This is a genomic window from Streptomyces sp. GESEQ-35 (assembly GCF_017948485.1).
Taxonomy (GTDB): Bacteria; Actinomycetota; Actinomycetes; order Streptomycetales; family Streptomycetaceae; genus Streptomyces.
Genome location: NZ_JAFFSX010000011.1, coordinates 173,015 through 230,685 on the forward strand (window position 1 = coordinate 173,015; position 57,671 = coordinate 230,685).

Genomic DNA, 57,671 nt, shown 5'->3' on the forward strand with positions numbered 1-57,671 from the left:
TCGTCGCCGCGTTCGCCCGCCCGGGCGTTGTGGTCGCCCACTCCCAGCCGGACCCGGCGCACCCCGACCACGAGGTGACGAATGAGGTCATCGGCCTCCTGAAGGCGCAGACGGACGCGCGCGGCCGGCGCCTGGAGGTCGTCGAGATCCCCGCGCCGACCGTCCTGGAGGCCGACGGCCACTGGGCCGACTACTCCTACCTCAACCACTACCTCTGCAACGGCGGCGTCGTCCTGTGCTCCTTCGACGACCCGCGCGACGAGATCGCGGCCGGGATCTTCCGCCGGTTGTTCCCGGAGCGGACGGTGACGCTCGTGGACGCCCGTACGATCTTTGCCGGTGGCGGTGGCATCCACTGCATCACCCAGCAGCAGCCCAGAATCTAGGAGTCGTGGATGGCCGGCGTCCGGAAGAACGCGCCCCCGCGCGAAGACGTCCTGGTCGCCGCCATGCAGATGATCGCCGAGCGCGGTCTGGAGAAGCTCACCATGGCGGCGCTCGGCCGCGAGGTCGGTATGAGCAGCGGCCATCTCCTCTACTACTTCCACTCCAAGGACGAGCTGCTGCTGCGGACCCTGGAGTGGAGCGAGGGCAGGCTGGGCGCCGAACGCGGCCGGCTGCTGACCCGATCCGCGCCGGCCCGTGAACGCCTCGACGCATACGTCGACCTGTATGTCCCCGACGGTCACCGCGACCCGCACTGGACACTCTGGCTTGAGGTCTGGAACCGCTCGCAGAACGCCGATGACGACGCCAGGGAACGCCAGGCCGCGATCGAGGGCGCCTGGCACCGCGACCTGGTGGCACTGCTGGCGGAGGGGGTGTCGAGGGGAGAGTTCCGCCGGGTCGACCCGGACCGTTTCGCGGCCCGACTGCGCGCCCTGCTCGACGGCTTCTCCATCCATGTGGCGATCGGGCTGCGCGGCACGGACCGAGCGCAGATTCTCGGCCACGTACGGGAGTTCCTCGACGAGAGCCTCCTCGCGGACGTCTGAGCGGACGCCCTGGTTGTACGTATTACGACCGATTGACCCTGTAGCGCGTGGTGCGTTTGCCTCGAAGGGAGCCCTAGGCCCTGCCGTCAAGGCTCCCGCCTGCCTCGCGGTGCCGGGCACGCACGCTCGCCGCGTTGCCGAACCGCCCACGTGGCTCCGCCACGAGGGCGCTCCGGCGCCTTGCGATCGCACGCACCCGGCACCGCGAGGCCCGCCCTTCGGGCGGACGACGGGAGCCTTGACGGCAGGGCCTGCGCGGGGCCGGGGGAGATGCGTCCACGGGGATCTCAGGGGGGAACATGTTCAGAGCCGCAGGTGTGTCGTGCGTCTGCTTAGGGGCGACGCTGTTACTGGCGCTCACCACGACGACCACGTCCGCCGCACCGCACGCACCCGGGGTGGAGAGGGTGAGCACAGCCGCCGACGGCACCCAGGCCGACGGCGCCTCCACCGCCGCCGCGATCACCGCCGACGGCCGCCAGGTCGCGTTCACGTCCTACGCGTCGAGCTTCGGCTGCGCGCATTCCAACATGTGCCTGCTCGTGAAGGACCTGGCTGACGGCGGGGTCACCAAGATCGACCTCGGTAGCGGCTACATCTACGGTTCGCCCAGGCCGAGCGCCGACGGAAGCCGTATCGGCTACTCCGCGGGCACCCGGTTCCTGGCCCCGTACCTGTACGACCGCGCCACCGGCAACTCGGAGCGTGTGTGGCCCGAGAACCCGCCCGGCTTCAACGAGCTGGGGCACATGCAGTCGATCAGCCCGGACGGCACCCACGCCGCGTACACCATCGGCAATCGCAACGGCAACGCGAACTTCCGGCTGTTGTACGTCCGCTCCACGGCCACCGGCACCGATGAGCTGATCTCACCGGCCGAGGAGGGCGACAAGGCCGGGGCCTCGGTGAGCGGCGACGGCGAGCGGGTCGCGTACGGCGTCCGCGTCGACTCCGAGACGGACCCGGTCGACGTCTTCGTCAAGGACCGGGCCACGGGCGAGCGGACCCAGGTCGACAAGGGCCTCGGCGTCGCCTACCTGGTCCGCATCACCGCGGACGGCCGCCGCGTCCTCCTCGACACACAGGGCGGTCTGTACGTCCACGACCTCCGCACGGGCCAGTCACGGCGCGTGGCCGAGGGGAATCCCGGCTCGGCCACGGCGGACGGCCGGTACGCCGTCGTCTCGGGTGAGGACGGCATGCGGGTGCGCGACCTGCGGACGGGGCTGCGCGGGGCCGCCCTCCCGCCGAGCGCCTCGCGGGGCGATGACATGCTGACCGCCGACGGGCGTGCGGTGGCGTTCAGTTCGACGGCGTCCCACCTGGTGCCCGGCGACACCAACCGGGAGTCGGACGTGTTCGTCTTCTCGGGCGCGCTCGGGACGAACCCGGCCCCGGTGCCGTCCGTCACCGAACGGATCAGCATGACGTGGGACGGGCAGCAGATGCCCGGGGCGTCCTACGACCCGGTGATGGGGGAGGGCAAGGTCGTCTCCTTCACCTCGCAGGGGATCGTCGACCCGAAGGACACGAACGTGTTCGTCAACGCGGCCGGCGGCGTCTCCCCGGTGAACTCCAGCGCCCAGGGCCCCTCGAACGAGGGGACGCCCTGCTACAGCGGACGCATGGTCGGCTATGTGGCCCCGCTCGAATCCGACGGCGGTCCGGGCGTCCACATCCGCAACCGCGCGGTCGGCAAGCTGACCAGCCTGGGTTCCTACCAGGGTGTCCGCTTCACCTGGATGGGACAGCCCGGCGTGGACCCCACCTGCCAGTGGATCACCTACGCCGCCACGTTGCCCGCCACCGACGCCGACCCGCACCCGCAGCCCCGCGTCTACCGGCACCGGCTCCTCAACGGCGCCGTCGACGTGGTCAGCGCGCCCACGGACGAGGCGGCGGGCAACCCGTCGATCAGCTACGACGGCCGGTACATCGCCTTCGAACAGGGCGGAGACATCCACGTCCGCGACCTGGACACCGGTGCTCTGGAGAAGATCAGGGAGGACGCCTCGGCGCCTTCCCTCAGCGCGGACGGCCGCAAGGTCGCCTTCCAGCAGGGCCGGAACATCCACGTCCGTGACCTCGACACCGGGACCACGACCCGGGCCAAGGGCACGGAGCCCTCGCTGGCCGGGGCCGGCACGCATGTCGCGTACACCTCGGGCCGTTCCGTGTACCTGCTCGAACTCGCCACCGGAAAGCGGCAGTTGGTCAGCGTCGACCGCTGGGGCGGCCGCAACGACCTCCCGGCCCGGCACCCCTCCGTCAACGACGACGGCACCGTTGTCGCGTTCGAATCGGCCTCACCCGATCTGGTGGAGGGGGACACCAACGCGGTCTCGGACGTCTTCCTGCGGACAGTGCAATGACAACGACGAACCACGGGGGAACAACAACGATGCACAGGAACAATCGGCTTGCCGCACTGACTGCCGTCGCCGTCGTCGCCACGGTGGCACTGACCGGCACGTCGGCGGGCGCCGTGCCCGGCGTCCCGTCGATCGAGCGGGTCACCCTGTCGGCGACGGGAGAGCAGGGCAACGGCGACTCGTACGGGCCGCAGTTCAGCGCCGACGGCCGCTTCGCGGCGTTCTCGGCGGACGCGTCCAACCTGGTGACCGGCGACACCAACGGGGTGACGGACGTCTTCGTGCGTGACCTGCGCAAGGGGACCGTCGAGCGGGTGAGCGTCAGCTCGGGCGGCGCGCAGGGCGACCAGCAGTCGTCCGTGCAGGCCATCAGCGCCGACGGGCGGTACGTACTGTTCCGCTCCAACGCCAGAAACCTGGTCCACTGGGACACCCCGCCCGCGGACGCGGGAGCCGACGACACCTACCTGCACGACCGGCGCACCGGCACCACGCAGCGGATCAGCGCCGGCTTCGACGGGGGATCCGCCTACGCGGCCGGCGCCCACATGTCGGCGAACGCCCGCTACATCGCCTTCAACGCCAAGGCCGACCGGATGGAGGAGGGGGCCCGCGACCTCTTCGGTGCCGTGTACGTCTTCGACCGCCGCACCGGCAGTACGGAGCGGGTCAGCAACCCGAACCGCCCGGACAACCCGGCGCTCTTCCAGGACATGAGCGCCGACGGCCGCTATGTGCTGTACACGCAGCTGGTGCCGCGCAGCTCGTACGGGGTCACCTGGGTGCACGACCGCCGCACCGGCACCGAGGAACGGGTCAACGTCAAGTCGGACGGCTCCCCGGCCCAGCGGTACGCGCTGCCCGCCACGCTGTCCGCGGACGGCCGCACCGTCGCCTTCGAGAACCGGGACGAGGACCTGGTCCCCGGCGGCACCCCCGAGGGCGCGTCCGACGTCTATGTCCGCGACCTGCGCACGGACGTCACCCGGCGGGTCGACGCCGGCCCCGACGGCGAGACACTGCCCGGCCGGCCCGTACTCAGCGCGGACGGCCGGTACCTGGGCTACGAGGCCACCCCGCAACTGCCCGACGGCACGCGCGGCCCGACCAACATCTACCTCCGCGACCTGCGCGCCGGCACCACCCGCCTGGTCAGCACGTCGGCCACCGGCGGGCCCGTGACCGACGCCTCCCTCTGGCTGACCTCGGTGAGCGAGGGGGCGAAGCGCATCGGTTTCAGCGGCAGGTCGTCCCAGCTCGTCCCCGGCGACACCAACGGCACCGGTGACGGCTTCCTGTACCACCTGCGGTGATCAGCACAGTGCTCGCATCCTGAGACGGACGGTGAGCACGGGGGCAAGCTGTGCCAGACTGCCCTCGTGCTCTCGTTCGCCATGATTATTGGCAGCAGGCGCGCCGGTCCGCAGTGACCGCCACGTACGACCAGGTACGGGCGGACACCGTCGTCCTCGACCCGCGCGCAGACCTCTCGCACCCGCGAGAGGTTTTTCGCATTTCTGGCCCACCTCTAGCCGGGAGCGCAGCGCGAGGGATCATTGGGGGACGGTGGAGCCGGTCATTCCGGTACAGACCGAGATCCATTTCATCAGGAGCCTTCACACCATGACGGAAACCAGCGAGCTCGACGACTCGTTCCACGTCTTCGACACCACCCTGCGCGACGGCGCGCAGCGGGAGGGCATCAACCTCACCGTCGCGGACAAGCTGGCCATCGCACGGCACCTGGACGACTTCGGCGTGGGCTTCATCGAGGGCGGCTGGCCCGGCGCCAACCCGCGGGACACGGAGTTCTTCGCGCGGGCGCAGGCGGAGATCGCCTTCCGGCACGCCCAGTTGGTCGCCTTCGGCGCCACCCGCCGCGCCGGTGCCAAGGCGAGCGAGGACCCCCAGGTCAGGGCGCTGCTGGAGTCCGGCGCCCCGGTGATCACCCTGGTCGCCAAGTCCCACGACCGGCATGTCGAGCTCGCGCTGCGCACCACGCTCGACGAGAACCTCGAGATGGTCCGCGACACGGTGTCCTTCCTCAAGGGCGAGGGCCGCCGTGTCTTCGTCGACTGCGAGCACTTCTTCGACGGCTACCGCGCCAACCCGGAGTACGCCAAGGCCGTCGTCCGTACGGCGTCGGAGGCCGGCGCGGACGTTGTGATCCTCTGCGACACCAACGGCGGCATGCTCCCGGCGCAGGTCCAGGCGGTCGTGCACACCGTCCTCGACGACACCGGCGCCCGGCTCGGCATCCACACCCAGGACGACACCGGCTGCGCGGTCGCCAACACCCTCGCCGCCGTGGACGCGGGCGCGACCCACGTCCAGTGCACGGCGAACGGCTACGGCGAGCGCGTCGGCAACGCCAACCTCTTCCCGGTCGTCGCGGCCCTGGAGCTCAAGTACGGCAAGAAGGTCCTCCCCGACGGGCACCTGCGCGAGATGACCCGTATCTCGCACGCCATCGCCGAGGTCGTGAACCTGACGCCGTCCACGCACCAGCCGTACGTCGGTGTCTCCGCCTTCGCGCACAAGGCCGGACTGCACGCCTCCGCGATCAAGGTCGACCCCGACCTGTACCAGCACATCGACCCCGAGCAGGTCGGCAACACCATGCGCATGCTGGTCTCCGACATGGCCGGCCGCGCCTCCATCGAGCTCAAGGGCAAGGAGCTCGGCGTCGACCTCGGCGACGACCGTGAGCTGGTCGGCCGGGTCGTCGAGCGGGTGAAGGAACGCGAGCTCAAGGGCTACACGTACGAGGCGGCCGACGCGTCCTTCGAGCTGCTGCTGCGCGCCGAGGTCGAGGGCAGGCCGCTGAAGTACTTCGAGGTCGAGTCCTGGCGGGCCATCGTCGAGGACCGCCCCGACGGCACCCACGCCAACGAGGCCACGGTCAAGCTCTTCGCGAAGGGCGAGCGCATCGTCGCCACGGCGGAGGGCAATGGCCCGGTCAACGCCCTGGACCGCGCGCTCCGGGTCGCGCTGGAGAAGATCTACCCGCAGCTCGCCAAGCTCGACCTCGTCGACTACAAGGTCCGCATCCTCGAGGGCAAGCACGGCACCCAGTCCACGACCCGCGTCCTCATCTCGACCTCCGACGGCGAGGGCGAGTGGTCGACGGTGGGTGTCGCCGAGAACGTCATCGCCGCGTCCTGGCAGGCGCTGGAGGACGCGTGCACGTACGGACTGCTGCGGGCGGGCGTGGAGCCCGCGGAGTAGGCCCGCCCGCTACAGGGCCGTGTCGCGCTGCCTCGGCATCTGGTCGGCGCCCCGGTCGCGGCCGTGCTGCCGGTCGAGGCGGAAGAGTCCGGCGCCGCCCGGCCGCTGACCGGGGGAGTGCGTCGTGGAGCGGGTCAGCTCCTCGACGCCGTCCGCCAGGTAGCCGATCCAGGCCGTGCTCTCCTCCTCCATGATCCGCTGGGTGTCCATCCGCAGCCGCTCGATGATCCCCAGCAGCGCGGCCTGGTCCTTGTCGCTGGGGGCGTCGGTGGTCCTCAAGTAGGCCTGCGCCCAGTCGGACTGGGCCTTCTTGAGGACCTGCTGCAACGCGACCTCGGTGCGGATGTAGCGGGTCCAGGACGCCGAGAAGCCGAAGATCCGGTCGAACAGGACACAGCCCGCCCCGCCGGCCAGGAACACGAAGCCCCATTCGGGCTGGATGCTCTGCGGGGCCGCCGCGTGCACCAGCGGAGTGAGGGTGCCGACGATGCCGAGCAGCGCGGCCAGCGCACGCAGCGCCCGCGACCAGAGGGACGGACCCCGGCGCTTGGCCAGATACCAGCCGATGGCGTCCGTCACCTCACGCTCGGCGTGCCGGTACAGCTCCCACAGCAACTCGGCCCGGGTACGCGACCGGTCCAGCTCGCTCAGTTCGGACACCGTCATGTCGGCGGCCCTGCGTCTGCGGAGCATCCCCCTGCCCTTCTGCTGCGACTGGTGCGCCGTCCACGGCGGCCAGGGCATCGTAACGGCCCTACGTCAGCCTCCACTTCTGATTGCCGGCTCCGGTGCACGACCAGATCTGTGCCCGCGCCCCGTTCGCCGACGAATTGCCCGTGACGTCCAGGCACTTGTTCGCGGCCAGGTTGACCACGTCACCGGTCGAGGCGTTGTACGACCACTGTTGTGCACCGGAGCCGTTGCAGTCGTAGAGCTGCACCTGAGCCCCGTCCGCGGTCGCCGCGCCCGTCACGTCCAGGCACTTGCCCAGCGCCCGGACCGAGCCGTCGGAGCCGACGGTCCACTGCTGTGCCGTCGACCCGTTGCAGTCGTACAGCTGCACGGCCGTGCCGTTGGCAGTCGAACCCCCGGCCACGTCGAGGCACTTGCCCCCGAGGCCCACGAGCGTCCCCGACTGCGAAGGTCCCTCGGTCTGCGCGCCCGCCCAGGTGAAGGTCGCCGACGTCTTGCCCGGCAGGGAGTAAGTGGCGTGCTGCGAACCCCAGTTGATGGTCACCGTCCGCGCCGACGACGAGTCGTTGTAGGCGATCAGTGCCTTCGAGCCGTCCGGGTTCCGCCACGCCACGTTCGGTACGGCGGACGACGCCGTGGACGCGATCCGCTGCGCGCCCGGCCGTACGAACTTCGTCAGGTGGCCCATCATGTAGTACTCGACGGTGTAGTCGACCTGACCGTGCCGGGAGTCGCCGTTGTGCACGGTGATCAGTCCGTCGCAGGTGCCGCAGCCGCCGTTGTGCGGGCCGCGGTTCTGGTCCAGGGCCAGCGACCACTTCGTCACCGACTTCGCCCAGTTACGGGTGTAGTCGATGATGTTCATCATGTCCTCGCGCTGCTGGTTGGCGATCCACGTGCCGCCGGAGTGCTCGGTGCCGAAGGCGTCCAGCTGCGGGTACTGGTTGTGCACGGTCGTCTGCTTCGCGACGTCACCGCCGTAGCCGTGCCAGGCGATCCCGCCGAAGTTGGGGTGTGAGCGGACCGCCGCGTCGTCCACCGTCTGGGCGGCGTACGCGTCGTAGGTGTCCCAGTTCCAGTCGTGCGCCAGCACCTTCGTCGACAGGCCCGCCGCCTGGAGCTTGGGCAGCAGCTCGCTCTTGGTGAAGTAGGCGAGCCCGGAGGCGTTCCAGCTCATGGAGGGATAGCCCGCGCAGCACGTCGGCTCGTTCTGCGCCGTGACGTACGAGATCGGGATGCCCTGCGCCTGGTAGGCCTGGATGTACTTCACGAAGTACGAGGCGTACGCCCCGTAGTTCTCCGCCTTCAGCCAGCCGCCGTTGAGCCGCCCGTTGTCCTTCATCCAGGCCGGGGCGGTCCACGGCGAGGCCATCACGGTGAGCCCCGGGTTGAGCTGCTTGGCCTGTTTCGTCAGCGGCAGGACGTCCTGGAGATCATGGGCGATGGAGAACTCGGACAGGTCCGGGTCGGTCTGCCCGGCCGGCATGTCGTCGTACGTGTAGCCGAACCGCGCCAGGTCCGAGCCGCCCATCGGATTGCGCAGGAAGGACAGCCCGATGCCGTCCGTCGGCGAGAACAGCTTGCGCATGGTGTCGTCCCGCGTGGCCTGGGACAGGGCGCCGCTGCCGTCCATCACCCAGGCCGCGGTGTCCGTGAAGGACGCGCCGCCGCCGGTGAAGGTCTGGTAGCGGGTGTTCTCGTCGATGGTGATGTTGTCGCCGGAACCGCCGCTGCCGGCCTGGAAGTTGAAGGGCGCCTGCGCCTGGAGCCCGCGGACGACATGGCGTCCGCCGCTGTCGTCGGTCGTGGTCAGGTAGGCCGTGATCTGCTCGCCGGCCGCGTGGGCGGACGAGGTGGCCAGGCCGGTGAGCCCGGCGGTGGTGAGCAGTCCGGCGAGAAGCAGCCGGACCCCGCGTTGAGGTCTTCTCATGGTGCGCCGCCCTCCTGAGGGGGGTGTGGTGGGGGAAGCGGGGCGTGCAAGGCGTGAGTTAATGACGGCTTCGTGCGGCCGTCAAGGACTCTCACATTCATTGGTCGAACGGACAACGTCCCAGTTCCGGCCGTCTGTTGCCTCTGTACCGGTTCTGACGTGAAGTCTTGACGGCAGTGAGGGGCGCTTGTTAACTCACGCCGTGATCTAAGTCTTAAGAGCACGCTGAGAGTCAAGGGGGAAGGTCCATGCGAAGAACCGCCCTGCTCGTCTCCACCGCCCTGCTGACCGGATTGCTGCCGCTGGCCGCCGCGGGGGCCGCCACCGGAGCCGATGACCCCGCCCCGGTCCCCGTCGACCGCTTCGAGGGTGAGGTGCCCTTCGCGAGCCAGCCCGCGGAGGGCATCTTCACCTGGGGCAGTGACAACGACGATCCGCCCCAACTCGCCCTGACCGCACGGACGGACGCCCCCGAGGGCGAGAAGGTGCTCTCCGGGACGTACGACATCAGCGGCTACGGCGGCTTCACACACGACTTCGCCGCGACCGAACCCGCCCACGACTGGTCCGCCCACCAGGGCATCCGCTTGTGGTGGGAGGGGCAGGACAACGGCAAGAAGATCACCTTCGAGCTCAAGGACGGCGGCGCCCACGGCGAGGCCTCCGAGCTGTGGACGACCTCCTTCACCGACGACTTCGGTGGCTGGAAGCAGATCGAGATCCCCTTCACCGACTTCACCTATCGCACGGACTACCAGCCCGTCGGCGGTATCGACCAGGTCCTCGGACTGACCGAGATGTGGGGGTACTCCGTCACGCTCCCGGCCGGCGCGCCCGGCCGATTCGCCATGGACGACGTCGAGTTGTACGGCAAGGCCGACCAGTCGCTGCGGGCGAGCGTCACGACCGACGCCGCCGTGTACCCGGTCAAGGAGGGCCGCACGGCCACCGTCGAGGTCACCGTGGCCACCACCGGCTCCGCCCCGATCGACGAGCCCGTGACCGTGGCCTACGAGACCGCCACGACCGGCACCGCCTCGGACCGCGACTACACCCCCGTCAAGGGCGAGCTCACCTTCCCCGCGGGCACCGCCTCCGGCACCACCCGCACCCTCAAGGTGCCCACCCTCAAGGACAAGGCCGCCGAGAACGCCGAGACGATCCCGCTCAAGCTGACCGTCACCGGCGTCAAGGCCCCCGCAGAGATCCCGCAGATCGTCATCGACGCGCACGGACTGCCGTATCTGGACAGCAGGTTGCCGGTGAAGAAGCGCGTCGCCGATCTCCTGTCCCGTATGTCCCTCGCGGAGAAGGCCGGCCAGATGACCCAGGCCGAGCGCGGTGCCGTGGGGACCGGGGGCGACGTCGCCGCCTACGACCTCGGCTCGCTTCTCTCCGGCGGCGGCTCCACCCCGACGCCCAACACCCCCGAGGCCTGGGCGAAGATGATCGACGGGTTCCAACTCCGGGCGCAGGCAACCCGGTTCCAGATACCGCTGATCTACGGCGTCGACGCGGTACACGGCCACAACAACCTGGTCGGCGCCACCGTCATGCCGCACAACATCGGCATCGGGGCGACGCGGGATCCCCGACTCGCCCAGCGCACCGGGTCCGTGACCGCCGCCGAGGTGCGCGCCACCGGCATCCCCTGGGACTTCGCCCCCTGCCTCTGCGTCACCCGCGACGAGCGCTGGGGCCGCTCCTACGAGTCGTTCGGCGAGGACCCGGCCCTCGTGGAGTCCATGGAGACGGTCATCCAGGGCCTCCAAGGAGCCCGTGACGGAAGGGACTTGAAGGACGACGACAAGGTTCTCGCCACGGCCAAGCACTTCGTCGGCGACGGCGGCACCGCGTACGGCTCCTCCACCAACGGCACCTACACCATCGACCAGGGCGTCACCACGGTCACCCGGCAGCAGCTGGAGGCCGTCCATCTCGCGCCCTACCAGGACGCCGTGGACCGGGGCGTCGGCACGTTCATGCCGTCGTACTCCTCGCTCGACATCGTCGGCGACGGCCAGGGCCCGGTGAAGATGCATGCCCGCGCCGACATGATCAACGGTGTGCTGAAGGGCCGTATGGACTTCGACGGCTTCGTCATCAGCGACTGGAACGGCATCGACCAGATCCCCGGCGACTACGCCTCCGACGTCCGTACATCGGTCAACGCCGGCGTCGACATGATCATGGCCCCCTACGCCTACAAGGACTTCCACTCCGCCCTCGTCGCCGAGGTCGGGGCAGGGCGCGTCACTGAGCAGCGCGTGGACGACGCCGTATCGCGCATCCTCACCCAGAAGTTCAAGCTGGGGCTCTTCGAGAAGCCGTACGCCGACACGAGCGGCGCCTCGGAGATCGGTTCCGCCGAGCACCGGGCCGTGGCGCGGGAGGCGGCGGCCGAGTCGCAGGTGCTGCTGAAGAACGCGGACGCGGCCCTGCCGCTGAAGAAGTCGCAGAAGGTGTACGTCGCCGGGTCCAATGCCGATGACATCGGCAACCAGACCGGCGGCTGGACGATCACCTGGCAGGGGTCCTCCGGCGACATCACCGAGGGCACGACCGTCCTGGAGGGCATGCGGAAGGCGGGCGGCGACGTCACGTACTCGAAGGATGCCTCGGCGCCGACGACCGGCTACGACGTGGGTGTCGTGGTGGTCGGCGAGACCCCGTACGCCGAGGGCGTCGGCGACGTCGGCAACGGCAACGACCTGGAGCTGACCGACGCCGACAAGGCAGCCGTGGACAAGGTGTGCGCGGCGATGAAGTGCGCGGTGCTCATGGTCTCCGGGCGCCCCCAGCTGATCGGCGACCGGCTCGGCGACATCGACGCCCTGGTGGCGTCCTGGCTGCCGGGCACGGAGGGCGACGGTGTGGCGGACGTGCTGTACGGCAGGCGGCCCTTCACCGGGCAGCTGCCCGTGACCTGGCCGAAGTCCCAGGCGCAGCTGCCGATCAACGTCGGCGACCCGGCGTACGACCCGCAGTTCCCGTACGGCTGGGGCCTGACCACGCTGACCAAGGTCCCGCCGGGCGGGGCGACCACGCTGAAGGCGCTCGGGCTCGCGGCCGCGGTGGCGGAGAAGGCCGGGTCGGCCGAAGCCGGCCGCGCGATCGTCGGCAAGGCGCGGCTGATCGTCCAGCAGAAGATCGGTTACGACATCAACGCGGGGGTTGCCAAGCCCTTCGCCGACGCGGACCATCTCCTGGTTACCGGGCGGTACGCTGCGGCCGTGCAGAAACTGACGGCGGCCTACCGGGCCGCCTGAGTACCGGTCGGCTGGGAGATGCGGTGCGCGGCCCGCATCTCCCACCGGCAGGAACGCCCGATCCACGGTCCTTTCAGGTACTTTCGACATATGAAGGTCGCGATTCTGGGCCGAGGCCTGATCGGACTGCTGATCGCCCTGGCGTTCGCCGTACTGACCGTCGTGTCGGTGAACGCCCCGCGCGCCTCCGCGGCCACAAGCGTCTCGGCCGTAGCCGAAGCACTCAAGGACAGCCCCGTCTACGTCGACCCGGCCGCCTCCGCGCAGCTGTCGACGTCGGACGCGGACGCGCTCGCCGAGCAGATCAAGGACGCGGACAAGCCGCTCTTTGTGGCCGTTCTGCCTGCGGACTACCCGACCGACAACCTCTTCGAGAACCTGCGCACCGCGACGGGCATCACGGGCGCCTACGCGATCCAGCTGGGCGACCAGTTCAACGCGCGCGCCGACTCGTCCGTCCTGTCGAACGACGCCGTGGAGAACCTCGTCACCAGCGTGCAGGACGAGCCGAACACCGACAGCCGGCTCACCGCCTTCACCGACCGGGCGCTGGCCAACATGGGCGGCTCCGCACCGTCCTCCTGGGGCTCCACCGGCACCGACGACGGCGTGCCGGTCGCCGGGCTGATCACGGTCGGCGCGGTGCTGGCGGCCGGCGGCGCGGGCGCGTACACGCTGGTCCGCCGCAACCGGCGCCGGCACGAGGAGGAGCAGCGGGCCGCGCTGGAGAAGCTGCGGGTCGTGGTCGACGAGGACATCACCGCCTTCGGCGAGGAACTGGACCGTCTCGACTTCCATCCGGGGGAGCCGGGCGCGGACGACGCCATGCGGGAGGACTACGAGCACGCGCTCGACGCCTACGACAAGGCGAAGACGCACATGGCGGAGGCGGAGAAACCCGAGGACGTCCGGGTCGTCACCCAGTCCCTGGAGGACGGCCGCTTCTCACTCGCCCGGCTGGCGGCGAGGCGGGAGAAAGTGCCTCTGCCCGAACGCCGCTCGCCCTGCTTCTTCGACCCGCGGCACGGTCCGTCGGTCGCCGACGAGACCTGGACGCCCCAGGGCGGCGCACCCCGCGAGGTGCCCGTCTGCGCGGCCGACCGGTCCCGGCTGGCCGACGGCCGCGATCCCCTGGTCCGCGAGGTGGACACCGACTCCGGCCGCCGCCCGTACTGGGACGCCGGCCCGGCGTACGGCCCCTGGGCGGGCGGCTACTTCGGCGGCGGCATCCTGCCCGGCCTGCTGATCGGCACGATGCTCGGCAGCATGATGGCCGGCCCCGCCTACGCGGCCGACTACGGCTCCGGCTACGGCGACTTCGGCGCCGCCGGCTACGAGGGCGGTGATGTCTCGGGCGCCGACTTCAGCACGGACGACTTCTCGGGCGGCTTCGGCGGCGGGGACTTCGGAGGCGGCGGGGACTTCGGCGGAGGGTTCTGAGGTCTGCGTACGACAACGGGAACGGGCCCGGCGCTTTGTGAAGCGCCGGGCCCGCATCATGCTTGCGGAAGATCAGAGGAGGATCGGCGGGAGATCAGAGGGAGGACGCTGCCGAGGCGATCGCGGAGGCGAAGGTCGAGACCTCGCTGTAGACGCCGGGGGCGTTGGGGCGGGCGCAGCCGATGCCCCAGCTGACTATGCCGACCTGGATCCAGGCGTTGGCCGCGTCACGGCGGAACATGGGGCCGCCGGAGTCGCCCTGGCAGGTGTCGACGCCGCCCGCGGCGTAGCCGGCGCAGATCTCGTCGCTCGCGACGAGGCCGCTGTAGCCGCTGTAGCCACGGCAGGTGGCGTCGCTGATGAACGGCACGTTCGCCTTGAGCATGTACCGCTGCTGGGCGCCGCCCTCGGTGGCCGAGCCCCAGCCGGCGACGGTGAAGGTGCCGGTGTTGTACTGCGTGGTCGTGGCGATCTTCAGGGTCGGCAGGTTGATCGGCTGGGCGAGCTTGATGAGGGCCCAGTCCTTGCCGTTGCCGTTGTAGCCGGGCGCCCGGTAGACGTAGGTGGAGCGGACCTGGACGCGGCCGGTGGTGGACTGGAGGTCCACGACGCCGGCGGTGGCGGTGATGCTGGTGTTGGCGCCGGTGCCACTCACACAGTGCGCGGCGGTGAGCACGATCTGCTGGGTGTAGAGCGCGCCGCCGCAGCCCATGGAGAGCCGGACCATGAACGGGAACTCGCCCTGCGCGGCGCGGGTGCCGCCGACGACGGGCGCGGGAGCGGCCTGCGCCGCGGACACGGGCTGAAGGCTGACGACCGCGAGCACGGCCGCACCGGCGACCGCGCATCTCTTGAGGGTTTTGAGGAGAGTCTTCAACGTGAGGCCTTCCGTGGGGGGTTGGCAATCGACCGGCCCCCACCTGGGTGTGGCATGGACCGGTCAATTTCGGTTGCTGGATTATGAGAACGCTGTGACCCCTCACACAAGGACCGAAAATCGGCCAACCGCCTAGGACTTTCGAGCCGCGGCCATGGCTGCCACCACCAGCGCGACCGCCACCAGGCCCGCGCTGACCCACAGGGGCGACCGGTAGCCGAGCCCGGCACCGATCGCCGTACCACCGAGCCAAGGGCCCAGCGCGACGCCCGGTTCCGGGCCCTGCGCGCCAAGCGGTCTCGGTGAAGTCGGGTGCGGAACCGCGCCCCGCAAGGGGCGCGGGGAACTGCGCGACCAGCCCCCACCGGCCCGCGGCGAACGAACTGCATATCCAGCGGAGCGCTTGGCGCATCCCACCCGACGGTCAGGGCGACACCGCCCGCCCCCAGCAGCAGCGCGGGCCGCCGGTCGGCGATCCGCCCGCCGAGGCTCACCCCGACGAACGAGCCCAGGCCGAACAGCGCGAGCACGACGGGCACCCAGCCGTCCGGCAGCCCGGTGACGTGGGTGGTGACCAGGGGCGCGAGATAAGTGAACGTACAGAAGGTCGCCCCGTTCACCAGGGCGCCCAGCAGCAGCGTGAGCTGGAGCCGCCGGTTGCGCAGCGGGCGCAGTTCGACCCGCAGCGTGGGATGCGCACCGTCGGCGGCGCCGGCCGGCACCGACCTCGCGACCGCCGCCAGAGCGGGCAGCGACAGCAGGGCCACTGCCCAGAACGCCGAACGCCAGCCCCACAGTTGACCGAGCAGCGCCCCCGCGGGCACGCCGATCACACAGGCGAGGGTGACCCCGCCCAGCAGCCTGGACGTGGCCCGCCCCTTGGCACCGGGCTCGACCATGTCCGCGGCGGCCACCAGGGCCACGGCCAGGACCCCGGCGTTCGCGAGCGCCCCCACGACCCGCGTGGCGAGGAGCACGCCGAAGCTGTCGGTGACGGCACCGACGACATGGACGACGAGGAACGCGCCGAGGAATCCCAGCAGCGCACCCCGTCGCGACCACCGCCGGCCGAGCCCGGCCATCAGCGGCGCGCGCCGATGACCGTCCCCACGGCGAAGGCCGAGGTCAGTGTCCCCGCGGTGGGGACGGAGACGTGCATATCCCGGGCGATGTCCGGCACCAGACCGGACAGCATGAACTCGGAAGTCCCCTGGGCGAAGACGGCAACGCCCAGCAGAAGAAGAGCGAACGGCATGAAGAAACTCCGCAACCCGAAGTCGAAGTCGAACACGACACGTCGGACGGCAGTCCGGCAGCGTGACGTGTCGACATGGCGACTCGACGGATTACGGCAGACGCAGAGCGCGTCCCGTCAGCCCGACATCACAGACAGCCACCGGAGAGCCGGTGGCCGGAGTCTGGGCGCTTCGGGGCTGGACACAGGGGCAGCCTACTCGCCGCGCCCTGAAAGGCGTACGCCGGTGAGCCGAGGGCTCACCGGCGCCGTTGCAGCAGGCTCAGGCGTTCTTGATCGCCGAGATGTCGAAGTTCAGCTTGATCTTGTCGGAGACCAGAACGCCGCCCGTCTCGAGCGCCGCGTTCCAGGTCAGGCCCCACTCGGAGCGGATGATCTCCGACTTGCCCTCGAAGCCGACGCGCTCGTTGCCGAACGGGTCCTTCGCGGCGCCGTTGAACTCCAGGTCGATCGTGAGCTCCTTGGTGACGCCGAGGATGCTCAGGTCGCCGGTGATGCGGTAGTCGTCGCCACCGAGGGCCTCCGCCTTGGTGGCACGGAAGGTCATCGTCGGGAACTCGTCGATCTTGAAGAAGTCCGCGCTCTTCAGGTGACCGTCACGGTCCGCGGAGCCCGTCTCGACGCTCTCCATCTTGACGTCGATGGAGGCCGTGGACTTGGCCGGGTCGCTGCCGTCCAGGTGCAGCGAGCCACTGACGTCGAGGAATTTGCCCTTGACGTTCGTGACCATGGCGTGCCGGGCGACGAAACCGATCGTGGTGTGCGCCGGGTCGATGGTGTAGTCGCCGGTCAGGGCGGCCAGGTCGGGGCTCACCGCGGTGGGCGCGGCAGCGGTCTCGGTGGTGTCGTCCTTGCGGCCGAAAATGCCCATGATCTGCTCCTTGGGGGACGGGTCGCGGCTCCGGGCGGAGACCACGGCCGAGTATGTTGAATCTTCAACGAGGTGAACACGACCGACCGTAGACCTATTCCGGGCAGGCTTCAACGTCATCCGCACGTGTCCGCGGTTCCGCGTCACATCGGAGGTCCAGGGCGTGATCAGGAAGCGCCGGAACGCAAAGAAGCCTCCCCGAGCCGGTCGGGGAGGCTTGGCGGCTACTGCTCGACGGTCGCTACTCGGCGGCGGCCTGCGCCGCGACGGGAACGTCCATCAGGACCGTGCGCCGGGGGTTGGCGGTCTGTTCCGGGAGCTCGGCGGTGCGTTCCGGGGTGTCCGGCAGCTGCATCTCGTCGGCGTCCTCGAGGTGGGCCAACGTCGTGCGCTGCGGGTTGGCTATCGTGCGGAACATCATCGTCGTCTTCACGGGTGTCAGAGGCCTTCACAGTTGGGCTGCTGTTGTAAAGCGCCAGGCTAAACATGCAGTTCCCCTCCGAAGGTCGGCGGACCCCATGAAGTGCGTGTGAGTTTGCTCACGAATCCATGGGCAAACCGGTCAATTCAGGCTCACAACTGATCGCAATGAAACGGACATTGTCGGCCTGAAGCCACCATTCCGCTCCTGATCATGGCGACTGGGACACCCCTCCCTGACCGGTGACTCGTAGCGGAAAGTCTGTTTTGTGCGGGATCACTTTCTACGTCTCGTGACGCAGTACTCACGTGGTGTCACGGAGGTCACAGCCTGGCCCATGGGCCTTGTTGGAGATCCTGCACTGTGCTGGAATTCCACGGACCGCCGCAGGATCGAGCCGGCGCACAGGGGGCGCAACGAGCGCCAGTGGCGGCGAGACAGGGGGAGCCAGCGCCGGTTACTCACGACCATCGGGGGGCGCAAATTCAGGGCGCCCCCTACGACGCCGACACCGTCCTTCCGTTCGCGCGGAGGGGCGCCTGGTCCAGAGGTTGCGACGCTAGTGCAGGGACGTTTCAAGAGGGATGGCAGTGCTCCGGCAGAGCCGGAGCCGCACGGTGGGGCTGGCCCCATAAAAGGCAGCTCCTCGCCCCAGCACGCCCAGAACCCGGGCCCGGCGTCCGGCGACGGCGGGCGCGCAGGTGCGTCCGCAACTTCGGGGGCCACGGCGTCCACCGGAGCCGCGGGCGCCCCGGGATCTCCCGGCTCCGCGGCACCGACCGTGAAGCCGCCGAAGGGCGCCTCCGGCCCCGGATCGCGAATAGCCCTGCGCAACTGGCGCATCTCCACGCGCCTGGTGTCGCTGCTCGCGCTGCCCGTGGTCGCGGCCACTTCCCTGGGCGCGCTGCGCATCAGCGACAACATGAGCGACATCCAGCAGCTCGACAACATGAAGCTGCTGACCGACATGACCAAGCAGGCCACCGAGCTGGCCGCCGCGCTCCAGGAGGAGCGCGACCAGTCCGCCGGCCCGCTGGCGCACGGCGCCACCGCGAGCGCCGACCTCACGGTCAAGGGCTACCGGGACAAGACCGACCGCTCCCTGGAGAACTTCCTCGACGCCTCGGAGGAGATCGACACCTCCAGCAAGGACGGCGACCTCCAGGGCGTCCGGGACAGCCTGGTCGGCCTGGTCAGCGACCTGAGCAACCTGGCGAAGATCCGCGACCAGGCCTATGAGGCCGAGCGCAACTCCACCCAGACGGTCGAGGCCTACCACCGTCTGATCACCCACCTGCTCGACCTCTCGCAGGACATGGCCGAGGCGACCAGCAACCCCGAGATGATCCAGCGCACCCGTGCGCTGGCCTCGTTCTCCTCCGCCAAGGAGTACGCCTCCATCCAGCGCGCGGTCATCGCGGCAGCGCTGCCCGCCACCAACAACTCAACGGGCAACGTCTCCGAGAACGACCGGCTGTACGCCGAGTCGGGGCTGGAGAGCGAGAAGTCGGAGCTGCTGAGCTTCAGGAGCATCTACGGCGCGGACAGCGCCGCCGCGCTCCTCCAGCCCATCGAAGAGGGCAACCCGACCATCGAGGCCACGGACAAGTACGCCGACCGTGCGCTGAGCCGGCAGGGCGGCATCACCGACCTGGAGAAGCGGTCGTACAAGGACTGGGTCGACGACAGCTCGGTCAAGATCGACCAGATGGGGCTGATCGAGACCACGCTGCTCGGGGACATGGAGCAGAAGGCACGCCAGCTGCGCAGCGAGTCCGAGCGCGAGGCGATCATCTCCGGTGCGCTGATCCTGCTCGTGCTCGGCGTCTCCCTGGTCGGCGCGTTCGTCGTGGCCCGGTCCATGATCCGCTCGCTGCGCCGGCTCCAGGAGACCGCGACCAAGGTCGCCCAGGACCGCCTGCCCGAGCTGGTCAAGCAGCTCTCCGAGTCCGACCCGCAGGACGTCGACACCTCCGTGGAGTCGGTCGGTGTGCACTCCCGGGACGAGATCGGCAAGGTGGCCGCGGCCTTCGACGACGTGCACCGCGAGGCGGTCCGTCTCGCCGCCGAGCAGGCCCTCCTCCGGGGCAACGTCAACGCGATGTTCACCAACCTCTCGCGCCGCTCCCAGGGTCTGATCCAGCGCCAGCTGTCGCTGATCTCCGAGCTGGAGTCCCGCGAGGCCGACCCCGACCAGCTGTCCTCGCTGTTCAAGCTCGACCACCTCGCGACCCGCATGCGCCGTAACGGTGAGAACCTCCTCGTTCTCGCCGGTGAAGAGCCCGGCCGCCGCTGGACCCGCCCGGTCCCGCTGGTCGACGTGCTCCGCGCCGCCGCCTCCGAGGTGGAGCAGTACGAGCGCATCGAGCTGGCCTCGGTCCCCTCGACCGAGGTCGCCGGACGCGTCGTCAACGACCTCGTGCACCTGCTCGCCGAGCTGCTCGAGAACGCGACCTCGTTCTCCTCGCCGCAGACCAAGGTCAAGGTCACCGGTCACGCCCTGCCCGACGGCCGGGTGCTGATCGAGATCCACGACACCGGTATCGGTCTGTCGCCGGAGGACCTCGCCGCGATCAACGAGCGGCTCGCCTCGCCGCCCACCGTGGACGTGTCGGTCTCCCGCCGCATGGGTCTGTTCGTGGTCGGCCGGCTGTCGCAGCGCCACGGCATCCGTATTCAGCTGCGTCCGTCCGACTCCGGTGGTACGACCGCGCTGGTCATGCTTCCCGTCGATGTCGCCCAGGGCGGCAAGAAGCCGCAGGGCAAGCCCGGCCAGAGTGGCTCCGGCGGTGCCGGCGGTCCGGCCGCCGCGCAGGCAGCCGCCGGTGTCGCGGCCGCTCGTCGGGGCGGCCAGGGCGGCGCTCTCGGGGGCGGTGCGGGTGCGGGTGCTCTCGGCGCCGGTGCCGGTGCTCCCGGTGGGCGGCTCGGTGCCGCTCAGGGACCGCGGGCCGCGCTGCCGGGCAGTGGCGGTGGTGCGGGTGGCCGTCCGGGTCCGGGTGCGCCGGGTGGCGCGCGTGGGCCGCAGGGTCCGGCTGCTCCGCAGCAGGGCGGCCGACCGGCTCCGGCCGGTGCGGGTGCCGGCTTCGGTGGTCAGGCGCCGGGTGCCCCGCAGGGCCTCCAGGCCGCGGGCACGGGCGTGCCGCCGCAGCAACAGGACGTGCGGGACGCCGTATCGAACAAGGAGTCCGGGCGTGGCCGTCGTGGCCGCCGGCCGCAGCTGCCGCCGCGCGGCGGGGCACGGGCCGAGCTGCCGGGCGGCAACTCGCAGCAGCCGCGCACGCCGAGCTGGAGCGACGAGAACGCGCAGCCGTCGGTGGGGCGCGCCTCGCTCGACACCCCGCGCGGGCACGACGAGCAGCGCGACCCGTCACAGACCGCCCCGATGCCGCGGATCGACGAGCGGCAGGGTCCGGGCTCGCCCGCCGGGATCCCGCCGCTTCCGCGGGTCGACGGCCATCAGGGTCCCGGCCGCCAGGACTTCCGCGCACCGCAGCAGCCGGGCGCGAACGGGCCGCAGAACACGGGCCAGTTCGCCCGCCCGGGCGCGGGCGCCCAGCACAACAGCGGCGAGTTCGCCCGTCCGGACCAGAACTCCGGCGAGTTCCCCCGCCCCGGCGCGGGCGCTCCGCCGAACCCCAACACCGGCCAGGACACGGGCCAGTTCGTCCGCTCGGACGTCTTCGGTCCGGCCGCCACGCCGTCCCAGCAGCACAACACGGGCCAGTTCCCGGCCCCGCAGGGTTACGACAACGGCTCCACGGGCGGGCACACGCCGCCGCCCGGCCGGCCGAACCCGGCGAACGGCAACGGCACCAACGGCTCCGGATACGGCGCCGGGCGTCCGCCCGTACCGCCGCGTCCGCAGCGGCCGGTCCGCCAGGAGCCCGAGGCGCTGCCGCCGGCGACCGGCCCGGGTGACGGACGTACGCCGCTGTACGACACTCTTGAGACCAACTGGTTCCACGGTCAGGGCAGCCAGGGCGGCGCGCAGCAGGAGAACGGCTCGGCCCCCGCGCCGGCCGCCCCGCCGCAGCCGCAGCACGCTCCCGCCCCCCAACGTCCCGCAGCCGGGGCCTGGCGCAGCTCGCCGAATGACGAACTCATTCGGCAGGCAGAGCGCGTACGGCAGCCGGCCGCGGGCGGAGTCACCACCTCCGGCCTGCCGCGCCGGGTACCCAGGGCGAACCTCGTCCCGGGTACGGCTCAGCAGCAACAGCACCAAAGCGGTCCGGCGGTCTCGCGTGCGCCTGATGACGTACGTGGCCGGCTGACCAACCTCCGTCGGGGTATCTCACAGGGTCGTCAAGCCGGTAGCGGCCAGACCGGCAGCTTCCCGAACCCCACTCACCAGCAGGAGCGTTAGTTGAGGCAGATGAGCCAGGCGGCACAGAACCTGAACTGGTTGATCACCAACTTCGTGGACAACACCCCTGGGGTGTCCCACACCGTCGTCGTGTCCGCCGACGGTCTCCTTCTGGCGATGTCCGAAGGCTTCCCTCGCGACCGCGCCGACCAGCTCGCGGCCGTCGCGTCGGGGCTCACCTCGCTGACCGCCGGGGCCTCCCGGATCTTCGAGGGGGGCGACGTGGCACAGACGGTCGTCGAGATGGAACGTGGCTTCTTGTTCCTGATGTCCGTCTCGGACGGCTCGTCCCTGGCCGTCCTCGCCCACCCCGACTGCGACATCGGTCTGGTCGGCTACGAGATGGCGCTGCTGGTCGACCGCGCGGGCGCTGTGCTCACGCCCGACCTGCGCGCCGAACTCCAAGGAAGTCTGCTCCACTGACTCGCCCAGATCCACCCGTCTCACCAAATCACCGTCCGGCCGACACAATCCCCCCACCGGCCACCGTCAGACGGCACGACTGACCAACTTGCTGTCCCGCCCGGAGGATCCATGACCCCGCCCACCGCCTCTCATGATCCGTACGCGGAGCCGTACGGCGATGAAGGCGACGAGCCGCTGGTACGTCCTTACGCGATGACCGGCGGCCGTACCCGGCCGCGCTACCAGCTCGCCATCGAGGCCCTGATCAGCACCACGGCCGACCCGGCGGCACTCATGGGACTCCTCCCGGAGCACCAGCGCATCTGCCATCTGTGCCGTGAAGTGAAGTCGGTGGCCGAGGTATCGGCTCTCCTCGCCATGCCCCTCGGCGTGGCGAGGATCCTCGTCGCCGACCTCGCCGAGGCCGGCCTCGTCGCCATCCACCAGCCTGGTGGCGACGAGACCACCGGCGCGCCCGACGTGACACTGCTCGAAAGGGTGCTCAGTGGACTTCGCAAGCTCTGAAGGAGGCCGCGCCACCACCTCCGCGAAGATCGTGGTGGCCGGCGGCTTCGGCGTGGGCAAGACGACCTTCGTCGGCGCCGTCTCCGAGATCAACCCGCTGCGCACCGAGGCCGTGATGACGTCCGCGAGCGCGGGCATCGACGACCTGACCCACACCGGGGACAAGACCACCACCACGGTGGCCATGGACTTCGGCCGTATCACGCTGGACCGGGACCTGATCCTGTACCTGTTCGGTACGCCGGGTCAGGACCGTTTCTGGTTCATGTGGGACGACCTGGTGCGCGGTGCCATCGGGGCCGTGGTCCTGGTGGACACCCGGCGCCTGGCCGACTGCTTCCCGGCGGTCGACTACTTCGAGAACAGCGGTCTGCCGTTCGTCGTCGCGCTCAACGGCTTCGACGGACACCAGCCGTACGCTCCCGAGGAAGTGCGCGAGGCGCTTCAGATCGGTCCGGACGCTCCGATCATCACGACGGATGCCCGACACCGGTCGGATGCGAAGAGTGCCCTGATCACACTGGTCGAGCACGCTCTCATGGCTCGTCTGAGGTAGTGCTCCAGCCACACTCAAGTCGGAAGTGCCATACGGCAGTTGTCGTAGATGTCCCGGAGCCGGCTGTGTCCTTTGACACGGTCGGCGTCGGTGTTCATAACGTTTCGGCAGAGGAATCGGGTGGTACCGCCACGCGTCGCGGTCAACTCGTGTCGCTGCGCACACAAAGGCCCCGTCATTTGACGGGGCTCGCTCTTTATGACCGTTTTATCTGGGGCATACGGCGCTGGGAATGATCGGTTTCCACTGTTTGGAAGAGCGCAGGTCGTCGTGCTGGAATGCCTGAACTGCCCAATAGTCAATGACGTACTCACTAGTCGATGGCGTACTGGGCTCTGAGAGACTGCGGCACAACGATAGGTGCCGACCCCGCCGGAAGGTTGTTGGTCGAGTGAGGCGAAGCAAGAACGGTCCCGAGCCGTCGTCGGCGCGGGGCAACTTCACCCCGCCGCCGCGCGGAGCGGCGCCCGCCCCTGTGCCCGGATCGGAACCAACGGCCGCCCCGGCTCCAAGCGGCGGCCGTTTCTCCCCGCGCAACTGGCGCGTGCCGACCCGGCTGAACGCGATTCTGCTCATACCCGTGGTGGTCGGCCTGGTCATGGGCGGCTTCCAGGTGAAGAGCTCGATCGATACCTGGCAGGAGGCCGAGGACGCGGAGAACACCGCGCGCCTGGTCCGTGCCTCCCTGAACTATGCCGCCGCGCTCTACAACGAGCGGGACATCTCGGCCGCGCCCCTGCTGAAGGGCAGCGCACAGACCACCAAGGACAAGGCCACCGTCACCGCGGCCCGCAGCGCCACCGACAAGGCCGCGGACACCTTCGACGAAGCGGCCCAGAACATGCCGCAGAAGGCCGGCCTGGAGCGCCGCCTGAGGCTGTTCCGCGACGAGGAGCCCAAGCTCGCCACGCTGCGTGCGGCCGCGTACACGAGCAAGCTCACCGGCGTGCAGACCGAAGAGGGCTACGTCGGGGTGGCGCACCCCCTCACCGAGTTCGCCAACGAGCTCGGTCTGGGCACCGGAAACATCACCAGCTACGGCCGGACCGTCTACGCCATCGAGCTCACCAAGGGAGCTCTGTCGCTTCAGCGTGCCATCGGCATGCACATGCTGATCAAGCCCGACACGGACGCCACGGGCTTCGGCAAGCAGCGCGTCGCCCTCTCCTCGTACGCCTATCTCGAAGGCATCGCCGTCGAGGAGTACATCGGCGGTGGTACCGCGGCGGACGAGCAGAAGCTCAAGGACGCCGAGACGCAGATCAAGGCCGACGGCGCGGCGATGGCCAAGCAGGCCGCCGCGGCCGCTGCCGCGAACGGCGGGGAGTACGTGCCTCCGCCGTCCAACCCGACCGACATGATCTCGGCGATCGCGACGATGGAGAGCCCGGACCCCAGCGTCCGTGAGGGCCTCGCCGAGAAGGGCATCACCGCGACCAACTTCTGGGCGGTGAACACCCTCAAGTACAACGCGTACCAGCAGATCGAGACGGACCTGGCCGACACCGCGGTGAACGAGGCCGCGACGATCGCCGACAACGCCAAGCGGGACGCCTTCATCGTGGGTGCCGCCGTCGTGGTCGCCCTGCTCGCCGCGTTCATCCTGGCCGGCATGGTGGCCCGCCAGATGAGCCGCTCGATGCGCCAGCTGCGCAACGCCGCCTTCGGCATCGCCGAGCAGCGGCTGCCGATGCTGGTCGACCAGCTCTCGCGCACCGACCCCGGCCGCGTCGACACCCGGGTCGCGCCCATCCCGATCACCTCCACGGACGAGATCGGCGAGGTCGCCCGCGCCTTCGACCAGGTCCACCGCGAGGCGGTCCGACTGGCCGCCGAGCAGGCCCTGCTGCGGGGCAACATCAACGCGATCTTCACCAACCTGTCGCGCCGCAACCAGTCGCTGATCGAGGGCCAGCTGACCCTGATCACCGAGCTGGAGAACAACGAGGCCGACCCGGACCAGCTGGAGAACCTCTTCAGGCTGGACCACCTCGCGACCCGTATGCGCCGCAACGGCGAGAACCTCCTGGTCCTCGCCGGCGAGGAGCCGGGCCGCCGCTGGGACCAGCCGGTCCCGATGGTCGACGTGCTGCGCGCCGCCTCCTCCGAGGTGGAGCAGTACGAGCGCATCGAGCTCTCCGGCGTCCCGGAGGCCGAGATCCACGGCCGCGCCGTCACCGACCTCGTGCACCTGCTCGCCGAGCTGCTGGAGAACGCGACCACGTTCTCCTCCCCGCAGACCAAGGTCCGCGTCACCGCGACCCGTCTCCCCGACGGCCGCGTGATGATCGAGATCCACGACAAGGGCATCGGCCTCACCGCCGAGGACTTCGCGGACATCAACCACAAGCTGGCCAACCCGCCGACCGTGGACGCCGCGATCTCCCAGCGCATGGGCCTGTTCGTGGTCGGCCGGCTGTCCGACCGGCACGGCATCCGCGTCCAGCTGCGCCCCTCCGGTGAGCAGGCCGGTACGACGTCCCTGGTCATGCTGCCCGACGCGATCACCCACGGTGGTGGTGGCGAACAGCAGCCGCTCCAGGACGAGTTCACGGTCTCGCAGATCATCCCGGAGCGGGGCTTCCAGGGTGAGGACTTCAACCGTCAGCCGCTGCGCACCGCCGCCGAGCTCGGCTTCGACGACAGCCGCTACTCCGAGGTCCCGGACGACATACGTGAGCTGGACCCCGTAGGCCGCTCCCTGATGCGCGAGGAGCGCAGGGCGGCCCTGGAGTCCCACAGCCCCCAGAACCCGGGCCAGCAGCCCGGCCAGGAGGCCCAGTACGCCGACGCGTTCGACGACGGGCAGCAGGGCTACGACAACAACCAGGCCGGCTACCCGGAGCAGTCCGGAGCGTACGACCAGCAGACGGCGTACGACGAGCGGCAGCAGACGGCCTACGGCGAGCCGCAGCGGTCGTCGTACGACGAGCAGTACTACGCGCCGAACGGCGGCCTGCCGCAGAACGACACGTTCTCGTCGAACGGCGGCTACCCGGAACCCCCGTACGCGGAGCCGGTCCAGGACGACCGCTCGGCGGGCCGCGGCTCCGCACGGGAGACCTTCTCGCCCTTCGAGGAGCAGCAGCCGTACCAGGACGACTGGCCGCAGCAGAACGGCTACCAGGCCCCGTACGCTCCGGAGGCCCCGCAGCCGGAGTCGGCGCAGGCCGCTGACGTGAGCGAGCGGGACCGCGTAGGCTTCGAGCGTCCGGGACCGGCTCCCTCCGCGTCTCACGCGCTGACCGACGCCGGACTGCCCCGCCGCGGATCCACCCCCGCGAACGGCAACGGCTCGCGGCCCACGAACCAGGAGCCGCCGGCTCCCGCATCCGCACCCGCACCCGCACCGGAGAACAACGGCAGCGGCAACGGCGACTGGCGCTCGTCCAACGACGCGCGCTGGCAGCAGGCCGCGGCGCTCCGCAAGCCCAAGGCGGGCGGAGTGACCTCCTCCGGTCTGCCGCGGCGGGTCCCCAAGGCCAACCTGGTCGAGGGCACCGCCGAGTCGACCCCTCAGGGTGGCCCACAGGTCTCCCGCGCTCCCGAGGACGTCCGGGGCAGGCTGAGCAACCTGCGCCGCGGTGTCCAGCGGGGCCGCAGCGCGGGAAGTGAAACGAACGGCCAGGGCTTCGGTCCTGACAGCACCTACAACCAGGAGCGTTAGTGTGAGCCCGATGAGCCAGGCGGCACAGAACCTGAACTGGTTGATCACCAACTTCGTGGACAACACCCCCGGGGTGTCCCACACGGTGGTGGTCTCCGCCGACGGACTCCTTCTGGCGATGTCCGAAGGCTTTCCGCGCGACCGCGCCGACCAGCTCGCGGCGGTCGCCTCCGGTCTGACCTCACTGACCGCCGGTGCCTCGCGCATCTTCGAGGGCGGCAGTGTGAACCAGACGGTTGTGGAGATGGAGAGGGGATTCCTCTTCATCATGTCCATCTCCGACGGTTCGTCGCTCGCAGTTCTTGCACACCCGGAGGCGGACATCGGCCTCGTTGGGTACGAGATGGCGCTTCTGGTGGACCGTGCCGGTACGGTCCTGACCCCTGATCTGCGTGCGGAGCTCCAAGGGAGCCTTCTCAACTAACAGACAGACGGTGCGTTTTGGCGTCCCGTGGCCGTAAGGTTTCGGGACGCGGCTACCACAGTGATGGGTGCCCGGCACAGTCGGAGGAGGAGAAAGTGGCAACACCCCCAGGCGGTTCGTCTTCGGGCAACTGGTCGTACGGCCCTGGCCAGGGCCAGGGCCACGGCCAGGACGACGGGTCGGCGAACCGGTACAACTTCCCCTCCGCACCGAGCCCGCGGCGGCAGCCGTACGCGCCTCAGGGGCCGCAGGGTCCCGGACCGTCGCCGTACGACCAGCCGCAGGCGCCGCGCATCCAGCCGGTGCAGCCGCAGCGACGCAACCCTGAGCCGGCGCCCGCAGGGGCGTCGAACAACCCCCTGGTGCGCCCGTACGCCATGACGGGCGGCCGCACCAGGCCGCGGTACCAGCTCGCCATCGAGGCACTGGTGCACACCACCGCGCAGCCGCACCAGATGCAGGGCCAGCTGCCCGAGCATCAGCGGATCTGCAACCTCTGCCGAGAGATCAAGTCGGTGGCCGAGGTCTCGGCTCTCCTCACGATCCCCCTCGGCGTGGCCAGGATCCTCGTCGCCGACTTGGCGGAGGCGGGCCTGGTCGCCATCCATCAGCCCGGCGGCGACGAGAACGCCGGCGGCCAGCCAGACGTGACACTGCTCGAAAGGGTGCTCAGTGGACTTCGCAAGCTCTAGCGGAGGGCCTTCCCGCTCCACCACGTCCGCGAAGATCGTGGTGGCCGGCGGCTTCGGCGTGGGCAAGACCACGTTCGTCGGCGCCGTCTCGGAGATCAACCCGCTGCGCACCGAGGCCGTCATGACGTCCGCATCCGCGGGCATCGACGACCTCACCCACACCGGAGACAAGACCACCACCACGGTGGCCATGGACTTCGGCCGTATCACACTGGACCAGGACCTGATCCTGTACCTGTTCGGCACCCCCGGCCAGGACCGCTTCTGGTTCATGTGGGACGACCTGGTGCGCGGCGCCATCGGCGCGATCGTCCTGGTCGACACCCGCCGTCTCGCCGACTGCTTCCCCGCGGTCGACTACTTCGAGAACAGCGGCCTGCCCTTCGTGATCGCCCTCAACGGCTTCGACGGCCAGCAGCCGTACAACCCCGACGAGGTCCGCGAAGCGCTCCAGATCGGCCCAGACACCCCGATCATCACGACGGACGCCCGGCACCGCGCTGACGCCAAGTCGGCGCTGATCACGCTCGTGGAGCACGCCTTGATGGCGCGACTCCGGTAGTAACACCTCGCAGACACCGAGAAGGGCCCCTCCGTCAGGAGGGGCCCTTCTCTTGTGTGGAACCGGTTGAGCGGCGCAGCCTAGCCGTGCCAGCTGTGCGGCGCACGGAAACCCGGCTCGCGCTCCAGGCGGCGCCAGCCTGCCTTGGGGTGACCGCGGTGGGGCTGGTCCGTGGACGGCTGGGCGGCGGCGCGGGCGAGCAGGATCGCCGTAATGGCGGCGACCTCCTCGGGCTCGGCGTGGCCCTTCTCGACGCGGATGTCAGGGGTGCTCATAGGTCTCAGTCTCCGTGAGAGAGGTTTCCGCGCGGGTAGCGCGAAGGGTCCGCGGGGTTACTGCGGAGGGTTGCCGTGCTTGCGGGACGGCAGGTCGGCGTGCTTGGTGTGGAGCATCGCCAGGGATTTGATCAGGACCTCGCGGGTTTCCGCCGGGTCGATCACGTCGTCCACCAGACCGCGCTCGGCCGCGTAATACGGGTGCATGAGCTCGGACTTGTACTCCTTGACCATCTTCTGGCGCATGGCCTCGGGGTCCTCGGCCTCGGCGATCTGGCGGCGGAAGATGACGTTGGCCGCGCCTTCCGCGCCCATCACGGCGATCTCGTTGGTGGGCCAGGCGTACGTCAGGTCCGCACCGATGGACTGGCTGTCCATGACGATGTACGCACCTCCGTAGGCCTTGCGCAGGATCAGCGAGATCCGCGGCACCGTCGCGTTGCAGTACGCGTACAGCAGCTTCGCTCCGTGGCGGATGATCCCGCCGTGCTCCTGGTCGACACCGGGAAGGAACCCCGGTACGTCCAGGAAAGTGACGATCGGAATGTTAAAAGCGTCACACATCTGGACAAAGCGCGCAGCTTTTTCCGATGCCTCGATGTCCAGGACGCCGGCGAGGGTCTGCGGCTGGTTGGCGATGATGCCGACCACCTGGCCGTCGAGCCGGGCCAGCGCGCAGATGATGTTGCGGGCCCAGCGCTCGTGCACCTCGAGGTAGTCGCCGTCGTCGACGATCTCCTCGATCACCTTCGTCATGTCGTACGGCCGGTTGCCGTCCGCGGGGACGAGGTCCAGCAGGACGTCGCCGCGGCGGTCCGGGGTGTCGGAGGACTCGACCCGCGGCGGGTTCTCGCGGTTGTTCTGCGGGAGCATCGACAGGAGGTAGCGCACCTCGGAGAGGCAGGTCTCCTCGTCGTCGTAGGCGAAGTGGCACACCCCGGAGGTCTCGGCGTGCACGTCCGCGCCGCCGAGGCCGTTCTGGGTGATCTCCTCGCCGGTGACCGCCTTGACCACGTCCGGGCCGGTGATGAACATCTGCGAGGTCTCACGGACCATGAACACGAAGTCCGTGAGGGCGGGGCTGTAGGCCGCGCCGCCCGCGCACGGGCCCAGCATCACCGAGATCTGCGGGATCACGCCGGAGGCCTTGGTGTTGCGCTGGAAGATCCCGCCGTACCCGGCGAGCGCGCTCACGCCCTCCTGGATCCGGGCGCCCGCACCGTCGTTGAGGGACACCAGCGGCGCACCGGCCGCGATGGCCATGTCCATGATCTTGTGGATCTTCGTGGCGTGGGCCTCGCCCAGCGCACCGCCGAAGATCCGGAAGTCGTGCGCGTACACGAAGACCGTCCGGCCTTCGACCGTGCCCCAGCCGGTGATCACACCGTCCGTGTAGGGCTTCTTGGTCTCCAGACCGAACCCGGTGGCCCGGTGCCGGCGCAACTGCTCGACTTCCCGGAAGGACTCGGGGTCCAGCAGCAGCTCGATCCGCTCGCGCGCGGTCAGCTTGCCCTTGGCGTGCTGCGCCGTCGTCGCCTTCTCGCTCGGCCCCGCCACCGCCTGCGCACGGATCTCGTGCAGCTCGGCCACTCGCCCGCGGGCGTCGGTCGGCTCGCTCGTGGACTCACCCGGCGCCTCATCCAAAACGGTCATGTAGCGACCTTACGAAGGACAGCAAGGAAAGCGGGCCGTTGACTCCGTACAGTCTCCGGCCCGTTTTCCTGGTACCCCTGAACAGAACCTCGACGGCATGCAGCCGTTCCGACTGCTCAGAGGGGATTGCGCTTGTAGAGGTCACACAAAGCCGTCAGCTGAGAGTCGCCTCACATTCATGTGTGGCACATGCCATCGCCGGAGTGACATGGAGGCGATCGGCGGGCTCACCGTACCGTGTGACCATGCGTCCGGACCGGATAGCCTGGGCGTCCATAAATTCTCAGTGAGGGGCGCAAGAATCCCGTGCGCATCGCCAGATTCTCCATCGACGGGAACGTCGCCTTCGGCGCGGTCGAGGGTGACAAGCCGGACGAGCTCGTCCTGGACATCATCAAGGGCATCCCGTTCGCGGACTTCGAGCTGAGCGGCACGAAGGTCCCGGTCAGCAAGGTCCGGCTGCTGCCGCCCATGCTCCCGAACAAGGTGATCGCCTTCGGCCGCAACTACGCGGAGCACGCCAAGGAGCTCGGCAACGAGGTCCCGGACGCCCCCTTCGCCTTCTTCAAGCCGTCGACCTCCGTGATCGGCCCGGGCGACGAGATCCAGTACCCGTCGTTCTCCGAGTCCCTGCACCACGAGGCCGAGCTGGCCGTCGTCATCGGCCGGATGTGCCGCGAGGTCCCGCGCGAGCGCGCGAACGATGTGATCCTCGGCTACACGGCGGCGAACGACGTCACCGCCCGCGACGTACAGAAGCGTGAGAAGCAGTGGGCCCGCGCCAAGGGCTTCGACACGTCCTGCCCGCTGGGCCCCTGGATCGAGACGGACCTCGACCTCGCCACGGCCTCCGACCTCACGATCCAGTGCACGGTCAACGGCCAGCAGCGCCAGCTCGGACGTACGTCGGACATGATCACGCCCATCGCGGACCTGATCGCGAACATCACCGAGGCCATGACGCTGCTCCCCGGCGACGTGATCCTCACGGGCACCCCGGCAGGGGTCGGCCCGCTCAACGTCGGCGACGAGGTCGCCGTCACCATCGAAGGCATCGGCACTCTCACCAACAAGGTTGTCAAGCGTGGCTAGCGCACCCGTACGCGTCCGTTTCTGCCCCTCGCCCACCGGTAACCCGCACGTGGGCCTGGTCCGCACCGCCCTGTTCAACTGGGCCTTCGCGCGCCACAACCAGGGCACCCTGGTCTTCCGCATCGAGGACACCGACGCGGCTCGCGACTCCGAGGAGTCGTACACCCAGCTGCTCGACGCGATGCGCTGGCTGGGCTTCGACTGGGACGAGGGCCCCGAGGTCGGCGGTCCGCACGCGCCGTACCGCCAGTCGCAGCGTATGGACCTCTACAAGGACGTCGCGCAGAAGCTCCAGGACGCCGGCCACGCCTATCACTGCTACTGCTCCCAGGAGGAGCTGGACAGCCGCCGCGAGGCCGCCCGCGCCGCCGGCAAGCCGTCCGGCTACGACGGCCACTGCCGTGACCTGAGCGCCGCGCAGGTCGAGGAGTACAAGGCCCAGGGCCGCACGCCCATCGTCCGCTTCCGGATGCCCGACGAGACGATCACCTTCACGGATCTGGTCCGCGGCGAGCTGACGTTCACGCCGGAGAACGTCCCGGACTTCGGGATCGTACGAGCCAACGGAGCCCCGCTCTACACGCTCGTGAACCCGGTCGACGACGCCCTGATGGAGATCACCCACGTCCTGCGCGGCGAGGACCTGCTCTCCTCCACCCCGCGGCAGATCGCCCTGTACAAGGCGCTGATCGAGCTGGGCGTCGCCAAGGGGATCCCGTCCTTCGGCCACCTGCCGTACGTGATGGGCGAGGGCAACAAGAAGCTCTCCAAGCGCGACCCGGAGTCGTCCCTCAATCTCTACCGCGAGCGCGGCTTCCTGCCCGAGGGACTGCTCAACTACCTTTCCCTGCTGGGCTGGTCGCTCTCGGCCGACCAGGACATCTTCACGATGGACGAGATGGTCGCGGCCTTCGACATCGCGGACGTGAACCCCAACCCGGCCCGCTTCGACCTGAAGAAGTGCGAGGCGATCAACGGCGACCACATCCGCCTGCTGGATGTGAAGGACTTCACCGAGCGCTGCGCGCCGTGGCTGAAGGCCCCGTTCGCGCCCTGGGCGCCGGAGGACTTCGACGAGGCGAAGTGGCAGGCCGTCGCCCCGCACGCACAGACCCGTCTCAGGGTCCTCTCCGAGATCACGGACAACGTCGACTTCTTGTTCCTGCCGGAGCCGGTCGAGGACGAGGCTTCGTGGGCCAAGGCGATGAAGGAGGGCAGCGACGCGCTCCTGCGTACGGCCCGCGAGAAGCTGGAGTCCGCCGACTGGACCTCGGCCGAGGCCCTCAAGGAGGCCGTCCTGGCCGCCGGCGAGACCCACGGCCTCAAACTCGGCAAGGCCCAGGCCCCGGTCCGCGTCGCCGTCACCGGCCGCACGGTCGGCCTCCCGCTCTTCGAGTCCCTGGAGATCCTGGGCAAGGACAAGACCCTGACCCGCATCGACGCGGCACTCGCGAAGCTGGCGTCATAACCGCGCCACCGAACGGCAGACCCGCCGCCCGGCAACGGGTTACCGTCGGATCATGAGCATTCGGGCCGTGGTCTGGGACGTCGACGACACCCTCTTCGACTACACCACGGCGGACCGTGCGGGAATGCGCGCACACCTTGCGGTCGAGGGGCTGCTCGGCGGATACGGGTCCGTGGAGCAGGCCCTCGTGCGGTGGCGCGAGGTGACCGACCGGCAGTGGGCGCGGTTCGCGGCGGGGGAGGTGTCCTTCGAGGGGCAGCGGAGGGACCGGGTGCGGGCGTTCCTGGAGGAGGAGTTGACCGACGCGGAGGCCGACGCCTGGTTCCTGCGCTACATCGCGCACTACGAGGCCGGCTGGGCGCTTTTTCCGGACGTCCTGCCTGTCCTGGACGCCCTCGCCGCCAGCCACCGGCACGCCGTGCTGTCGAACTCCAGCCTCACCGTCCAGGACCGCAAGTTGCGCAGGCTCGGTGTGCACGACCGCTTCGAGGCCATCCTGTGCGCGGCGGAACTCGGTGTCTCCAAGCCGGAGGCCGGCGCCTTCCACGCGGCCTGCGAAGCCCTGGGTCTCGCCCCGCAGCAAGTGGCGTACGTGGGCGACCACCCGGAGATCGACGGGCGGGGTGCCGCCGACGCCGGACTGCTGTCGGTGTGGATCGACCGCGCCACCGCGCACACCAGCGACGACATGCTCGCCGGCCCGCACCGGATCGCCTCGCTCGCCGAACTCCCCGCGCTGCTCGGCACGGATACCCGTTTTGGAGCCCCGTCCACCTTCAGGTAATGTTCTTCCTGCGCCGCCGGAGAGCGGGCCGAAAGGCCGGGAACCGGAGGCGCAAACTAGAACAAAACCCCTCAGGGGCTTGCGTTCCAGTGGCCTATGGTGTAATTGGCAGCACGACTGATTCTGGTTCAGTTAGTCTTGGTTCGAGTCCAGGTAGGCCAGCTCGCAGAGCTCATCTGCAAAGCCCCCGTTGTGTAGCGGCCTAGCACGCCGCCCTCTCAAGGCGGTAGCGCCGGTTCGAATCCGGTCGGGGGTACAGATCCTTCCCGCGGGAACAGTCAGGGTCGCACCCGTTGTTCTCGATGCAGGATCGCTAGGGCCCCCGTTGTGTAGCGGCCTAGCACGCCGCCCTCTCAAGGCGGTAGCGCCGGTTCGAATCCGGTCGGGGGTACAAACTGGTCTAAACCACATTGGTCTATGGTGTAATTGGCAGCACGGCTGATTCTGGTTCAGTTAGTCTTGGTTCGAGTCCAGGTAGACCAGCTCGGATCTGCGGCGGTGTAACTTAAACGCTTGCAAGATCCTCGCCCCCGTTGTGTAGCGGCCTAGCACGCCGCCCTCTCAAGGCGGTAGCGCCGGTTCGAATCCGGTCGGGGGTACGCGCGACGAAGGCCTTCCACCTCGGTGGGGGGCCTTCGTCATTGCTGGTCACCGAAGCCGTACCGTCGCGCCGACTCCTCCTCCTGCGCCAGCCGGTGCAGGGACTGGAGCATCGGATCGACCAGGATCGCCCCCAGCACCGCCGTCTCGACCTTCTCGGCCTCCGAGGGATGACGCTCCAGGAAGTCCAGGTCCAGTACGGCCGCCTGATGCATCAACCGGGCGTACGCGACCAGCAGTTGGGCGTCCCAGTCGATGCCGATCCGTCTGAGCGCGGCCATCGCCACCACCAGTGAACGGTAGGCGGGCGAGATGGAGACCAGCGCCTGGGCGTTCGACCAGCCCAGGGACTCCAGCAGTTGATCCGCCGCCTCATGCGCGGAGCGGACGTGCTCGTCCTCCTCGTCCGGCTCGGCGACCTGTGGCAGCGCCCACATCGCCGCGCCCATGCGGATCGTGCGGGGGAGGGAGTCGTCGTCGACGTGCCCCAGCACTTCCCGGACCGTCGCCACCGGCAGACGTCCGATCTGGATCATCGCGCGCACCAGACGCAGCCGGCGCAGATGGTCCTCGTCGTACTCCGCGGTCCGTGCGTTGATCTGCCGACCCGGCGCCAACAGTCCTTCGCGCAGGTAGTACTTGATGGTCGCGGTGGACACCCCGCTGCGCTCGCTCAGCTCCGCCAGCCGCATCCCCTTGCGCCTCTCCTAGGGAAGTGCCACTATCCAATCACTGCTCAGAAGGATAGTGCGGCTATCCCGCCGAGGGTCGGGGGCGTCATGTTCGCGAAACCGGTTCCGGGTCGCACGCTGGGGTGTGGCACGAGGCCTATGTCGTGCCCGAGGGGGCGCATGAGTCGATCTACTTCGACATGCCGGCGTTCGGGCTGGCCGCCGCGGCGTTGGGGCGGCTCCCTCCCGGCGGGTTCCGGTTGACCGTCAGCCCGTGCGGCGCAGGGCCTCGGAGAGGCGGGCCGCGGCGTCGATGACCGCCTGGGCGTGCATACGGCCCGGGTGGCGCGTGAGGCGCTCGATGGGGCCGGAGACCGAGACGGCGGCCACGACGCGGTTGGAGGGGCCGCGTACGGGCGCGGAGACCGAGGCGACGCCCGGCTCGCGCTCGCCGATGGACTGGGCCCAGCCCCGGCGTCGTACGCCCGAGAGCGCGGTGGCCGTGAAGCGGGCGCCCTGGAGCCCGCGGTGCAGGCGCTCCGGCTCCTCCCAGGCCATGAGGATCTGGGCGGAGGAGCCCGCCTTCATCGTGAGCGTCGAACCGACCGGGACCGTGTCCCGAAGGCCGGACAGGCGTTCCGCCGCGGCGACGCAGATACGCATGTCGCCCTGGCGCCGGTAGAGCTGTGCGCTCTCGCCCGTGAGGTCACGGAGGTGGGTGAGCACCGGGCCGGCGGTGGCGAGGAGACGGTCCTCGCCCGCGGCCGCGGCCAGCTCCGCCAGGCGCGGGCCGAGGATGAACCGGCCCTGCATGTCGCGCGCCACCATACGGTGGTGTTCCAAAGCCACGGCCAGGCGGTGAGCCGTGGGTCGTGCCAGCCCGGTCGCCGCGACCAGACCCGCGAGGGTGGCCGGACCGGACTCCAGGGCGCTCAGGACAAGGGCTGCCTTGTCCAGAACACCAACGCCGCTACTGTTGTCCATGAAACGATACTCGCGTCTCACTCTGTGAAACGCAAGTTCAATTTTGCGTGGAACACGCCACTCTGGAAGACACAGGCACAGCGGCCCGCGGACCAGACGGGGCCCGGCGGCGGACGCCCGGGCAGCCGCTTGCTCAAGATCTCTAGTTGGGTCGGCGCGACACTTGCCGGCCGGAGGGAAAGCGATGGGTAGGACACTCGCGGAGAAGGTCTGGGACGACCATGTCGTCCGGCGCGCCGAGGGCGAGCCCGACCTCCTCTTCATCGATCTGCACCTGCTGCACGAAGTGACCAGCCCGCAGGCCTTCGACGGCCTCCGTCAGGCGGGGCGTCCCGTGCGCCGTCTCGATCTCACCATCGCCACCGAGGATCACAACACCCCGACCCTCGACATCGACAAGCCCATCGCGGACCCGGTCTCCCGGGCCCAGCTGGAGACGCTGCGCAAGAACTGCGCCGAGTTCGGGGTACGCCTGCACCCGCTCGGCGACGTCGAGCAGGGCGTCGTCCACGTCGTCGGCCCCCAGCTGGGCCTGACCCAGCCCGGTACGACCGTCGTGTGCGGCGACTCCCACACCTCCACGCACGGCGCCTTCGGTGCGCTGGCGTTCGGCATCGGCACCTCCCAGGTCGAGCACGTGCTGGCCACCCAGACACTGCCGCTGGCCCGCCCGAAGACCATGGCCATCACCGTCGAGGGCGAACTGCCCGACGGCGTCACCGCCAAGGACCTGATCCTGGCGATCATCGCCAGGATCGGTACGGGTGGCGGCCAGGGCTACATCCTGGAGTACCGCGGCCCCGCCATCGAGAAGCTCTCGATGGAGGCCCGGATGACCATCTGCAACATGTCCATCGAGGCCGGTGCCCGCGCGGGCATGATCGCCCCCGACGAGACCACCTTCGAGTACCTCAAGGGCCGCCCGCACGCACCCGAGGGCGCGGACTGGGACGCGGCCGTCGCGTACTGGAAGACGCTGCGCACCGACGAGGACGCGGTCTTCGACGCCGAGGTCCTCATCGGCGCCGACGAGCTGTCCCCGTTCGTCACCTGGGGCACCAACCCCGGCCAGGGCGCGCCGCTTTCGAGCGCGGTCCCCGACCCTGCTTCGTACGAAGACGCTTCGGAGCGCCACGCCGCCGAAAAGGCCCTGGAATACATGGGGTTGGAGGCCGGGCAGCCGCTGCGCTCCATCAAGGTGGACACCGTCTTCGTAGGCTCGTGCACCAACGGCCGTATCGAGGACCTGCGCGCCGCCGCCGAGCTCCTGAAAGACCGCAAAGTTGCCGACGGCGTACGGATGCTGGTCGTCCCCGGCTCCGCGCGGGTCGGTCTCCAGGCCGTCTCCGAGGGCCTGGACCTCGTCTTCAAGGACGCAGGCGCCGAATGGCGGCACGCGGGCTGCTCGATGTGTCTGGGCATGAACCCCGACCAGCTGGCGCCCGGTGAGCGCTCCGCGTCCACCTCCAACCGCAACTTCGAGGGCAGGCAGGGCAAGGGCGGCCGTACGCACCTGGTCTCGCCGCAGGTCGCCGCCGCGACCGCCGTGCTGGGCCACCTGGCCTCGCCCGCCGACCTGTCCGACGTCGAGACCCGTACGCCCGCTGGAGTCTGAGAAGTCATGGAAGCATTCACCACGCACACCGGCCGGGCCGTCCCGCTGCGCCGCAGCAATGTCGACACCGACCAGATCATCCCTGCTCACTGGCTCAAGAAGGTCACCCGGGACGGTTTCGAGGACGGGCTGTTCGAGGCCTGGCGCAAGGACGAGAACTTCATCCTCAACCGGCCCGAGCGCAAGGGCGCCACCGTCCTGGTGGCCGGCCCCGACTTCGGCACCGGCTCCTCCCGTGAGCACGCCGTGTGGGCGCTTCAGAACTTCGGCTTCAAGGCCGTCATCTCGTCCCGCTTCGCCGACATCTTCCGCGGCAACTCGCTCAAGAACGGCCTGCTCACGGTGGTTCTGGAGCAGAAAGTCGTGGAGGCGCTTCAGGAACTCACCGAGCAGGACCCGCAGGCCGAGGTCACGGTCGACCTGGAGGCCCGCGAGGTGCGCGCCGAGGGCATCACCGCCTCCTTCGAACTCGACGAGAACGCCCGCTGGCGGCTGCTGAACGGGCTGGACGACATCTCCATCACCCTCCAGAACGAGCCCGACATCGCGACGTACGAAGCCAAGCGGCCGTCGTACAAGCCGCAGACGCTGAAGATCTGAGCCGAAGGCCGTCGGCAAGTCGAGTTTCGGCCACCGCAACACCCCCGCAGTACCCCCGATCAGCCCGATCGGGGGTACTGCCATGTCTGCACCCGAACGGCCCTGTGCGGCTCGGCGAGTGTCGTCAACTTCCCTCGTTAGAGCGGTTGTTGCCGGGGTACGCGAACCTTGTAGCCGCGGCTTCCGCGCATGCCCGGAAGGCCGTTTGAGGCGGCAGTTGCACCCTGGGCAGGCGACAACTCGCCCCAGATGGCACAATCTGTGCATGGAACACGACGGCCAACTCGAGCTCTATGCGGCAGTCGCGGGCCAACTGAAGGAAGCGCACACAAGGGTGCGCGCACTGCAAGTCCCGGAGGGCGTACGGATGGCGCTGACCCGGAAGCTGCTGGTCATTACGGCCGCGGCCAAGCACGATCTCGCCGATGCGACAAGGCGTCTGGAGCGGTTCACGACCGACCTCGACGAGGGTCGATTCCCCGAAGAGGAACGTTGAACAGCCTTAAGACCGCCGAGTCCGTTGCGGCACAAGGGTGATAAGCCCGTTTCGTGTTTGATTTGCGGTATATATCTGCCTAACGTGCGAAAAAGCTTGAACACATTCGTTCTGGCGATGTCTCCGAAGGGGAAGACGTGAACAAGGCGCAGCTCGTAGAAGCGATTGCCGACAAGATGGGCGGCCGCCAGCAGGCCGCCGATGCTGTCGACCACGTACTGGACGCGATCGTCCGCGCGGTCGTCTCGGGTGAGCGGGTGTCGGTCACCGGCTTCGGTTCGTTCGAGAAGGTCGACCGTCCGGCCCGTTACGCCCGCAACCCGCAGACCGGCGAGCGGGTTCGGGTCAAGAAGACCTCCGTTCCGCGCTTCCGCGCGGGCCAGGGCTTCAAGGACCTGGTGAGCGGCTCGAAGAAGCTCCCGCGCGGTGGCGAGGTCGCCGTCAAGAAGGCGCCCAAGGGCAGCCTGACCGGCGGTGCCGCGGCAACGGTCAAGAAGGCCGCGGCCAAGAAGACCACCAAGGCGGCCGCCGCGAAGAAGACCACGGCGAGGAAGGCGGCGGCGAAGAAGACCACCGCGGCCGCCAAGAAGACGACCGCGAAGAAGACCACCGCGGCCGCCAAGAAGACCACGGCCAAGAAGACCACCGCCAAGAAGGCGACGGCCAAGAAGGCCCCGGCGAAGAAGGCGACGGCCAAGAAGGCCCCCGCCAAGAAGTCGAGCGCGCGCAAGACCACCGCCAAGAAGGCCACCGCCCGCAAGTAGGCAGGGCACAGGGGCACTCACGCGCCGGGCCGGACTCCCCGTGGAGTCCGGCCCGCGGCGTTTCTACAGCGTCTGTAGCGTCACCAGCGTGATGTGCGGGCCGTCCTTCGGGCCCTCCACCTCGATCCGCACGCGCTGCCCGGGGCGCAGGAGCCGCAGGCCGCCCGCGTCGAAGGCGGCGGTGTCGAAGGGGACGGGTGTGCCGTCGTCGAGCAGCACACTGCCGCTGCGCGTCTCGGCGTCGTAGGTGTATGCGGTGGCCTGCATGCCCGCAGCGTATGCGCTCCGCTGGTTGGGCCGCCATTGGTAGTGCCGGGAGTGGTCGTCTGTCGGCTGCGGCGCCGTTGTGGCTGGTCGCGCAGTTCCCCGCGCCCCTTTGGGGCGCTGTCACAGCCCGGTGATCAGGAGGCGCGCGGTCGCCGCTGCCGTTCGTGGGCCCACCCCCAGCGCCAGCGCCGCCCGCAGATCCACGCCGGTGTCGACGTCCTGGCGTACGGAATCCACCGCGTCCAGGGTCAGTTCTACCGCGCCGGAGGAGCGGTGGCGGGCGCGGGAATCGGTGCCGAATTCTGGGCGCAATTCTCTGCCCGGCGTGGCGGTCAGCAGAGTTGTTCCGATTGCGGCCGCATCCGGGAGAAAAGCGCGGGGGAATTCGGCGGCCGCGTCCAGGACCCGGGCCAATTCCAGTGGGCGCAGGGACGGAAGATCGGCGTTCAGGGCTGCCACGGCACTTCGGGGACGAGATCTCCGTACGACGCTCTCGGCGTGCGCCAGGGCCGTGTTCAGGCCGCCCGCGGGCTCGTCCGCGATGATGCGGGCGCCCAGTGCGGTCAGTTCCCGGTCGGCCAGGGCGTCGTTCGTGACGACTGCCACATCACCGACCGCCGGGCAGGCCAGCGCGGCCGCCACGGTGTCCTGGGCGAAGGCGAGGGCGAGGCCCGGGCGCAGCCCGTCGGCGGCGGTGTCCGAGAGTCGGCTCTTGGCGTGCGCCAAAGGCTTCAGGGGTATCACCAAGGTCCACTGCACGAGCGTTCGTCCCTCTCTTGTCGCGGCCATTGTCACCTGGCATCTGGCGGGCGTGCCCTCGGGGCGTACGGTGTTCTCGACAGACCGGCGGCCTGGGGCGACACTTGTGCGGCCCCTCAGGCCCTAGAGGAAGGTGTCCGCGTGCCCCGCCGCAGAATCGGCTTCTGGTACCGCTTCGCAGCGGTCCTCTGCAAACCACCGCTGGTGGTTCTGATCAAGCGGGACTGGCGCGGAATGGAGCACATTCCGGCCGACGGCGGATTTATCACCGCGGTGAACCACAATTCGCACATCGATCCCTTCGCGTACGCACACTTTCAGTACAACACCGGCCGTGTTCCGCGATTCCTCGCGAAGAGCGGCCTTTTCAAGAAGGGATTCGTCGGTGCCGCGATGCGCGGCACCGGGCAGATCCCCGTCTACCGGGAAACCACGGACGCCCTCAGCGCCTTCCGGGCCGCGATCGCCGCCGTGGAGCGCGGCGAGTGCGTGGCGTTCTATCCCGAGGGAACGATCACTCGCGACCCGGATCAGTGGCCCATGACGGCCAAGACCGGTGCCGCGCGCGTCGCCCTTCAGACCAAGTGCCCGGTGATTCCCGTCGCCCAGTGGGGCGCCAACGAACTGCTGCCGCCGTACGCCAAGAAACTCAACCTCCTTCCGCGCAAGACCCACCACGTGCTGGCGGGCCCGCCCGTCGACCTGACGCGCTTCTACGACGAGGAGATGACCCCGGAGATCCTGAAGCAGGCGACCGAGGTCATCATGGCCGCCGTCACTCGTCTGCTGGAGGACATCCGCGGCGAGCGGGCGCCCGAGACGCCGTACGACCCGCGCCGTGAGCGGGTCGAGCAGCGACGCAAGAGCAGGGCGCAGTCGGAGAGCAAGGCCGTACAGGAAGAGGGGCAGGGCACGTGAGCAAGCCGGTCAAGGCGGCTGTCTTCAGCGCCGGTTCGTGGGGTACCGCCTTCGGCATGGTGCTTGCCGACGCGGGCTGCGAGGTCATCCTCTGGGCGCGTCGCCCGGAGGTCGCCGACGCCATCAACTCCAGCCGGATGAACCCGGAGTACTTCCCGGGCATCGAGCTCCCGGAGAACCTGCGGGCCACCACCGATCCCGCCGAGGCCGCGGCCGGTGCCGACTTCACCGTCCTCTCGGTCCCCTCGCAGACCATGCGCGGCAACCTCGCCGAGTGGGTGCCGCTGCTGGCGCCCGACACGATCCTCGTCTCGCTCATGAAGGGTGTCGAACTGGGCACCGCCATGCGGATGAGCGAGGTCATCGAGGACGTCGCCAAGGTCGGCCAGGATCGCATCGCCGTCGTCACCGGGCCCAACCTCGCCCGTGAGATCGCCGCCCGTATGCCGGCCGCCGCGGTGGTCGCCTGCACGGACGAGGCCGTCGCCCAGCGGCTCCAGGCCGCCTGCCACACGCCGTACTTCCGCCCGTACACGAACACGGACGTGGTGGGCTGCGAGTTGGGCGGTGCCGTGAAGAACGTCATCGGCCTCGCCGTCGGCATCGCGGACGGCATGGGGCTCGGCGACAACGCCAAGGGCTCCCTGATCACGCGCGGTCTCGCCGAGACCACCCGGCTGGGCCTGACGATGGGCGCCGACCCGCTGACGTTCTCCGGACTCGCGGGCCTGGGCGACCTGGTGGCGACCTGCTCCTCGCCGCTGTCCCGCAACCACACCTTCGGCACCAACCTCGGCAAGGGCATGACCCTGGAGGAGACCATCGCGGTCACCCGGCAGACCGCCGAGGGCGTCAAGTCCTGCGAGTCCGTGCTGGATCTGGCCCGCAGGCACGGCGTCGACATGCCGATCACCGAGACGGTCGTCGGCATCGTGCACGAGGGCAAGCCGCCGGTGGTCGCCCTGAAGGAGCTCATGTCGCGCAGCGCGAAGCCCGAACGACGCTGAGCGATGCCGGGTGCGGACGCTGTGTCCGTGCACTACCAACGGGTACCCTCAACGCGATATGAGCACCGAGAACCTCTCCCAGAGCCCTGAGCAGCCGCCTCGCAAGCCGCGCGTGGCCGTCGTGTTCGGCGGGCGCAGCTCCGAACACGGGATCTCCGTGGTCACGGCGGGCGCCGTCCTCAAGGCCATCGACCGGACCAAGTACGACGTTCTGCCGATCGGCATCACCCAGGACGGCCGCTGGGCGCTCACCGCCGACGAACCGGAACGCATGGCGATCACCGAGCGCCGTACGCCCAACGTCGCGGAGCTCGCCGAGTCGCGCGAGGGCGGCGTGGTGCTTCCCGTGGACCCGGGGAACCGTGAAGTCGTCTACAGCGAGCCCGGATCGGTGCCCAAGGCGCTCGGTGAGGTCGACGTCGTCTTCCCCGTGCTGCACGGCCCGTACGGCGAGGACGGCACCCTCCAGGGTCTCCTGGAGCTGTCCGGCGTGCCGTACGTGGGCTCGGGGGTGCTCGCCTCGGCCGTCGGCCAGGACAAGGACTACATGAAGCGGGTGTTCACGTCGTTCGGGCTCAAGGTCGGCCCGTACGTGGTGATCCGGCCGCGGGAGTGGCAGCAGGACGAGTCCGCCGCCCGCAAGAAGATCGTCGACTTCGCCGGCGAGCACGGCTGGCCGCTCTTCGTGAAGCCCGCGCGCGCGGGTTCGTCGATCGGCATCACCAAGGTCGACGACCTGTCGGGGCTCGACGAGGCGATCGCCGAGGCCCAGCGCCACGATCCCAAGATCCTCGTCGAGGCCGCGCTGCGCGGCCGTGAGATCGAGTGCGGGGTGCTGGAGTTCGAGGACGGGCCCCGGGCTTCGGTGCCCTCCGAGATCCCGTCGCCCGAGACCCACGCCTATTACGACTTCGAGGCCAAGTACATCGACTCGACGCCGGGTATCGTCCCCGCGCCGCTGACGCCCGAGGAGACGGCGGACGTCCAGAAGCTGGCCGTCGACGCCTTCGAGGCGGCCTCCTGCGAGGGCCTGGTCCGCGCGGACTTCTTCCTCACCGACGACGGCTTCGTCATCAACGAGATCAACACGATGCCCGGCATGACGCCGATCTCGATGTATCCGCAGATGTGGCAGGCGGCCGGGATCAGCTATCCCGAGCTGGTGGATCTGCTGGTGCAGGCGGCGCTGCGCAGGTCGACCGGACTGCGCTGACTAATCGGCGATCCCCTCGGGGATCGCCTTCTTCACGGCCGGGGCCAGATCGATCAGTACCCCCGTACTGTCCTGCCCTTCCGGCACCGTGAGCTCTACGTATGCGCGGCGGTTGGCGGTGGTGAAGCGGTACGACCCGTTGTCCTGCTTCTCCATCAGCCAGTCGACGCCGTTCACGCCGCCGGCCAGCGCGTCCGCGTCATTGCCGTTGGCCACGTTCGGGTCGATCATCTTCGGCGGCTGTTCGACACCGCAGCGCAGTATGATCGCCGGGCCTCCCCAGCCCGCCGTCAGCGCTGACGCGGGTTCGGGATCCCGGCGATCCTGACCGTCGACCCTGGACGGCAACACCGCGTCCAGGTTTCGGCACAGCTTCGTGACCTCGGTGCCCGGACCGGGAACCGCGGCCCGGGCACTGTCGTCTGCTGAGGAACAGCCCGCGACGGCGATCAGCAGAGCGACCGCGGGCGGCCCGATGAAGGTGGGGTGCCGGTGACGGAAGAACTTCACCGGCCAAGGGTAGACGGGGACTAGAGATGGACGACCGGGCAGGTCAGGGTTCGCGTGATGCCGTCCACTTGCTGGACCTTGGCGACCACCATGCGGCCGAGGTCGTCGACGGTGTCTGCTTGGGCACGCACGATCACGTCATAAGGTCCTGTCACGTCCTCGGCCTGGATCACCCCAGGAATCTTGCTGATCGTCTCGGCGACGGTCGACGCTTTGCCGACCTCCGTCTGGATCAGGATGTACGCCTGTACCACGGAACCTCCAGGGCGGCCACGAGGATCATGTGGGGAAAAGGAACGCCACGGTATCGCGTCGCCGCTCGCCGCGGGGAGACCTGCGGGGACCGGGGCTTGCGCGCCGGGGTGCAGGCACGACAGTAGTTGACGGTCACTTCGACCGTATCGGGGACACTGATGACGCGCGACCGGGTATGCACAGGCAGAGAAGGGGCGAAAGGGCAATGAAGGGCACTGTTGGTGAGCTGGGGGAGTTCGGGCTCATCAGGGAGCTCACCTCCCGTCTCACCACCACCCCGGCGGTCCGGGTCGGACCCGGCGACGACGCCGCGGTGGTCGCCGCGCCCGACCGCAGGGTCGTGGCGAGCACCGACATCCTCGTCGAGGGACGGCACTTCCGCCGTGACTGGTCCACGGCCTACGACGTGGGCCGCAAGGCCGCCGCGCAGAACCTCGCGGACATCGCCGCCATGGGCGCCGTACCGACCGCGCTGCTGCTCGGCCTGGTCGTCCCGGCCGAACTCCCGGTGGCCTGGCCGACCGAGATGATGGACGGCCTGCGCGACGAGTGTCAGGTCGCGGGGGCATCGGTGGTCGGCGGCGATGTCGTACGCGGTGACACGATCATGGTGTCCATCACCGCACTCGGCGATCTGCGCGGCCAGGAGCCCGTGACGCGGGCCGGCGCGCGGCCCGGGGACCTCGTCGCGGTGACGGGCTGGCTGGGCTGGTCGGCGGCCGGGTACGCGGTGCTGTCGCGCGGCTTCCGGTCGCCCCGGGCCTTCGTGGAGGCGCACCGGCGCCCGGAACCGCCGTATCACGCGGGGCCGGCCGCGGCCGGTCTCGGCGCGACCTCGATGTGCGACGTGAGCGACGGGCTGATCGCCGACCTCGGGCATATCGCGGAGGCCAGCAAGGTCCGCATCGACATCCGCTCGGGTGCGATCGACATCCCGTCCCAGATGAACGACATCGGACAGGCCGTCGGCGTCGACCCCATGCAGTGGGTGCTCACCGGAGGAGAGGACCACGCCATCGTGGCGACCTTCCCGCCGGACGTGAAACTGCCCGCCCGCTGGAAGGTCATCGGCGAGGTGCTCAACCCCTCGGCGCTGCCCCAGGTGACGGTCGACGGGGCGCCGTGGACCAGCAAGGGCGGCTGGGACCACTTCGGGGACATCGAGTCATGACGCCGCCCAGGGTGTTGACGGTCGCGGGCTCCGACTCCGGCGGAGGAGCGGGAATCCAGGCCGATCTGAAGACGATGCTCGCGCTCGGCGTGCACGGCATGAGCGTCATCACGGCTGTGACCGCGCAGAACTCCCAGGGCGTGCAGGGGGCTTGGCCGCTGCCCGTGGAGGCGGTGCGGGCCCAGTACCGGAGCGTCGTCGACGACATCGGCGTACAGGCCGTGAAGACCGGGATGCTGGCGTCCGCCGAACTCGTCCAGGCGGTGGCCGAGTTGATCGGTGGCACGGACGCTCCGCTCGTCGTCGATCCGGTGGGTGTCTCCAAGCACGGGGACTCGCTGCTGGCTTCGTCCGCGCTGGACTCCGTACGCACCAAGCTGCTGCCGGTCGCCACCGTGGCGACGCCGAACCTGGACGAGGTGGGCCAGCTCACGGACGTGCGGGTCGAGTCGGAGGGGGATCTGCGCCGGGCCGCGGAGGCAGTGCTGGCGTACGGGCCGCGGTGGGTTGTGATCAAGGGTGGTCACCTGTCCGGTGACGCCGTGGACTTGCTGACGGACGGGTCCGAGGAGCACTGGCTGCGCGCTCCCCGGCACGACAACCGGCACACGCACGGCACGGGCTGCACCCTCGCGTCGGCGATCGCGTCGCAGCTGGCGAAGGGGCAGTCCGTGCCGGAGGCCGTCGTGGCGGCCAAGGAGTACGTCACCGGTGCGATCGCCGCCGGGTTCGCGCTCGGCGAGGGGATCGGGCCGGTGGATCATGGGTGGCGGTTCAGGGTGGAGGGTGGCGCGTAAACGCTTGCGCGAGCGTTTACGCGGCTGCTTGGGTGGCTGCTTGGGTACAGCAAAAAGCCGGTCCACCAGAGGTGGACCGGCTCCTGCAGCGAACCAGCAGTGGCCGCGCGCTACCGCGTAGCGTCAGCGCGAGACCTTGCCGGCCTTGATGCACGAGGTGCAAGCGTTCACGCGCTTCGGCGTCCCGCCGACCACGGTACGGACGCGCTGGATGTTCGGGTTCCAGCGACGGGGCGTACGGCGGTGCGAGTGCGAGATGTTGTTGCCGAAGCCCGGCCCCTTGCCGCAGACGTCGCAGTTGGCAGCCACGGGTCACTCCAAAGACTTCAGATGCTCTTACGGATGATCCCGGCAGGCCGGAATCAAGATCTACGATCTGAGTGGCGTTGCCAGGGGGAATGGCCCGATCGGGATCGGGCAACCGGAGCAGCATACAACGACTGCGCCAGTACAACGAAACTACCATGGCTGCTCAGGGCCCCGCTCCGGCCCACTTCCGGTGGACAACGGCCCGGGGTCTACGCTGCGTCCCACGTCCAGGAGCTCAAGGAGGCGCAGGTGGCGCAGGTTCCGCAGACATTCTTCGATGCTCTCGCGGTGCGCACCTGGTGCGGTCTCGCGCTGGAGGCGCTGGGGCGGTCGCGTGAGGAGATCGACGCGATCAACGTCTACCCGGTGGCCGACGGGGACACCGGCACGAACCTGTATCTGACGGTGGAGTCGGCCCTCACCGCGGTCGAGGCGGTCTTCGCAGGTCACGAAGTCGGGGGCGGTGCCGGGGCGCCGCCGCTGGCCGACACCGTGCAGGCCATGGCGCACGGCGCGCTCATCGGGGCGCGCGGGAACTCCGGGACGATCCTGGCACAGCTGCTGCGGGGCATGGCGCAGGTACTCGCCGCCGACGGGCAGACCGGGGCCGGGTCACGGAATCTGCCCGCGGGTGCGTCCTGGGGTGAGACCGCTCACAGCGATGCCTGGGGGCTGCGGCTCGCGCTCCGGCACGCGGCCGACTCCGCCCGGCAGGCCGTGGCCCACCCCGTCGAGGGGACGGTCCTCACGGTCGCCTCGGCCGCCGCGGACGCGGCCACGGGAGCCGAGGGGGACTGCGGGACGGTCGCGCGGGCGGCCTACGAAGGCGCCCGAGCCGCCCTCGCCGCCACGCCGGGCCAGCTGGCCGTCCTGGAGCGCGCGGGCGTCGTGGACGCGGGCGGGCGGGGGCTGGTGGCGGTGCTGGGTGCGCTGGTGGAGACGTTCACGGGGGAGCGGCCGGCGGCGGTGGCCGTGGTGTCACCGGTGGCTGTCGTCCACGCGCGCGTGGACGACGCCGGCACGCGGGACGAGCACGCGCGCGTGGCCGTCGACAGCCTCGGTGAGTGCGTGGACGGAGCCGCCGCCCCGGAGGAGGGCGGGCCCGCCTTCGAGGTGATCTACCTGCTGGAGGCCGAGGACGCGGCCGTGACCCGGCTGCGGGAGCGGCTCGACGCGCTCGGGGACTCGCTGGTGGTGGTCGGCGGCGACGGGCTGTGGAACGTCCATGTCCACGTGGACGACGCCGGAGCCGCCGTGGAGGCGGGCGTCGAGGCCGGACGGCCGTACCGGATCAGGATCACGCACTTCGCCGTCGGCGACGTGCACACCAGCGGCGCCGAACGCCCGCCCCGGGAGCGCGCCCAGCGCGCCGTCGTGGCCGTCGTGCCCGGCGAGGGGCTGGCCGGGCTGTACACCGAGGCGGGCGCGACCACGGTGCTCGCGCGCCCCGGGGAGCCGCCCGCCAGCGGGGAGCTCGTCGAGGCCGTACGGCGGGCCCACGCGCGCGAGGTCGTGCTGCTGCCCAATGATGCCGAGCTGCGCCACACCGCCGCCGCGGCGGCCGAGCAGGCCCGCACGGAGGGCATCCGCGTGGCGCTCATCCCGACGCGTTCAGCGGTCCAGGGGATCGCGGCACTGGCCGTGCACGAGCCGGACCGCCGGTTCGACGAGGACGTCGTCCAGATGACCTCGGCGGCCGGCGCGACCCGCTACGCCGAGGTGACCGTCGCCGAACGCCAGTCCTGGACCATGGCCGGCATCTGCCAGGCCGGCGACGTCCTCGGCCTCATCGACGGCGACGTCGCCGTGATCGGCTCGGACGTCACCACCACCGCCGAGACCGTCATCGACCGCATGCTCCAGGCGGGCGGCGAGATGGTCACCCTCGTCCTCGGCGACGAAGCCCCTGACGCCATCGCCGAGCACGTCGAAGAACGCGTGCGTGAGGCGTACCTTGCCGTCGACACGGTGGTGTACCGGGGCGGGCGGCAAGGATCGCTGCTGCTCATCGGCGTGGAATAGGGCCCTTTTCCTCAGGCCCCATTTCTCTGGTCCCTATTTCTCCGGGCCCTGTTCCTCCGGCTGTTCCTCCATCAGCTCGAGCAGTTGCTCCGCCTCCGCCCGCCGTGCTTGTGCCGTCTCGTCGCTGTCGCTGTCGCCGTCCTCGGTACCGGCGTATGCGGCCAGCACCGTACGCGCGCGTGCGGCGGCCGGGGCGGGGCGGCTCAGGTCTGCCTCCAGCCAGCCGGCGGCCAGTTCGGCGCCGGTCCGGGCGTGCAGGGCGTCGTCTCCGGCGGCGGCGAACACCGCGACGGCCTCCAGCATCTGGGTCAGGGCTTCCTCAAGGGTGGCCCGGATCGAGTCGTCCTCGGCGTCCTCGGTGGCGGACCGGGCGAGCAGGTCGCCGAACTGCCGGTGGGTGTGGCCGAGTTCGGCGATCAGCCGTTGCTGCGCCTCCTCGTCGGCCGCGGCGTCCCGGGCCGTCGCGCACTCGTGGACCGCGCCCGCCATCAACTCCCGTGCCCCGTCCGGCCCGTCCTGAGTGCGCAGCGCGAGCCACGCGCGGGCGCGCAGGGAACGCACCAGGCCGTGCACGTTGCCGAGTTCGCGCCACAGGTCGCCCGCGCGCGCGTAGGCCTGGTCGGCCTCGTCGTGCAGGCCCGCGTGCCCGAGGGACTCCGCGGCGAGATGGGCGAGTGTGGCGTGGTCGTGCTGCTCGGGCCAGTGCCGGGCGATCTCGGCGGCCTGCAACCGCCGTTCGGCTGCCGCGCGGTGCTCGCCCAGCTCGCTCAGACAGTCGCCGAGCCACCACTGCGTCTGTACGACCGCGCCGTCGCCGTGCGTTTCGGCGGTCAGGTCGGGCAGCGCCGATTCCAGCACCTCCGCGGCCTCGGCCCACCGTCCCTGTCGCAGCAGGAACCCGCCGAGCTGGTGCCGTGCCCAGGCGCCGAGCGTCGGGCCCTCGCCCGCCTCGTCGGCCCAGTGCGCCGCGTCCAGAGCATGCTCGGCGGCCTCCGCGGACCCGCCGCGGCCGCCGAGGACCTCGGCGAGCTGAAGGTGCAGCTGGGCGCGGCCGATCGGCTCCAGGTGCGGTCCGCCGTGCTCCAGGGCCGCCCGCAGCGCCCGCTCGGCCTCCGCAGTGTCGCCCAGGTGATGCGCGAGCCCGGCCAGCCGGGCCTCGTACTCCACCGCGAACCACGGCAGCCCCGCCCCGACGTACGCCGCCGCGGCGTGCGCGAACAACTCCGCCGCCCCCTCCACGTCCCCGGCGTGCGCGGCCAGTTCCGCGAGCATCGCCCGCGCCTCCGCGGCCCGCGAGGCAAGCCGCACGTCGTCCCCGTCCCGCCCCCCGACCAACGCGAGCACCTCCCGCGCGGCGGCTTCGGCCTCAACGAGGGCGGGGTTCCCCGAGGCGCCGGACGCCGGAAACCCGCCCACCGAGAACCCACCGCCCCCGGCCGCTTCCCGCACGGGATCCAACGCGGCGTCCGGTGCCGGGTCGGGGGCGCCCGTAGCCCCCTCCGGTGATGAGCCCGGGGCCCGAACCTCGCCGTCAGAGAAGCCGTTGCCTTCCCGTGAGGCGGCGTCCTGCACTACTGCGCCCCCCGCCGGATCGTCCGCCTCGTGCACCCTCCGCATCAGGATTCGTGCGCGTCCCATCAGCACGGACGCTGTCTGGTGCAGGCCCGTGGCGTCCTCGGCGTACAGCGCGAGGACCTCGTCGTAGGGGCCGGCGACCGCCGTGAGCGCGCCGGCCACGTCGCCCGACAGTGCGCGCATGTACGCCGCACGCGTGCGTGCCGCCAGGGCCTCACCGGGGTCGCCCGCCTCCGCGTACAGCTCGGCGGCGTGCTCGAACACGTCGATGCCCTCGGGGCCCAGGTCCATCGCACGGTGGTCGGCTATCTCGGCGCGGTCCCGGGCGGCCAACTCGACCCCCTCGGCGGCCCGGGCGACCGCCGCCCACGCCTCCACGGCGTTCGGCTGCAAGGTGTCAGACAGCCGCCGGGCCTCGGCCAGCAGCGCGGGCAGATCGGGCTCCACGGCCTCATCGTGCGCCGGAACGGGCGGGACGGAAACCGCCGCGGGACGTACCGAGCGCACCCCGAGCGGCAGCCGCTCCACCAGCGGCAGCTGATCCATACGCGCGCGTGCCCGCTCGCTCACGTGCGCCGTGCCGTTGCGCTGGTCGAACCGCTGCGCCAGCGCGAGGGCCTCCACGCGCGCGTGGGCGGCGAGTTCGCCCGCCGTCCACTCCCGCCCGGCAGGCCCCGGCACGCGCCGGCCGCCCAGCCCGAGCGCGGTCAGCCGGTCCATGAGCAGGGCCACGACACTCATGAAGTCCAGCCTGCTGCGCGGATGCCCGGTGTCGGTGAAGTACGCCGGCCGCTCCGCGAGCAACTCCAGGCCGCGCGCCTCGTTTCCGGTCAGCGCACAGAACTCCACGTGGTCCGCGTAAGCGCCGCGCATGCTCTCCATGGCCCGTACGAGCCGGAAACCCCGCAGATGGTTGGCCCGGGCGTCGTCCGGCCGGCCCAGCCGCAGCAGGGGCACCAGGGACGACGCCAGGACCGTGTGCGGCTCGTGGGCGCAGGTGAACTCGCCCTCCAGAACCGGCGACCACAGCTCCAGCGCCGACGCGTCCCGGCCGCACTCCGCCTGCCACCATCCCTGCCCGTGCAGCTCGCACGCGTGGCAGTCGGCCATGTTGTCCCGGTCGGCGGCCAGCCACGCGGCATACGCCCGCTCGGCCCGGTCGACGTCCCCGACGTGCGCGGCAACACTGAACTCGGCGCTGCGCACGGCCCGTTCGGAGTGGCCGGCGAGCCGGTAGCGGTGTTCCATCTCGCCGAGCCACTTCTCGACGGACGCGAGCGGGACGTGCGGCTGGTCGAGCATGCCGGACGACATCCACTTGAAGACCCAGTGCAGTGAGTGCGTCTCGTACTCGTCGAAGTCCTCGGGGTGTTCGTCCCACATGCGCAGCAGACGCGCGAAGGGGACGAACATCTTGTCCTTCTCGGAGCTGTAGTTGTAGACCTTCAGCTGATGCCCGAGCGCCTCGATCACGGCGAGGGGGATGCTCAGCTTCTCGGCCTCGGCGAGCAGCTCCTCCGCGCGCGCGTTGCGGGCGGGCCCCTCCGGCTGCCCGCCGTTCTCCGCCATGGCATGGCGCAGGGAGTCGAAGTCCGTGATCTCAGTCATCGCTGACCGTCCTCGCTGTGCGTAGCCCACTCCAGGAGGCCGATGAACGCCCGGTTCAGCAACACCGAGTCGGTAGGCCTGAGCGGCCGCTGAGCCATCAGCAGGGCCTGCCCGTACAGCGACTCCGTGGCGGTGCCGATCAGCTCGGGATCCTTGAGGGAGCTGATCCTTCGGATCAGCGGGCTGAGATGGTTGAGCACCAGTCGCGCGCGCGGGGCACTGCCACGCAGCGAGCCGAGAATGCCCGCCCACAGGTCGTCGGCCTGCTCCTCCGCCTCGGCCCTGGCCTGCTCGTGCCGGGTCGCCCGGTCGTCCAGGTGCAGCGCGGGCACGGACAGCGGATGGAAGGCGCGGAGTACGACGTCACAGCCCAGCGGGTCCAGCGTGGCCCGCGCGGCCGCCAGGAAGCCGGACAGCGCCAGCTCCTCCGCCGGGTCGACCGCGTCCAGATGGGCGGTCACGGTGTCGGCGTCCAGCTCGGAGACCACGGTTCCGGGCCGCACCGACGGCAGCGCCTCGACCAGTTCGCTGTCGTACGTGTAACCGCCGTTGATCACCCCGACGCCCTGCGCGGACGCGATCGGCGCGACCTGCCGGTACTCCTCGACGGTCCGCGTGAAGTGCACCACCGGGTGCCGCTGCGCGAACTCCTCCAGGGACAGCCGCCCGTCGGTCGTCTCGAAGGGCAGCCACGGCAGCATCGTGCGCAACATCTCCTTGTCGTGCCGCGCCAGGGACTTCACGCCCAGGAAGTGCACGGACAGGAAGGCGGCAAGCCGCTCCGGATCACCTGCCGCCAGGCTCGTCAGCCACGACCGAATCCTTTCGCCCAGCGCCTCCCGTACGGCGGCCAGCGTCTCGTCCTCGTACAGCGACTCGCGCGATGCCGTGGGCCGCAGACTGTCGGTGTCGAGCACACAGCGCACGAAGAACGCCCAGTCGGGCAGCAGCTGTTCGGCGCGCTCGGTCAGCAGCATGCCCTTGAGATGGACGCGATGACTCGCCCGCTGGGCCGGGCTGACCGCGGACGGCAGCACGTACGCCACGCCGCGGACACCGGCGAGCGGCACGTTCAGCTCGATCGCGTCCAGTGGGGTGAAGCCGAACAGCTCATGGCAGTGCCGCGCGAGGGCCACCCTCCGCGTGGCGGGGGAGGGGTACGCGCGGTCCCAGGGCGCCGGCAGGTCCGTGACCGCCTCGTCGCCGACCCGGACGTCGTACGGCAGCAGGGACCCGAAGTCCCGCGCCAGCGCGAGCACCCGCTCCTCGGCGAGCCACTCCCCGACGCCGGGCCGCGCCACCAGGTGCACGGTGGTGCCCGGTTCGGTGCGGGCGTCCGGCGGCAGCGTCCGTACGGTGTACGAGCCGTCGTCCGTCGCGGTCCACTCCACGGGCGCCGCACCGGGCGTACGGGAACTCAGGCTGACGACCCGGATCCGCTCGGCGACCACGAAACAGGCCAGCAGGCCTATCCCGAACTGACCGAGGAAGTCGGACCGGACCTCCTGCAACCCCTCGGCCCGCTTGGAGCTGCGGCCGATCGTGGCAAGGAGGTTGTGCACGTCCGCTTCGGTGAGCCCGATCCCGGAGTCCTCCACGCGCAGGGTCCCGCCCTCCGCGTACAGCCGTACCCGGGCGGGGCAGTCGGGCTGTTCGGCACGTCTCGCCGTGATGGCGTCGACGGCGTTCTGAAGCAGCTCGCGCAGGTAGACCTTGGGGCTGGAGTACAGATGATGCGAGAGCAGGTCCACGAGACCGCGCAGGTCGACCTGGAACGTATGAGGTGACTGGGATGCCTGGGATGACTGAGAGGTCTGGGAGTCCATCGTCGCAGCGCCGGTGGGGGGACTGTCGACGGCGCGGGGTCGGGCGGTCCCGGTGAGGCGGTGACCGCGGAAGGATGGCCGGAGCGCGTCATCCTATGACCCGAACGACGCGTCTGACCAGGAGTTTCCCGAGACGTATACGGCATTGTCAGTGCTGTGGTGTGCAATGGATCTCGTGCCCGCACTGGAAGAACCACTGAATCAACCCTTGAAGTCAGTGCTCGGCCCCGCCACCGCGAAGGTGATGGCCGAGCACCTCGGCCTGCACACCGTCGGCGACCTCCTGCACCACTACCCGCGCAGATATGAGGAGCGGGGCCAGCTCACCCACCTCGCCGACCTCCCCTTGGACGAGCACGTGACCGTGGTCGCCATGGTCGCCGACGCCCGGCTGCACAGCTTCGCCTCGTCCAAGGCCCCGCGGGGCAAGGGCCAGCGCCTCGAAGTCACCATCACGGACGGCAGCGGCCGGCTCCAACTGGTCTTCTTCGGCCACGGCGTTCACAAGCCCCACAAGGAACTGCTGCCGGGCACACGCGCGATGTTCGCGGGCAAGGTCTCCGTCTTCAACCGCCGCCTCCAACTGGCACACCCGGCGTATGAGTTGCTCCGTGGTGACGCGGAGGAAACCGTCGAGACCTGGGCCGGCGCTCTCATCCCCATCTACCCCGCCACCGCCAAGCTGGAGTCCTGGAAGATCGGCAAGGCGATCCAGACGGTGCTGCCGAGCGCCCAGGAGGCCCTGGATCCCCTCCCGGACGCCCTCCGCGAAGGCCGCGGCATGGTCCCCCTCCCCGAGGCCCTGCTCAAGATCCACCGACCCCACACCAAGGCGGACATCGACGACGCCCGCTCCCGCCTCAAGTGGGACGAGGCCTTCGTCCTCCAGGTAGCCCTCGCCCGCCGCCGCCACGCCGACGCCCAACTCCCGGCGGTAGCCCGCAAACCCAAGCCGGACGGCCTCCTCACATCCTTCGACGACCGCCTCCCCTTCACCCTCACCGACGGCCAGCAGAAGGTCACCAGGGAGATCTTCGACGACCTGGCGACCGAGCATCCGATGCACCGGCTGCTCCAGGGGGAGGTGGGATCAGGCAAGGCCCAGCCGCTTGACTCACTCGTGCTCACCCCCTTCGGCTTCCGTTGCATGGGGGACCTGAGGGTGGGGGACGAGGTCGTCGTTCCGAACGGAGAGATCGCGTTGATCGACGGCGTTTTCCCGCAAGGGGAGCGTGAAGTCTGGCGCTTGGTTCTGTCCGATGGAAGCTCCGTCGAGTGCGACGACGAGCACTTCTGGATCGTTGGCACGAGTTGTGGGTGGCATCGAGGCCAGTCCCCGAAGGTCATGACGACTCGGGAGATCAGGCTGGACACTTTCAAAGCCAACGGATCTTCGAAGTGGTACCTCCCAGCAGCCACCCCGGTTGATCTCGGCGGCGACTCAGGGCTGCCTCTCGATCCGTATCTCTTCGGTCTCCTCCTGGGAGATGGGTCATTCCGACACAACCTGCGTCTGGCGACCGTCGACGACGAGATCCGTGACGCTGTGGTGGCAGTCGTGGCGCCCGAATGTCGTCTCGTCCCGGTGAAGGGGTCCCGCTGTGACTACACGATTCAGTTGGCACGTCGTGTGGGTGGCATGCGCAACCCCGTGATTCAGGCCATGCGCGATCTGAATCTGTGGGGAGCGACGTCACATGGGAAATTTGTTCCCGAGCAGTTCAAGAACACTTCGATCAAAAATCGTCTCGCTCTGCTGCAAGGCCTGCTGGATACCGATGGCACCGTGGGCAAAGACGGCCTCAGTGTTTCGTTCTGCTCAGCCTCGCGCACGCTCGCCGATGACGTTGCCTGGCTTGTCCGCTCGCTCGGCGGCCGGGCACGGGTGCTCCCGAAGAAAGCCGCCTTCAACGTCTCGGTGGCCCTGCCTGACGAATATGCACCGTTCCGACTGACTCGCAAAGCCGAGCGGGTGGGCCCACGCCCCAAGTACAACACTTTCAGGCGAGGAATCCGTGCGGTGGAGCACGTGGGGCGGAAACCCGTCCAGTGCATTAGCGTCGCTCACCCGAGTCATGCCTACGTCACCGACAACTTCACCGTCACCCACAACACGATGGTCGCGCTCCGCGCCATGCTCGCCGTCGTGGACGCGGGCGGTCAGGCCGCCATGCTCGCGCCCACCGAAGTGCTCGCCCAGCAGCACCACCGTTCCGTCGTCGAGATGATGGGCGAGCTGGCCGAGGGCGGAATGCTGGGCGGCGCCGAGCAGGCGACCAAGGTGGTCGTGCTCACCGGCTCCATGGGAGCCGCAGCCCGCCGCCAGGCGCTGCTCGACCTGGTCACCGGAGAGGCCGGGATCGTGATCGGCACGCATGCGCTGATCGAGGACAAGGTGCAGTTCCACGACCTCGGCCTGGTCGTGGTCGACGAACAGCACCGCTTCGGTGTCGAGCAGCGAGACGCCCTGCGCGGCAAGGGCAAACAACCGCCCCACCTACTCGTCATGACCGCCACGCCCATCCCGCGGACGGTCGCGATGACCGTCTTCGGCGACCTGGAGACCTCCGTCCTCGACCAGCTCCCGGCCGGGCGCTCACCGATCGCCAGCCATGTCGTCCCGGCCGCCGACAAGCCGCACTTCCTCGCCAGGGCCTGGGAGCGGGTGCGCGAGGAGGTCGGCAAGGGGCATCAGGCGTACGTCGTGTGCCCGCGCATCGGCGACGAAGAGGTGGACCCCAAGAAGAAGTCCGCCGAGGACGAGGCCGAGAAGCGCCCGCCCCTCGCCGTCCTGGACGTGGCCGACCAGCTCGCCAAAGGCCCCCTGCAAGGCCTCAAGGTCGAGGTCCTGCACGGCCGTATGCACCCGGACGACAAGGACGCGGTCATGCGCCGCTTCGCCGCCGGCGAGACCCATGTCCTGGTCGCCACGACGGTCATCGAGGTCGGCGTCAACGTCCCCAACGCCACCGCCATGGTGATCATGGACGCCGACCGCTTCGGCGTCTCCCAGCTCCACCAGCTGCGCGGCCGGGTGGGCCGCGGCTCGGCGGCGGGCCTGTGCCTCCTGGTCACCGAGATGCCCGAGGCGAGCCCGGCCCGCCAGCGGCTGAACGCCGTGGCGGCCACTCTGGACGGCTTCGAGCTCTCCCGCATCGACCTCGAACAGCGCCGCGAGGGCGACGTCCTCGGCCAGGCCCAGTCCGGCGCCCGCACCAGCCTGCGCATGCTGGCCGTCATCGAGGACGAGGAGATCATCGCGGAGGCGAGGGAGGAAGCGGCGGAGGTGGTCGCGGCGGACCCGGAGCTGACGGCACTTCCCGGCCTACGGACAGCCCTGGACGCCCTTTTGGACGAGGAGAGAGAGCAGTACCTCGAAAAGGGGTGAAGGAGAGACACCCAAGGGGCGCGGGGAACTGCGCGACCAGCCACACTGAACGTAAAGCCGTCCACAACCAAGGACCAAAGATGACCCGCGTGATCGCCGGCGCAGCCGGCGGACGTCGCCTCGCAGTCCCGCCAGGGACCCGCACCCGCCCCACCTCCGACCGCGCACGCGAAGGTCTCTTCTCCACCTGGCAGTCCCTCCTCGGCACCCCCCTGGCCGGCGAACGCGTCCTCGACCTGTACGCGGGTTCCGGCGCCGTGGGCCTGGAGGCGCTGTCCCGGGGCGCGGGCCATGTCCTCCTGGTCGAGGCCGACGCGAGAGCGGCCCGCACGGTCAGGGAGAACGTGAAGAACCTCGGCCTGCCCGGCGCCGAAGTCAAGGCAGGTAAAGCGGAGCAGATCATCCGCACAACGCCGCCTGAACAGCCGTACGACATCGTCTTCCTCGACCCCCCGTACGCCGTTTCGGACGACGATCTTCGCGAGATTCTCCTCACACT

The 57,671-nt window shown here is 69.9% G+C and carries 46 protein-coding genes, 5 tRNA genes and 2 pseudogenes (2 of these 53 running past the window's edge); 36 read left to right on the forward strand and 17 right to left on the reverse strand.

The genetic code is table 11. The features are described 5' to 3' along the window. The 5 genes from KCH87_RS22650 to cimA form a co-directional block, all read left to right on the forward strand. Positions 1-386, forward strand: partial view of an agmatine/peptidylarginine deiminase gene (locus KCH87_RS22650; protein ID WP_210588042.1) — the 3' end only. It extends 655 nt beyond the left edge of the window; only the last 386 of its 1,041 coding nucleotides appear in the window; the start codon falls outside the window, past its left edge; its stop codon occupies positions 384-386. Positions 387-395: 9 nt separating this feature from the next. Next, entirely contained in the window at positions 396-995 is a 600-nt protein-coding gene (locus tag KCH87_RS22655) for a TetR/AcrR family transcriptional regulator (protein WP_210588043.1), read from the forward strand. 407 nt (positions 996-1,402) lie between these two features. Then, on the forward strand, positions 1,403-3,367 hold the full coding sequence (locus KCH87_RS22660) for a hypothetical protein (RefSeq protein ID WP_308298887.1): 1,965 nt from the start codon (positions 1,403-1,405) through the stop codon (positions 3,365-3,367). Positions 3,368-3,396: 29 nt separating this feature from the next. Continuing rightward, the gene (locus KCH87_RS22665; RefSeq protein ID WP_210588045.1) at positions 3,397-4,680 is read left to right on the forward strand and encodes a PD40 domain-containing protein; all 1,284 of its coding nucleotides are present in this window, start codon (positions 3,397-3,399) and stop codon (positions 4,678-4,680) included. 310 nt (positions 4,681-4,990) lie between these two features. Continuing rightward, positions 4,991-6,595, forward strand: coding sequence for a citramalate synthase (gene cimA, locus KCH87_RS22670; RefSeq protein WP_210588046.1), 1,605 nt, complete (start codon positions 4,991-4,993; stop codon positions 6,593-6,595). Between the two features lie 9 nt (positions 6,596-6,604). Here cimA and KCH87_RS22675 read toward each other — a convergent pair whose 3' ends face one another. Both KCH87_RS22675 and KCH87_RS22680 read right to left on the reverse strand, forming a co-directional pair. Beyond that, positions 6,605-7,339 carry an SLATT domain-containing protein gene (locus KCH87_RS22675; RefSeq protein ID WP_210588047.1) on the reverse strand — a complete coding sequence of 245 codons (735 nt, stop codon included), beginning with the start codon at positions 7,337-7,339 and terminating at the stop codon, positions 6,605-6,607. Positions 7,340-7,349: 10 nt separating this feature from the next. Continuing rightward, entirely contained in the window at positions 7,350-9,218 is a 1,869-nt protein-coding gene (locus tag KCH87_RS22680; protein WP_210588048.1) for a ricin-type beta-trefoil lectin domain protein, read from the reverse strand. 248 nt (positions 9,219-9,466) lie between these two features. Here KCH87_RS22680 and KCH87_RS22685 point away from each other — a divergent pair, with 248 nt between their 5' ends. Both KCH87_RS22685 and KCH87_RS22690 read left to right on the forward strand, forming a co-directional pair. Then, entirely contained in the window at positions 9,467-12,487 is a 3,021-nt protein-coding gene (locus tag KCH87_RS22685) for a CIA30 family protein (RefSeq protein WP_210588049.1), read from the forward strand. Between the two features lie 90 nt (positions 12,488-12,577). Then, positions 12,578-13,927 carry a hypothetical protein gene (locus KCH87_RS22690; RefSeq protein WP_210588050.1) on the forward strand — a complete coding sequence of 450 codons (1,350 nt, stop codon included), beginning with the start codon at positions 12,578-12,580 and terminating at the stop codon, positions 13,925-13,927. 94 nt (positions 13,928-14,021) lie between these two features. On the opposite strand, the gene KCH87_RS22695 is transcribed toward KCH87_RS22690, so the two are convergent. The 4 genes and pseudogenes from KCH87_RS22695 to KCH87_RS22710 form a co-directional block, all read right to left on the reverse strand. Then, positions 14,022-14,804 carry a serine protease gene (locus KCH87_RS22695; RefSeq protein WP_210588051.1) on the reverse strand — a complete coding sequence of 261 codons (783 nt, stop codon included), beginning with the start codon at positions 14,802-14,804 and terminating at the stop codon, positions 14,022-14,024. Between the two features lie 132 nt (positions 14,805-14,936). Then, positions 14,937-16,059, reverse strand: a pseudogene (locus KCH87_RS22700) (Cmx/CmrA family chloramphenicol efflux MFS transporter). Positions 16,060-16,321: 262 nt separating this feature from the next. Then, entirely contained in the window at positions 16,322-16,930 is a 609-nt protein-coding gene (locus tag KCH87_RS22705; protein ID WP_210588052.1) for a YceI family protein, read from the reverse strand. A gap of 241 nt (positions 16,931-17,171) precedes the next feature. Beyond that, positions 17,172-17,363, reverse strand: coding sequence for a hypothetical protein (locus KCH87_RS22710; protein ID WP_210588053.1), 192 nt, complete (start codon positions 17,361-17,363; stop codon positions 17,172-17,174). A 550-nt stretch (positions 17,364-17,913) separates the two neighbouring features. On the opposite strand from KCH87_RS22710, the gene KCH87_RS22715 reads away from it, so the two are divergent. The 8 genes from KCH87_RS22715 to KCH87_RS22750 all read left to right on the forward strand — a co-directional run bounded on the left by KCH87_RS22715 (position 17,914) and on the right by KCH87_RS22750 (position 28,545). Continuing rightward, positions 17,914-21,714, forward strand: coding sequence for a nitrate- and nitrite sensing domain-containing protein (locus tag KCH87_RS22715; RefSeq protein WP_210588054.1), 3,801 nt, complete (start codon positions 17,914-17,916; stop codon positions 21,712-21,714). A 9-nt stretch (positions 21,715-21,723) separates the two neighbouring features. Next, complete coding sequence (locus KCH87_RS22720; RefSeq protein ID WP_030667329.1) at positions 21,724-22,137, forward strand: roadblock/LC7 domain-containing protein; 414 nt, start codon at positions 21,724-21,726, stop codon at positions 22,135-22,137. 111 nt (positions 22,138-22,248) lie between these two features. Further along, complete coding sequence (locus KCH87_RS22725) at positions 22,249-22,644, forward strand: DUF742 domain-containing protein (protein WP_155058290.1); 396 nt, start codon at positions 22,249-22,251, stop codon at positions 22,642-22,644. Then, positions 22,625-23,200 (forward strand): ATP/GTP-binding protein, encoded by a 576-nt coding sequence (locus tag KCH87_RS22730; RefSeq protein ID WP_210588055.1) that lies wholly within the window; start codon positions 22,625-22,627, stop codon positions 23,198-23,200. The genes KCH87_RS22725 and KCH87_RS22730 overlap by 20 nt, the downstream gene beginning before the upstream one ends. Before the next feature lie 391 nt (positions 23,201-23,591). Further along, positions 23,592-26,867: a nitrate- and nitrite sensing domain-containing protein gene (locus KCH87_RS22735; protein WP_210588056.1), complete on the forward strand. Its 3,276-nt coding sequence runs from the start codon at positions 23,592-23,594 to the stop codon at positions 26,865-26,867. A gap of 10 nt (positions 26,868-26,877) precedes the next feature. Next, entirely contained in the window at positions 26,878-27,291 is a 414-nt protein-coding gene (locus KCH87_RS22740) for a roadblock/LC7 domain-containing protein (RefSeq protein WP_033321188.1), read from the forward strand. 95 nt (positions 27,292-27,386) lie between these two features. Next, on the forward strand, positions 27,387-27,983 hold the full coding sequence (locus tag KCH87_RS50110; protein ID WP_210588057.1) for a DUF742 domain-containing protein: 597 nt from the start codon (positions 27,387-27,389) through the stop codon (positions 27,981-27,983). Beyond that, on the forward strand, positions 27,964-28,545 hold the full coding sequence (locus KCH87_RS22750) for an ATP/GTP-binding protein (protein ID WP_009314218.1): 582 nt from the start codon (positions 27,964-27,966) through the stop codon (positions 28,543-28,545). Before KCH87_RS50110 ends, KCH87_RS22750 begins: the two co-directional genes overlap by 20 nt. 80 nt (positions 28,546-28,625) lie before the next feature. On the opposite strand, the gene KCH87_RS22755 is transcribed toward KCH87_RS22750, so the two are convergent. Then, positions 28,626-28,820, reverse strand: a complete 195-nt coding sequence (locus tag KCH87_RS22755) for an acyl-CoA carboxylase subunit epsilon (RefSeq protein WP_210588058.1) — start codon at positions 28,818-28,820, stop codon at positions 28,626-28,628. A gap of 57 nt (positions 28,821-28,877) precedes the next feature. Beyond that, positions 28,878-30,473: an acyl-CoA carboxylase subunit beta gene (locus KCH87_RS22760; protein ID WP_247196604.1), complete on the reverse strand. Its 1,596-nt coding sequence runs from the start codon at positions 30,471-30,473 to the stop codon at positions 28,878-28,880. A 306-nt stretch (positions 30,474-30,779) separates the two neighbouring features. Between KCH87_RS22760 and KCH87_RS22765 the strand changes: the two genes are divergently transcribed. The 8 genes from KCH87_RS22765 (at position 30,780) to KCH87_RS22800 (ending at position 34,416) form a co-directional block, all read left to right on the forward strand. Beyond that, on the forward strand, positions 30,780-31,565 hold the full coding sequence (locus tag KCH87_RS22765; protein ID WP_210588059.1) for a fumarylacetoacetate hydrolase family protein: 786 nt from the start codon (positions 30,780-30,782) through the stop codon (positions 31,563-31,565). Beyond that, positions 31,549-33,033 (forward strand): glutamate--tRNA ligase, encoded by a 1,485-nt coding sequence (gltX, locus tag KCH87_RS22770; protein WP_210588060.1) that lies wholly within the window; start codon positions 31,549-31,551, stop codon positions 33,031-33,033. Before KCH87_RS22765 ends, gltX begins: the two co-directional genes overlap by 17 nt. A 52-nt stretch (positions 33,034-33,085) precedes the next feature. Beyond that, positions 33,086-33,817, forward strand: a complete 732-nt coding sequence (locus tag KCH87_RS22775) for an HAD family hydrolase (RefSeq protein ID WP_210588061.1) — start codon at positions 33,086-33,088, stop codon at positions 33,815-33,817. Positions 33,818-33,907: 90 nt separating this feature from the next. Then, positions 33,908-33,979: transfer RNA gene (locus KCH87_RS22780), tRNA-Gln, on the forward strand. 21 nt (positions 33,980-34,000) lie between these two features. After that, positions 34,001-34,073: transfer RNA gene (locus KCH87_RS22785), tRNA-Glu, on the forward strand. A gap of 62 nt (positions 34,074-34,135) precedes the next feature. Next, a tRNA-Glu gene (locus KCH87_RS22790) sits at positions 34,136-34,208 on the forward strand. Positions 34,209-34,228: 20 nt separating this feature from the next. Beyond that, positions 34,229-34,300, forward strand: a tRNA-Gln gene (locus tag KCH87_RS22795). A 43-nt stretch (positions 34,301-34,343) separates the two neighbouring features. After that, positions 34,344-34,416, forward strand: a tRNA-Glu gene (locus tag KCH87_RS22800). Positions 34,417-34,455: 39 nt separating this feature from the next. On the opposite strand, the gene KCH87_RS22805 is transcribed toward KCH87_RS22800, so the two are convergent. Further along, positions 34,456-35,109 (reverse strand): MerR family transcriptional regulator, encoded by a 654-nt coding sequence (locus tag KCH87_RS22805; RefSeq protein ID WP_210588062.1) that lies wholly within the window; start codon positions 35,107-35,109, stop codon positions 34,456-34,458. 92 nt (positions 35,110-35,201) lie between these two features. Here KCH87_RS22805 and KCH87_RS22810 point away from each other — a divergent pair. After that, positions 35,202-35,405: pseudogene (locus KCH87_RS22810) on the forward strand (monooxygenase family protein); the annotation flags it as partial. Here KCH87_RS22810 and ndgR read toward each other — a convergent pair. Further along, complete coding sequence (gene ndgR, locus KCH87_RS22815) at positions 35,356-36,072, reverse strand: IclR family transcriptional regulator NdgR (RefSeq protein ID WP_210588063.1); 717 nt, start codon at positions 36,070-36,072, stop codon at positions 35,356-35,358. The pseudogene KCH87_RS22810 and the gene ndgR sit on opposite strands and share 50 nt — an antisense overlap. Before the next feature lie 184 nt (positions 36,073-36,256). Between ndgR and leuC the strand changes: the two genes are divergently transcribed. The 4 genes from leuC (at position 36,257) to KCH87_RS22835 (ending at position 39,547) form a co-directional block, all read left to right on the forward strand. Then, on the forward strand, positions 36,257-37,687 hold the full coding sequence (leuC, locus tag KCH87_RS22820; protein WP_210588064.1) for a 3-isopropylmalate dehydratase large subunit: 1,431 nt from the start codon (positions 36,257-36,259) through the stop codon (positions 37,685-37,687). A gap of 6 nt (positions 37,688-37,693) precedes the next feature. Continuing rightward, positions 37,694-38,287, forward strand: a complete 594-nt coding sequence (leuD, locus tag KCH87_RS22825) for a 3-isopropylmalate dehydratase small subunit (RefSeq protein WP_210588065.1) — start codon at positions 37,694-37,696, stop codon at positions 38,285-38,287. Between the two features lie 265 nt (positions 38,288-38,552). Further along, positions 38,553-38,783 carry a hypothetical protein gene (locus KCH87_RS22830; protein WP_210588066.1) on the forward strand — a complete coding sequence of 77 codons (231 nt, stop codon included), beginning with the start codon at positions 38,553-38,555 and terminating at the stop codon, positions 38,781-38,783. Between the two features lie 137 nt (positions 38,784-38,920). Beyond that, positions 38,921-39,547 (forward strand): HU family DNA-binding protein, encoded by a 627-nt coding sequence (locus KCH87_RS22835; RefSeq protein ID WP_210588067.1) that lies wholly within the window; start codon positions 38,921-38,923, stop codon positions 39,545-39,547. 63 nt (positions 39,548-39,610) lie between these two features. Here KCH87_RS22835 and KCH87_RS22840 read toward each other — a convergent pair whose 3' ends face one another. Then, positions 39,611-39,814, reverse strand: a complete 204-nt coding sequence (locus KCH87_RS22840; RefSeq protein ID WP_210588068.1) for a hypothetical protein — start codon at positions 39,812-39,814, stop codon at positions 39,611-39,613. 120 nt (positions 39,815-39,934) lie between these two features. Continuing rightward, complete coding sequence (cofC, locus tag KCH87_RS22845; protein ID WP_210588069.1) at positions 39,935-40,573, reverse strand: 2-phospho-L-lactate guanylyltransferase; 639 nt, start codon at positions 40,571-40,573, stop codon at positions 39,935-39,937. A gap of 141 nt (positions 40,574-40,714) precedes the next feature. On the opposite strand from cofC, the gene KCH87_RS22850 reads away from it, so the two are divergent. Genes KCH87_RS22850 through KCH87_RS22860 form a run of 3 tightly spaced genes read left to right on the forward strand, consistent with a single transcriptional unit; the run spans position 40,715 to position 43,711 of the window. Next, the gene (locus tag KCH87_RS22850; RefSeq protein ID WP_210588070.1) at positions 40,715-41,491 is read left to right on the forward strand and encodes a 1-acyl-sn-glycerol-3-phosphate acyltransferase; all 777 of its coding nucleotides are present in this window, start codon (positions 40,715-40,717) and stop codon (positions 41,489-41,491) included. Next, positions 41,488-42,498, forward strand: coding sequence for an NAD(P)H-dependent glycerol-3-phosphate dehydrogenase (locus tag KCH87_RS22855; protein ID WP_210588071.1), 1,011 nt, complete (start codon positions 41,488-41,490; stop codon positions 42,496-42,498). Before KCH87_RS22850 ends, KCH87_RS22855 begins: the two co-directional genes overlap by 4 nt. A 58-nt stretch (positions 42,499-42,556) precedes the next feature. Beyond that, complete coding sequence (locus tag KCH87_RS22860) at positions 42,557-43,711, forward strand: D-alanine--D-alanine ligase family protein (protein ID WP_210588072.1); 1,155 nt, start codon at positions 42,557-42,559, stop codon at positions 43,709-43,711. Here KCH87_RS22860 and KCH87_RS22865 read toward each other — a convergent pair whose 3' ends face one another. Further along, positions 43,712-44,221, reverse strand: coding sequence for a DUF3515 domain-containing protein (locus KCH87_RS22865; protein WP_210588073.1), 510 nt, complete (start codon positions 44,219-44,221; stop codon positions 43,712-43,714). It abuts the gene before it with no gap. 20 nt (positions 44,222-44,241) lie between these two features. Next, on the reverse strand, positions 44,242-44,475 hold the full coding sequence (locus KCH87_RS22870; RefSeq protein WP_003997603.1) for an Lrp/AsnC family transcriptional regulator: 234 nt from the start codon (positions 44,473-44,475) through the stop codon (positions 44,242-44,244). A 206-nt stretch (positions 44,476-44,681) separates the two neighbouring features. On the opposite strand from KCH87_RS22870, the gene KCH87_RS22875 reads away from it, so the two are divergent. Together KCH87_RS22875 and thiD are read left to right on the forward strand one after the other, a co-directional pair. Beyond that, positions 44,682-45,647: a thiamine-phosphate kinase gene (locus KCH87_RS22875; RefSeq protein ID WP_210588074.1), complete on the forward strand. Its 966-nt coding sequence runs from the start codon at positions 44,682-44,684 to the stop codon at positions 45,645-45,647. Beyond that, positions 45,644-46,444 (forward strand): bifunctional hydroxymethylpyrimidine kinase/phosphomethylpyrimidine kinase, encoded by an 801-nt coding sequence (gene thiD / locus KCH87_RS22880; protein ID WP_210588075.1) that lies wholly within the window; start codon positions 45,644-45,646, stop codon positions 46,442-46,444. The genes KCH87_RS22875 and thiD overlap by 4 nt, the downstream gene beginning before the upstream one ends. A gap of 123 nt (positions 46,445-46,567) precedes the next feature. Here thiD and rpmB read toward each other — a convergent pair whose 3' ends face one another. Then, positions 46,568-46,753 (reverse strand): 50S ribosomal protein L28, encoded by a 186-nt coding sequence (gene rpmB, locus KCH87_RS22885; RefSeq protein WP_004924906.1) that lies wholly within the window; start codon positions 46,751-46,753, stop codon positions 46,568-46,570. A 249-nt stretch (positions 46,754-47,002) separates the two neighbouring features. Here rpmB and KCH87_RS22890 point away from each other — a divergent pair, with 249 nt between their 5' ends. Then, entirely contained in the window at positions 47,003-48,775 is a 1,773-nt protein-coding gene (locus tag KCH87_RS22890) for a DAK2 domain-containing protein (RefSeq protein WP_210588076.1), read from the forward strand. Between the two features lie 33 nt (positions 48,776-48,808). On the opposite strand, the gene KCH87_RS22895 is transcribed toward KCH87_RS22890, so the two are convergent. Then, positions 48,809-51,958, reverse strand: coding sequence for a tetratricopeptide repeat protein (locus KCH87_RS22895; protein WP_210588077.1), 3,150 nt, complete (start codon positions 51,956-51,958; stop codon positions 48,809-48,811). Next, a complete protein-coding gene (locus tag KCH87_RS22900) occupies positions 51,955-53,784 on the reverse strand; it encodes an HSP90 family protein (RefSeq protein WP_210588078.1) in 1,830 nt (609 codons plus the stop codon). The genes KCH87_RS22895 and KCH87_RS22900 overlap by 4 nt, the downstream gene beginning before the upstream one ends. Before the next feature lie 166 nt (positions 53,785-53,950). On the opposite strand from KCH87_RS22900, the gene KCH87_RS22905 reads away from it, so the two are divergent. Both KCH87_RS22905 and rsmD read left to right on the forward strand, forming a co-directional pair. Continuing rightward, positions 53,951-57,172, forward strand: coding sequence for a helicase-related protein (locus KCH87_RS22905; RefSeq protein WP_210588079.1), 3,222 nt, complete (start codon positions 53,951-53,953; stop codon positions 57,170-57,172). Continuing rightward, positions 57,169-57,671 carry the 5' portion of a 16S rRNA (guanine(966)-N(2))-methyltransferase RsmD gene (rsmD, locus tag KCH87_RS22910; protein WP_308298888.1) on the forward strand. Its footprint extends 169 nt past the window's final position, so the window shows 503 of its 672 coding nt (coding positions 1-503); the start codon lies at positions 57,169-57,171; the stop codon falls past the right edge of the window. Before KCH87_RS22905 ends, rsmD begins: the two co-directional genes overlap by 4 nt.

Excerpts from the sequence above, each read along its gene's own strand:
- KCH87_RS22705 (WP_210588052.1), bottom strand. The coding sequence starts at position 16,930 with ATGGGCATTTTCGGCCGCAAGGACGACACCACCGAGACCGCTGCCGCG.
- KCH87_RS22655 (WP_210588043.1), top strand. The coding sequence starts at position 396 with ATGGCCGGCGTCCGGAAGAACGCGCCCCCGCGCGAAGACGTCCTGGTC.
- KCH87_RS22875 (WP_210588074.1), top strand. The coding sequence starts at position 44,682 with ATGAAGGGCACTGTTGGTGAGCTGGGGGAGTTCGGGCTCATCAGGGAG.
- KCH87_RS22775 (WP_210588061.1), top strand. The coding sequence starts at position 33,086 with ATGAGCATTCGGGCCGTGGTCTGGGACGTCGACGACACCCTCTTCGAC.
- cimA (WP_210588046.1), top strand. The coding sequence starts at position 4,991 with ATGACGGAAACCAGCGAGCTCGACGACTCGTTCCACGTCTTCGACACC.
- KCH87_RS22805 (WP_210588062.1), bottom strand. The coding sequence starts at position 35,109 with ATGCGGCTGGCGGAGCTGAGCGAGCGCAGCGGGGTGTCCACCGCGACC.
- KCH87_RS22720 (WP_030667329.1), top strand. The coding sequence starts at position 21,724 with ATGAGCCAGGCGGCACAGAACCTGAACTGGTTGATCACCAACTTCGTG.
- KCH87_RS22905 (WP_210588079.1), top strand. The coding sequence starts at position 53,951 with ATGGATCTCGTGCCCGCACTGGAAGAACCACTGAATCAACCCTTGAAG.
- KCH87_RS22755 (WP_210588058.1), bottom strand. The coding sequence starts at position 28,820 with ATGAGCACCCCTGACATCCGCGTCGAGAAGGGCCACGCCGAGCCCGAG.
- KCH87_RS22665 (WP_210588045.1), top strand. The coding sequence starts at position 3,397 with ATGCACAGGAACAATCGGCTTGCCGCACTGACTGCCGTCGCCGTCGTC.
- KCH87_RS22725 (WP_155058290.1), top strand. The coding sequence starts at position 22,249 with ATGACCCCGCCCACCGCCTCTCATGATCCGTACGCGGAGCCGTACGGC.
- leuD (WP_210588065.1), top strand. The coding sequence starts at position 37,694 with ATGGAAGCATTCACCACGCACACCGGCCGGGCCGTCCCGCTGCGCCGC.
- leuC (WP_210588064.1), top strand. The coding sequence starts at position 36,257 with ATGGGTAGGACACTCGCGGAGAAGGTCTGGGACGACCATGTCGTCCGG.
- KCH87_RS22690 (WP_210588050.1), top strand. The coding sequence starts at position 12,578 with ATGAAGGTCGCGATTCTGGGCCGAGGCCTGATCGGACTGCTGATCGCC.
- KCH87_RS22685 (WP_210588049.1), top strand. The coding sequence starts at position 9,467 with ATGCGAAGAACCGCCCTGCTCGTCTCCACCGCCCTGCTGACCGGATTG.
- KCH87_RS22860 (WP_210588072.1), top strand. The coding sequence starts at position 42,557 with ATGAGCACCGAGAACCTCTCCCAGAGCCCTGAGCAGCCGCCTCGCAAG.
- KCH87_RS22680 (WP_210588048.1), bottom strand. The coding sequence starts at position 9,218 with ATGAGAAGACCTCAACGCGGGGTCCGGCTGCTTCTCGCCGGACTGCTC.
- KCH87_RS22740 (WP_033321188.1), top strand. The coding sequence starts at position 26,878 with ATGAGCCAGGCGGCACAGAACCTGAACTGGTTGATCACCAACTTCGTG.
- thiD (WP_210588075.1), top strand. The coding sequence starts at position 45,644 with ATGACGCCGCCCAGGGTGTTGACGGTCGCGGGCTCCGACTCCGGCGGA.
- KCH87_RS22900 (WP_210588078.1), bottom strand. The coding sequence starts at position 53,784 with ATGGACTCCCAGACCTCTCAGTCATCCCAGGCATCCCAGTCACCTCAT.
- KCH87_RS22840 (WP_210588068.1), bottom strand. The coding sequence starts at position 39,814 with ATGCAGGCCACCGCATACACCTACGACGCCGAGACGCGCAGCGGCAGT.
- KCH87_RS22895 (WP_210588077.1), bottom strand. The coding sequence starts at position 51,958 with ATGACTGAGATCACGGACTTCGACTCCCTGCGCCATGCCATGGCGGAG.
- ndgR (WP_210588063.1), bottom strand. The coding sequence starts at position 36,072 with ATGGACAACAGTAGCGGCGTTGGTGTTCTGGACAAGGCAGCCCTTGTC.
- KCH87_RS22830 (WP_210588066.1), top strand. The coding sequence starts at position 38,553 with ATGGAACACGACGGCCAACTCGAGCTCTATGCGGCAGTCGCGGGCCAA.
- KCH87_RS22675 (WP_210588047.1), bottom strand. The coding sequence starts at position 7,339 with ATGCCCTGGCCGCCGTGGACGGCGCACCAGTCGCAGCAGAAGGGCAGG.
- KCH87_RS22760 (WP_247196604.1), bottom strand. The coding sequence starts at position 30,473 with ATGACCGTTTTGGATGAGGCGCCGGGTGAGTCCACGAGCGAGCCGACC.